The 56455-nt window shown below is 66.9% G+C and carries 52 protein-coding genes and 2 pseudogenes (2 of these 54 cut by a window edge); 20 read left to right on the top strand and 34 right to left on the bottom strand.

Features of this window, described 5'->3' with window-relative positions; all coding sequences use genetic code 11:
• On the bottom strand, nucleotides 1-292 hold the start of the coding sequence (locus tag D578_RS0100725; protein ID WP_018948106.1) for a glutamate-cysteine ligase family protein. 1148 nt of this gene lie to the left of the window's left edge; the window shows 292 of its 1440 coding nt (coding positions 1-292); its start codon is at nucleotides 290-292; the stop codon falls past the left edge of the window.
• 3 nt (nucleotides 293-295) lie between these two features.
• A complete protein-coding gene (locus D578_RS0100720; protein ID WP_018948105.1) occupies nucleotides 296-751 on the bottom strand; it encodes a hypothetical protein in 456 nt (151 codons plus the stop codon).
• Between the two features lie 141 nt (nucleotides 752-892).
• Between D578_RS0100720 and D578_RS0100715 the strand changes: the two genes are divergently transcribed.
• From D578_RS0100715 to D578_RS0100705, 3 genes are read left to right on the top strand one after another with little or no spacing between them, the layout of a single operon-like run.
• Nucleotides 893-1456, top strand: a complete 564-nt coding sequence (locus tag D578_RS0100715; protein WP_018948104.1) for an RNA polymerase sigma factor — start codon at nucleotides 893-895, stop codon at nucleotides 1454-1456.
• Complete coding sequence (locus D578_RS0100710) at nucleotides 1446-2273, top strand: hypothetical protein (protein WP_018948103.1); 828 nt, start codon at nucleotides 1446-1448, stop codon at nucleotides 2271-2273. The genes D578_RS0100715 and D578_RS0100710 overlap by 11 nt, the downstream gene beginning before the upstream one ends.
• Before the next feature lie 21 nt (nucleotides 2274-2294).
• Nucleotides 2295-2783, top strand: a complete 489-nt coding sequence (locus D578_RS0100705; protein WP_026289100.1) for a DsrE family protein — start codon at nucleotides 2295-2297, stop codon at nucleotides 2781-2783.
• Nucleotides 2784-2820: 37 nt separating this feature from the next.
• Here D578_RS0100705 and murU read toward each other — a convergent pair whose 3' ends face one another.
• Genes murU through D578_RS0100690 form a run of 3 tightly spaced genes read right to left on the bottom strand, consistent with a single transcriptional unit; the run spans nucleotide 2821 to nucleotide 5271 of the window.
• Nucleotides 2821-3495, bottom strand: coding sequence for an N-acetylmuramate alpha-1-phosphate uridylyltransferase MurU (murU, locus tag D578_RS0100700; protein ID WP_026289099.1), 675 nt, complete (start codon nucleotides 3493-3495; stop codon nucleotides 2821-2823).
• A gap of 4 nt (nucleotides 3496-3499) precedes the next feature.
• On the bottom strand, nucleotides 3500-4495 hold the full coding sequence (locus D578_RS0100695; RefSeq protein WP_018948100.1) for an aminoglycoside phosphotransferase family protein: 996 nt from the start codon (nucleotides 4493-4495) through the stop codon (nucleotides 3500-3502).
• Nucleotides 4492-5271: a metallophosphoesterase gene (locus tag D578_RS0100690; RefSeq protein WP_018948099.1), complete on the bottom strand. Its 780-nt coding sequence runs from the start codon at nucleotides 5269-5271 to the stop codon at nucleotides 4492-4494. Before D578_RS0100690 ends, D578_RS0100695 begins: the two co-directional genes overlap by 4 nt.
• A 163-nt stretch (nucleotides 5272-5434) precedes the next feature.
• Between D578_RS0100690 and dksA the strand changes: the two genes are divergently transcribed.
• Nucleotides 5435-5857: an RNA polymerase-binding protein DksA gene (gene dksA / locus D578_RS0100685; RefSeq protein WP_018948098.1), complete on the top strand. Its 423-nt coding sequence runs from the start codon at nucleotides 5435-5437 to the stop codon at nucleotides 5855-5857.
• Between the two features lie 19 nt (nucleotides 5858-5876).
• On the opposite strand, the gene argA is transcribed toward dksA, so the two are convergent.
• From argA to D578_RS0100670, 3 genes are all read right to left on the bottom strand, one after another.
• Nucleotides 5877-7244: an amino-acid N-acetyltransferase gene (gene argA, locus D578_RS0100680; RefSeq protein ID WP_018948097.1), complete on the bottom strand. Its 1368-nt coding sequence runs from the start codon at nucleotides 7242-7244 to the stop codon at nucleotides 5877-5879.
• A gap of 111 nt (nucleotides 7245-7355) precedes the next feature.
• Entirely contained in the window at nucleotides 7356-7829 is a 474-nt protein-coding gene (locus D578_RS0100675) for a DUF192 domain-containing protein (protein WP_018948096.1), read from the bottom strand.
• Nucleotides 7830-7832: 3 nt separating this feature from the next.
• Entirely contained in the window at nucleotides 7833-8105 is a 273-nt protein-coding gene (locus tag D578_RS0100670; RefSeq protein ID WP_018948095.1) for a heavy-metal-associated domain-containing protein, read from the bottom strand.
• Nucleotides 8106-8186: 81 nt separating this feature from the next.
• On the opposite strand from D578_RS0100670, the gene ilvD reads away from it, so the two are divergent.
• Nucleotides 8187-10040: a dihydroxy-acid dehydratase gene (gene ilvD / locus D578_RS0100665; RefSeq protein ID WP_018948094.1), complete on the top strand. Its 1854-nt coding sequence runs from the start codon at nucleotides 8187-8189 to the stop codon at nucleotides 10038-10040.
• Between the two features lie 303 nt (nucleotides 10041-10343).
• Nucleotides 10344-11015, top strand: a complete 672-nt coding sequence (gene radC, locus D578_RS0100660; protein ID WP_018948093.1) for a DNA repair protein RadC — start codon at nucleotides 10344-10346, stop codon at nucleotides 11013-11015.
• Nucleotides 11016-11200: 185 nt separating this feature from the next.
• On the opposite strand, the gene D578_RS16235 is transcribed toward radC, so the two are convergent.
• The 5 genes from D578_RS16235 to D578_RS0100635 are packed head-to-tail and all read right to left on the bottom strand — an operon-like array spanning nucleotide 11201 to nucleotide 14716.
• Nucleotides 11201-11326: a hypothetical protein gene (locus D578_RS16235; protein WP_018948092.1), complete on the bottom strand. Its 126-nt coding sequence runs from the start codon at nucleotides 11324-11326 to the stop codon at nucleotides 11201-11203.
• Between the two features lie 2 nt (nucleotides 11327-11328).
• The gene (gene bioF, locus D578_RS0100650; protein WP_018948091.1) at nucleotides 11329-12504 is read right to left on the bottom strand and encodes an 8-amino-7-oxononanoate synthase; all 1176 of its coding nucleotides are present in this window, start codon (nucleotides 12502-12504) and stop codon (nucleotides 11329-11331) included.
• A complete protein-coding gene (locus D578_RS0100645) occupies nucleotides 12501-13253 on the bottom strand; it encodes a class I SAM-dependent methyltransferase (protein ID WP_018948090.1) in 753 nt (250 codons plus the stop codon). Before D578_RS0100645 ends, bioF begins: the two co-directional genes overlap by 4 nt.
• A gap of 12 nt (nucleotides 13254-13265) precedes the next feature.
• Nucleotides 13266-14261, bottom strand: a complete 996-nt coding sequence (bioB, locus tag D578_RS0100640; RefSeq protein ID WP_018948089.1) for a biotin synthase BioB — start codon at nucleotides 14259-14261, stop codon at nucleotides 13266-13268.
• On the bottom strand, nucleotides 14258-14716 hold the full coding sequence (locus D578_RS0100635; RefSeq protein ID WP_018948088.1) for a hypothetical protein: 459 nt from the start codon (nucleotides 14714-14716) through the stop codon (nucleotides 14258-14260). The genes bioB and D578_RS0100635 overlap by 4 nt, the downstream gene beginning before the upstream one ends.
• A 240-nt stretch (nucleotides 14717-14956) precedes the next feature.
• Between D578_RS0100635 and D578_RS0100630 the strand changes: the two genes are divergently transcribed.
• Nucleotides 14957-15511, top strand: a complete 555-nt coding sequence (locus D578_RS0100630) for a ComF family protein (RefSeq protein ID WP_026289098.1) — start codon at nucleotides 14957-14959, stop codon at nucleotides 15509-15511.
• 17 nt (nucleotides 15512-15528) lie between these two features.
• Here D578_RS0100630 and ubiA read toward each other — a convergent pair whose 3' ends face one another.
• The 7 genes from ubiA to D578_RS0100595 all read right to left on the bottom strand — a co-directional run bounded on the left by ubiA (nucleotide 15529) and on the right by D578_RS0100595 (nucleotide 22485).
• Nucleotides 15529-16398 (bottom strand): 4-hydroxybenzoate octaprenyltransferase, encoded by an 870-nt coding sequence (gene ubiA / locus D578_RS0100625; RefSeq protein WP_018948086.1) that lies wholly within the window; start codon nucleotides 16396-16398, stop codon nucleotides 15529-15531.
• Between the two features lie 87 nt (nucleotides 16399-16485).
• Nucleotides 16486-17052, bottom strand: coding sequence for a TlpA disulfide reductase family protein (locus tag D578_RS0100620; RefSeq protein ID WP_042798303.1), 567 nt, complete (start codon nucleotides 17050-17052; stop codon nucleotides 16486-16488).
• Nucleotides 17049-19367, bottom strand: coding sequence for a protein-disulfide reductase DsbD (dsbD, locus tag D578_RS0100615; protein ID WP_018948084.1), 2319 nt, complete (start codon nucleotides 19365-19367; stop codon nucleotides 17049-17051). Before dsbD ends, D578_RS0100620 begins: the two co-directional genes overlap by 4 nt.
• The gene (cutA, locus tag D578_RS0100610) at nucleotides 19355-19696 is read right to left on the bottom strand and encodes a divalent-cation tolerance protein CutA (RefSeq protein WP_018948083.1); all 342 of its coding nucleotides are present in this window, start codon (nucleotides 19694-19696) and stop codon (nucleotides 19355-19357) included. The genes dsbD and cutA overlap by 13 nt, the downstream gene beginning before the upstream one ends.
• 3 nt (nucleotides 19697-19699) lie before the next feature.
• Nucleotides 19700-20497 (bottom strand): efflux RND transporter periplasmic adaptor subunit, encoded by a 798-nt coding sequence (locus tag D578_RS0100605; protein ID WP_018948082.1) that lies wholly within the window; start codon nucleotides 20495-20497, stop codon nucleotides 19700-19702.
• Nucleotides 20498-20535: 38 nt separating this feature from the next.
• Complete coding sequence (locus D578_RS0100600; protein ID WP_018948081.1) at nucleotides 20536-21912, bottom strand: TolC family protein; 1377 nt, start codon at nucleotides 21910-21912, stop codon at nucleotides 20536-20538.
• A 33-nt stretch (nucleotides 21913-21945) separates the two neighbouring features.
• Complete coding sequence (locus tag D578_RS0100595; RefSeq protein WP_018948080.1) at nucleotides 21946-22485, bottom strand: thioredoxin family protein; 540 nt, start codon at nucleotides 22483-22485, stop codon at nucleotides 21946-21948.
• A 207-nt stretch (nucleotides 22486-22692) separates the two neighbouring features.
• Between D578_RS0100595 and D578_RS0100590 the strand changes: the two genes are divergently transcribed.
• The 5 genes from D578_RS0100590 (at nucleotide 22693) to D578_RS0100570 (ending at nucleotide 27137) form a co-directional block, all read left to right on the top strand.
• Nucleotides 22693-23175, top strand: a complete 483-nt coding sequence (locus D578_RS0100590; RefSeq protein ID WP_018948079.1) for an FxsA family protein — start codon at nucleotides 22693-22695, stop codon at nucleotides 23173-23175.
• A 152-nt stretch (nucleotides 23176-23327) separates the two neighbouring features.
• Nucleotides 23328-23618, top strand: a complete 291-nt coding sequence (gene groES, locus D578_RS0100585) for a co-chaperone GroES (RefSeq protein ID WP_018948078.1) — start codon at nucleotides 23328-23330, stop codon at nucleotides 23616-23618.
• Nucleotides 23619-23669: 51 nt separating this feature from the next.
• Entirely contained in the window at nucleotides 23670-25334 is a 1665-nt protein-coding gene (groL, locus tag D578_RS0100580) for a chaperonin GroEL (RefSeq protein WP_018948077.1), read from the top strand.
• A 450-nt stretch (nucleotides 25335-25784) separates the two neighbouring features.
• On the top strand, nucleotides 25785-26426 hold the full coding sequence (locus tag D578_RS0100575) for an OmpA family protein (protein WP_018948076.1): 642 nt from the start codon (nucleotides 25785-25787) through the stop codon (nucleotides 26424-26426).
• Between the two features lie 201 nt (nucleotides 26427-26627).
• A complete protein-coding gene (locus D578_RS0100570; protein ID WP_026289096.1) occupies nucleotides 26628-27137 on the top strand; it encodes a thioredoxin fold domain-containing protein in 510 nt (169 codons plus the stop codon).
• 220 nt (nucleotides 27138-27357) lie between these two features.
• Here D578_RS0100570 and D578_RS0100565 read toward each other — a convergent pair whose 3' ends face one another.
• From D578_RS0100565 to D578_RS0100545, 5 genes are all read right to left on the bottom strand, one after another.
• Nucleotides 27358-31497 carry a translocation/assembly module TamB domain-containing protein gene (locus D578_RS0100565; protein WP_026289095.1) on the bottom strand — a complete coding sequence of 1380 codons (4140 nt, stop codon included), beginning with the start codon at nucleotides 31495-31497 and terminating at the stop codon, nucleotides 27358-27360.
• Between the two features lie 8 nt (nucleotides 31498-31505).
• A complete protein-coding gene (locus D578_RS0100560; protein ID WP_026289094.1) occupies nucleotides 31506-33329 on the bottom strand; it encodes an autotransporter assembly complex family protein in 1824 nt (607 codons plus the stop codon).
• 73 nt (nucleotides 33330-33402) lie between these two features.
• Nucleotides 33403-34512 (bottom strand): ABC transporter ATP-binding protein, encoded by a 1110-nt coding sequence (locus D578_RS0100555; protein ID WP_018948072.1) that lies wholly within the window; start codon nucleotides 34510-34512, stop codon nucleotides 33403-33405.
• Nucleotides 34509-36275 (bottom strand): iron ABC transporter permease, encoded by a 1767-nt coding sequence (locus D578_RS0100550; protein WP_018948071.1) that lies wholly within the window; start codon nucleotides 36273-36275, stop codon nucleotides 34509-34511. Before D578_RS0100550 ends, D578_RS0100555 begins: the two co-directional genes overlap by 4 nt.
• 374 nt (nucleotides 36276-36649) lie before the next feature.
• Nucleotides 36650-37687 (bottom strand): Fe(3+) ABC transporter substrate-binding protein, encoded by a 1038-nt coding sequence (locus D578_RS0100545; RefSeq protein WP_018948070.1) that lies wholly within the window; start codon nucleotides 37685-37687, stop codon nucleotides 36650-36652.
• Between the two features lie 148 nt (nucleotides 37688-37835).
• Between D578_RS0100545 and glnE the strand changes: the two genes are divergently transcribed.
• The 3 genes from glnE to D578_RS0100530 are packed head-to-tail and all read left to right on the top strand — an operon-like array spanning nucleotide 37836 to nucleotide 41963.
• A complete protein-coding gene (glnE, locus tag D578_RS0100540) occupies nucleotides 37836-40763 on the top strand; it encodes a bifunctional [glutamate--ammonia ligase]-adenylyl-L-tyrosine phosphorylase/[glutamate--ammonia-ligase] adenylyltransferase (protein ID WP_018948069.1) in 2928 nt (975 codons plus the stop codon).
• Between the two features lie 12 nt (nucleotides 40764-40775).
• Complete coding sequence (locus D578_RS0100535; RefSeq protein WP_018948068.1) at nucleotides 40776-41696, top strand: branched-chain amino acid transaminase; 921 nt, start codon at nucleotides 40776-40778, stop codon at nucleotides 41694-41696.
• 39 nt (nucleotides 41697-41735) lie between these two features.
• The gene (locus D578_RS0100530; RefSeq protein ID WP_018948067.1) at nucleotides 41736-41963 is read left to right on the top strand and encodes a zinc-finger domain-containing protein; all 228 of its coding nucleotides are present in this window, start codon (nucleotides 41736-41738) and stop codon (nucleotides 41961-41963) included.
• A gap of 85 nt (nucleotides 41964-42048) precedes the next feature.
• Here D578_RS0100530 and D578_RS0100525 read toward each other — a convergent pair whose 3' ends face one another.
• Genes D578_RS0100525 through D578_RS0100515 form a run of 3 tightly spaced genes read right to left on the bottom strand, consistent with a single transcriptional unit; the run spans nucleotide 42049 to nucleotide 45519 of the window.
• Nucleotides 42049-43158, bottom strand: a complete 1110-nt coding sequence (locus D578_RS0100525) for a hypothetical protein (protein WP_155996740.1) — start codon at nucleotides 43156-43158, stop codon at nucleotides 42049-42051.
• A gap of 10 nt (nucleotides 43159-43168) precedes the next feature.
• Nucleotides 43169-44284 carry a glycosyltransferase gene (locus tag D578_RS14715; RefSeq protein ID WP_018948065.1) on the bottom strand — a complete coding sequence of 372 codons (1116 nt, stop codon included), beginning with the start codon at nucleotides 44282-44284 and terminating at the stop codon, nucleotides 43169-43171.
• A complete protein-coding gene (locus D578_RS0100515) occupies nucleotides 44281-45519 on the bottom strand; it encodes an O-antigen ligase (RefSeq protein ID WP_196800648.1) in 1239 nt (412 codons plus the stop codon). Before D578_RS0100515 ends, D578_RS14715 begins: the two co-directional genes overlap by 4 nt.
• Nucleotides 45520-46166: 647 nt before the next feature.
• On the opposite strand from D578_RS0100515, the gene D578_RS0100510 reads away from it, so the two are divergent.
• Nucleotides 46167-46961, top strand: a complete 795-nt coding sequence (locus D578_RS0100510; protein ID WP_018948063.1) for a phosphotransferase — start codon at nucleotides 46167-46169, stop codon at nucleotides 46959-46961.
• A gap of 117 nt (nucleotides 46962-47078) precedes the next feature.
• Nucleotides 47079-47714 (top strand): lipopolysaccharide core heptose(II) kinase RfaY, encoded by a 636-nt coding sequence (locus tag D578_RS14710; RefSeq protein ID WP_196800646.1) that lies wholly within the window; start codon nucleotides 47079-47081, stop codon nucleotides 47712-47714.
• 4 nt (nucleotides 47715-47718) lie between these two features.
• On the opposite strand, the gene D578_RS14705 is transcribed toward D578_RS14710, so the two are convergent.
• Nucleotides 47719-48624 (bottom strand): glycosyltransferase family 2 protein, encoded by a 906-nt coding sequence (locus D578_RS14705; RefSeq protein ID WP_018948061.1) that lies wholly within the window; start codon nucleotides 48622-48624, stop codon nucleotides 47719-47721.
• Nucleotides 48625-48934: 310 nt separating this feature from the next.
• On the opposite strand from D578_RS14705, the gene D578_RS0100495 reads away from it, so the two are divergent.
• Nucleotides 48935-50020 carry a glycosyltransferase family 9 protein gene (locus D578_RS0100495; RefSeq protein WP_231364041.1) on the top strand — a complete coding sequence of 362 codons (1086 nt, stop codon included), beginning with the start codon at nucleotides 48935-48937 and terminating at the stop codon, nucleotides 50018-50020.
• Between the two features lie 123 nt (nucleotides 50021-50143).
• Here D578_RS0100495 and D578_RS0100490 read toward each other — a convergent pair whose 3' ends face one another.
• From D578_RS0100490 to msbA, 5 genes and pseudogenes are all read right to left on the bottom strand, one after another.
• Entirely contained in the window at nucleotides 50144-50560 is a 417-nt protein-coding gene (locus D578_RS0100490) for a DUF6165 family protein (protein ID WP_018948059.1), read from the bottom strand.
• Between the two features lie 53 nt (nucleotides 50561-50613).
• A complete protein-coding gene (locus D578_RS14700) occupies nucleotides 50614-51345 on the bottom strand; it encodes a 3-deoxy-D-manno-octulosonic acid kinase (protein WP_018948058.1) in 732 nt (243 codons plus the stop codon).
• A pseudogene (locus D578_RS0100480) lies at nucleotides 51335-51589 on the bottom strand (lysophospholipid acyltransferase family protein); the annotation flags it as partial. The pseudogene D578_RS0100480 and the gene D578_RS14700, both read right to left, overlap by 11 nt.
• A 94-nt stretch (nucleotides 51590-51683) precedes the next feature.
• Nucleotides 51684-52709, bottom strand: a complete 1026-nt coding sequence (locus D578_RS0100475) for a hypothetical protein (protein ID WP_018948056.1) — start codon at nucleotides 52707-52709, stop codon at nucleotides 51684-51686.
• 73 nt (nucleotides 52710-52782) lie between these two features.
• Complete coding sequence (gene msbA / locus D578_RS0100470) at nucleotides 52783-54603, bottom strand: lipid A export permease/ATP-binding protein MsbA (RefSeq protein ID WP_018948055.1); 1821 nt, start codon at nucleotides 54601-54603, stop codon at nucleotides 52783-52785.
• 526 nt (nucleotides 54604-55129) lie between these two features.
• Here msbA and D578_RS15160 point away from each other — a divergent pair.
• Together D578_RS15160 and D578_RS0100465 are read left to right on the top strand one after the other, a co-directional pair.
• Nucleotides 55130-55261, top strand: a pseudogene (locus D578_RS15160) (D,D-heptose 1,7-bisphosphate phosphatase); the annotation flags it as partial.
• Between the two features lie 46 nt (nucleotides 55262-55307).
• Nucleotides 55308-56455, top strand: the 5' portion of a protein-coding gene (locus D578_RS0100465) for a 3-deoxy-D-manno-octulosonic acid transferase (protein ID WP_018948054.1). Its footprint extends 121 nt past the window's final position; the window shows 1148 of its 1269 coding nt (coding positions 1-1148); it begins with the start codon at nucleotides 55308-55310; the stop codon falls past the right edge of the window.

Raw genomic sequence — 56455 nt, 5'->3', positions numbered from 1 at the left:
GACCGGCGCGGAAGACGCCGCTGTTCAGTTCGACATTGAACTGCGCCAGTTCAAGGGTGGCCAGCGGGCTGTCCATCGCCGCAAGGAAGGCATCATTGACCGGAAGCGGTCGCCCCTGGGTGTCGCACAGCCAGGCTTCGATCTCGAAGCCCAACCGCGGGGGTGGGGCGGGATCCTCGGGCGGTTGCGTGCGCAGCCAGTCCAGCAGCTGGGCGGTCTCGTCCGCGAGGGCCTGGTGGAAGCGGTCGAAGTCCGCCGCGCCGAAGTGCTCCTCACGGATCTCCCGGCCCAAGGCCTAGTCCTCGTCCCGGTCGTCGTCTGGTGCGTCGTCGTAGAGGCTCTCCAGAAGATCGCCCCAGATCTGTTCGTGTTGCTCGATGAAGGTCAGCAGGCTCTTGCGGAAGGCGAGATAGTCGGCCTCGAAGGCTTCGAAGTCGGCCCCGCCGTTGAGCAGCTTGGCGGCTCGGTCGGTCTGCTGCAGGCTGTCTCGCAGGTTGAGGCTGGCGGCCATCGCACCCTTGACGCGTTCGCGCTCGTGCGGGATCCAGGCGCGGTCCGACAGCATGGAGCGCAGGTTTTCGCCGAGTTCCAGCAGGCGCTTGCGCAGGCGTGGGACGGCGCCGATGGTGCCGGTCTTGAGCTCGCCCCAGACTGCATCTGTGATCAGGCGGGCCCAGCGCTCGCGTAGATCCCGCACGGTATCGGGGTCAAAGGCGAACGAGCGCTCCAGTTGTTGCGGATCGAATGGCATTGGGTATCCTGAGTGCCGGAGTCCGGAATGGGCGGCGCGAGCGGTGGAGAGGCCGGAATAGCCCCGCGCCTCGTAGCGTCCTACAGGGTACAAGAACAAGCAAGGCCGCACGTACGGCCTGCGGATGGAGGAATCGACAACATGGCGACCTGGTTCGCGCAGCGCAGGCTGCGTCAGAAGGTGTGCGACCTGCGGCCCCAGATGTACCGCATGGCATTCGCGTGGTGTCACGATGCCGCGCTGGCGGATGACCTGGTGCAGGAGGCAATGATGAAGGCCCTGACCCGGCTGAAGTCATTGCAGGACGAGAACGCCCTGAAGGCTTGGGTGTTCCGCATCATGACCAACTGCTACCGCGACTGGGGCCGGCGGCAGAAGGACACGGTGGATGTGGACAGCATGGAGCTGTCCGGCGATGAGTGCCCGGAGCAGCAGACCGAGCGCAATCGCATGATCGCGGATGTCCACCGGGCGATGGCCGAACTGAGTACCGATCACCGTCAGGTGGTCGCGCTGGTGGACCTGGAGGGCTTTGCCTACTCCGAGGTCTCGGAGGTGCTGGATGTACCGATCGGCACCGTGATGAGTCGCCTGAGCCGGGCTCGGGCGCAGTTGAAGAAGGTGCTGCTGGAGCAGCAGGCCGACACGGGGACAGCGGCCGATACACCCTATCTCAAGGTAGTGAGGAATCGGCATGTCGAATGAACGACTAAGTGCGAAGAATCGGCCCAGCGAGGAGATTCTCAACGCCTTCGTGGATGGTGAGTTTTCGCCGGAGGACCGCCTGAATACCTTGAAGACGATCGCCTCCAATGAGCACCTGAGCCGCGAAGTCTGCGATATGCACCAGCTCAAGGAGCTGGTGAACATGGCCTACGAGGACGTGCCGGCCGGGCGCGCAGCCGGCACCACTGGTGGCCGTTGCCGATTGTCGCGCGGTGGACGTTCGGCCTGGTTCCCGTCGGTGGCGGCCGGGGTGCTCGCGCTGGTCGTGGGTTCGCTGGGTGGATACGAGATCACTCGCGATTCCGGTTTCTTCGGGGGCGACCATTCGGCTGCGGCCGGACAGGCGTCCGGGGCCCTGGCGCAGGTGGCCGCCAGCGATGACGCGGCCGGCGGGGCCGCGGCCCCGCAGCAGGTGTTTTCGGCCAGCGAGACCGACCAGATTCTGCTGCACATTAACGAGGCGGACACCCGCGCGATGGGCGAGTTGCTGGACGATATCGAGAGCATGTACCGCGAGGCGGCCACGGTCGGGCGCGACCTGAACGTGCAGGTGGTAGTGCACAACAACGCGATGGGCATGCTGCGAACCGACAGCGCACCCTATCCGGAGCGCGTCGCGAGTATGGCGCAGGATTACCCCACGCTGCGCTTTACCGCCTGTGCCCAGACCCTCAACCGTCTGGCGCGCGAGGAAGGCCAGAAGGTGGATATCCTGCCACAGGCTGAACTGATCGATTCCGGCGTCGCCGAGGCGGCCCGCCGTCAGGCGGAAGGCTGGATCTACATCAAGGTCTGATCCGGTACAGCCGGAATCTCGATGCCACCCGATCCACGAATGCTGCGCCCCGGCTGGTTCCTGGCCGGGGCGCTCTTGTTGATGCTGGCGGCGGGCGGCGCGACCGCTGTATTGATTGGCACCGTCGCCAAGGCGCCGGCGGCCGAAGAGCCGCTGCGGGTGGTCTATCACATCAACACCGATGACCCGGAGCTCCACCTGAACGCCCTGCGCAACCTGCAGAATCACATCGATGGCAGCCCCGATGATGTCTCGCTCAAAATCAAGGTGTTGACTCATGGAAGCGGCATCAGTCTGCTACAGCACGCCCGTACCGATCCGGACCTGCGCAGTACCGTGAACACCCTGAAGCTGCAGGATGTCCGCTTCCTGGTGTGCGGCAACACGCTGGCGTCGCGCGGGCTCGAGCGCGGCGATTTGCACGAGGTCGCCGAGGAGGATGTGGTGCCGAGCGGCATCGTCGAGCTCACCCGCCTGCAACGCGTCGGTTATACCTACATCAAGCCCTGATCCGCGCCCGCCGGCCATGCGGGCATGCACAGGCGGGTCAGTGTTTCCCTAGCTCGGTGTCCAGTGCCGCGAGCCGTTCCGGCGTGCCGATGTCGCGCCAGTCGCCGGGATAGTGCTCACCGGTCACCCGACCGGCCTCGATGGCCTCGCGCAGCAGGGGGCCGAGGGCTTGGCGCCCCGGTGGCAGATCCCGGAACAGCGCCGGGTCGTACCAGCCGATGCCGGTGAAGGTCAGCAACTCGCTCCCCGCCAGTGCCACGCGCTCTCCGTCGAGGGCGAAGTCGCCCTGCGCGTGGTGCTCGGGGTTGGAGACCAGTACGAGGTGCGCGAGCGGTCGGTCGGTGGTCGCGTTCATCGTCGTTGGGGGTGTCAGCGGGTGGTTGCACCAGACATCGCCATTGACCACCAGAAACGGCTCCTCGCCCAGAAGGGGAAGGGCCTGACGGATCCCGCCGGCGGTCTCCAGGGCACCCTCGGGCTCCGGTGAGTAGCGAATGGCGAGGCCTGACTGGCGTTCACCCAGGGTGGCACGGATCTGTTCGCCCAGGTGCGCGAGGTTGATGACCACCTCGCGATACCCGGCGGCGGCCAGACGATCCAGGGTGTAGCCGATCAGCGGCCGGCCGCCGACCGGCAGCAGCGGCTTGGGGCAGTGGTCGGTCAGCGGGCGCATGCGTTCGCCGCGCCCGGCGGCCAGGATCATTGCGCGCACGGGCCTAGTCCTCCCGCATCCGTTCGGGCATGTGGGTGCGGAACCAGTCGGCGACCGGCGCCAGCGCCGGCTGTGACAGCCCCTGCGCCAGGAGTCGATGCAGGCGCGGCAGGTGTTCCAGGTAGCGCGGTTTGGCGTCCCGGCGTGCCAGGCGTACGAAGATCCCGAGGATCTTGGTGGTGCGCTGGGCGCCGAGGACGCGGTAGTGCTGCACGAAGGCCTCGCGGTCCCAGGCGGTTGCCGAGAGGTAACGCTCCAGTGCGCGTTCCACCGTGGCCGGTGACACCTCGCGCCGGGCGTCCTCCAGCAGCGAGACGACATCGTAGGCGGGGCTGCCGATCACGGCATCCTGGAAGTCGAGTACGGCACAGTCGCCGTCCTCGCCGGGCGGCAGCATCAGGTTGTCGACGTGGAAGTCGCGCAGCACCAGCGTCTCGGCCAGGGTGGGCAGGCCTTCCAGTGCCTCCCTCCAGGCCTGGAGGAAGTCCTCGCGCAGTGGCGTGGGCATCGGGGTGTCGTGTTGTTCCGGCCAGTACCAGTCGGCAAACAGGGCGGCCTCGTCCAGCAGGCGCTGGGAGTTGTAGGGGGGGAGGTCCGGGGCTTTCGCGGCGTGCGCCGGCCAGGCGCGATGCAGCCGGATCAGGGTGTCGATGGCGCGGTCGTACAGCGGGCCTTCCGCGGCTCCCTCGGCGAGGGCCCGGGTGAAGGTTCGGTCGCCGAGGTCCTCGAGCAGCACGAAGCCGGCGGCCGGATCGTGCTCAAGAATGCGCGGCGGGCGCAGCCCCAGCGACTCCAGCAGCCGCGCAATCTCCACGAACGGCTCGGTGGCCTCGCGCTCGGGCGGTGCATCCATCAGCACCACCGGTTCGCCGTCGCGGCGCAGGCGAAAATAGCGCCGAAAACTGGCATCTGCGCGCAGGAGTGCCAGGTCGGTGAACCTGCCCGGCTGGTCCTCCAGCCAGGCCTGGAGCTGCTCGCTGCGGGTATTGTCCGGGATCATGCGCGGGCCTCGGGAAGTTCGCCGGGTATGCGCTCGACTCGGGTGTCGATGCGGCCATCGGCATGCAGTGCCAGTACGCGGTATCCGCCGTGTTCGGTATCCAGCGCGAACTGCTCGGAGCCGGGGGCGAACTGGACGCAGGTGGAGGGGCAGCCCAGGAGTTCGACGCCCTGGCGCTCGGCGCGGAAATCCTGGTGGATGTGGCCGAACAGACAGGCGCGCACGCGCGGGTGGCGATCCAGGATCGCGAACAGGTCGTCGGGATTGGCCAGACCGATCCGGTCCATCCATGCGCTGCCGACGGGCACGACCGGGTGGTGAACTGCGACCATGCCCCAGTGATCGGGGTGTGCATTCAGTACCTGATTCAGCCGCGACAGCTCGGCCGGCTCGATGCGCCCGGACGCCTGCCCCTCGACCGCAGAATTGATCCCGACCAGCAGCCAGTCGCCGAGCAGCCGGTGGCCGTCCAGGGCATGTCCGGCGCCCGTAAAGGCACGGTGCAGCAGGGACCAGTCATCGTGGTTGCCGGCCAGGCCAGCGAGCGGCCAGCCCTTCACGTGTTCGTCGAGCATTCCGAGAAGTCGCGTGTAGGCCGCCGGCTCGGGGTCTTCGGCCAGGTCACCCGTGAGCCACAGCAGGTCCGGCCGGGCCTCGTTCCGGCGCAGGGCCTCGAGCACGCGAGCGAGCTGGCGGTCGCTGTCGGGATAACCCGGTCGAATCGGGCCCGGCTCCCGGCCGAGGTGGGTGTCGCTGATCTGGAGGATGTGCTGCATGCGGCCGGTATCGTTTTCCGTATGGTGCCGGTTGTGTGTGTTCGGGCGCGCTTTCGCGTTTGCCGTCTGGCGGGGTTATTGCCCTATACTCGATCGGGTGTACCGCGCAATGCGCCGGGGCCTTCCCGCATGGGGCGAGAGGGGGCCTGGCGAGGGGTCCAAAATGAGCCAAGAAGCCAAGACCCGCCCGGATTCCGGGTACCGTCCGTCCGAGGACGAACCCTACATGAATCCGCGTCAACTGGACTACTTTCGCGCCAAGCTCGAGGCCTGGCGTGCCGAGCTGATCGAAGAATCGGAACAGACCCTGGAGCACTTGCGCAGCGAGAGCTGGCAGGAGCCGGACCCGAATGACCGCGCCAGCCACGAGACCGATGCCGGTCTGGAACTGCGCACCCGGGATCGTTACCGCAAGCTCCTGAACAAGATCGACGCGGCGCTGGCGCGTATCGATCAGGGCGAATACGGCTATTGCGAGGAGACCGGCGAGCCGATCGGCATCGCCCGGCTGGAGGCGCGCCCGATTGCTACCCTGAGCGTGGTTGCCCAGGAGGCCCACGAGCGCGACGAGGCCCGCTACGAATAGTGTCTCCCTGGCCGCGGGTTTACTCGCCGGTCAGGGTGCGGGTGAATACCCGCGAGTTGCGTGCCTGGTTGTAACGGGTCTGGCGGCTGGCGGGCAGGTCGTCCACCTTGCCTGACGTGTAACCGCGTTCCTGGAACCACTGGGCGGTGCGCGTGGTGAGCACGAATACCCGCCGGATTCCCTTTTCCTGCGCCAGGTCTTCCATCGCCTGCAGCAGGCGGTCGCCGCGGCCGCTCCCGCGGTAGTCCGCGTGCAGGGCCAGACAGGCAATCTCCGCGGCGTCCGCCTCGAATGGGTAGAGCGCGGCGGTGCCGATGATCAGGCCGTCGGCCTCCAGCACCTGGAAGCGGTCGATCTCCAGCTCCAGGTGTTCCCTCGCGCGGTGTACCAGGATGCCCTCGGCCTCCAGCGGTTCCAGTAGCGCATGGATGCCGCCCACATCGTCGAGCGTAGCCGGGCGCAGCCGTTCCAGCGGCTCGCGCGAGACCAGCGTGCCAATCCCCAGACGGGTGAACAGCTCGGTCAGCAGTCCGCCGTCGTTGTGACGGTCCACCAGGTGCACCCGAATCTCGCGCTGACGGCAGGCGTCAATCGCGCTCTTCAGGTGGTTGGCCAGTTCCTGCGGCAGGTCGGCGGCGGTCTCGAGCAGCTCCTGCGCGGCCGGCACGGTGAGCTGGTCCAGCACGCCGTGTTCGGGGTCACGCAACACCCCGGCTTCGGTGAGAAAGATCAGCTTGTCGGCGTTCAGCGCGATCGCCACCTGGGTGGCGACGTCCTCGCCGGAGAGGTTGAACACCTCGCCGGTGGGCGAGTACCCGAGCGGGGAGACCAGGGCCACCTGCTCGCGGTCCAGCAAGGCCGCGAGCGCGGTGGTGTCCACCCCGCGCACCTCGCCGGTGTAATGGAAGTCCACGCCATCTCGTACACCCAGCGGGCGCGCGGTGACGAAGTTGCCGCTGGCCACCCGCAGGCGCGCATTGCCGGTGCCCGGTTGGCCGAGACTGCGCGAGAGCAGCCCCTCGATCTGCAGGCGCAGCCGACCGACCGCATCCAGCACCGCTTCCAGCGCCGCGGCATCGGTCACGCGCAACCCGTTGGCGTAGGCGGGGGTTAGCCCGCGCTCGCTCATCCGTGCCTCGATTTGCGGGCGCGCCCCGTAGACCAGTACCACCCGGATACCCAGGGCATTGAGCTTGGCGATATCGCGCATTAGCGCCGGAAACTCCGGCGCCTGGGCGGCCTCGCCCGCGAGCGCGATCACCATGGTGCGCCCGCGGTGGGCGGCGATGTACGGCACCGCATCACGGAACCACGCGAGCTCCCCGGGCTGCGGGGTCCGGCGCGAGGGCGCGTGATTGCGGGCGGCTGGGTTGGGTGTGGCGGTCACGGGCGTGTCCGTTTCCTGATGATGTCCTTGAGCAGACAGTCTAGGGAATCACGGATCAATGTACACGTGGGAACAGTCAGGCCTGTCGGCCCGGTCCTGCGGGAAGGGGTGTTAGTCGATCTCGCCCACGAGGCGCTCGAGGTCCGGGACGGTGTCGCCGGGGGCGATGCCGTGTTCCTCGAACCACCCGGCATTGACCTCCAGGGCGTAGAGCACCGGCCGCTTCGCGTCGTGAATGCGGGTGGAGTGGGGCGTCATGCTGGCGATGTTGGCGATCGTGAAGTCGGCATCGATGAAGGCCACGTCCAGCGGGATGCGGGTGTTCTGCATCCACATGCCGTATTGCGCCGGCCGCGGCCAGATGAACAGCATGCCGCGGTCCGGGGGCAGGTGGTCGCGGTGCATCAGCCCGATCCGGCGGCTACGGTCGGTCGCGGCGATCTCGATCGTCAGGGCTTGTTCGCCGAGTTGCAGCTCGGCGGTCGGCAGCCCGCTTTCGGCCTGCGCCAGCCCCGTGCCCAGGACGAACAGCAGCACCAGCCCGACAAGGCCGGGCTGCGAGCGCCCCCGCAGCAGGCTTATCACGGGTTATTCGCCGTTCATGCGCCCCACGGCGCAGCTGGCGAACGACTTGGCCTTGGCGCTGGCGGAACGCAGGCCGGAGACCGAGCCGACCTCGGGGTAGCCCATGTTGGCGAGCTTGGCGGCGACCGCTTCACGGGCGCTGTCCGGGGCCTCGACATCGACCGCACCGCCTTCCACGTCCACTTCGGCGCCGGTGACGCCCTCGACCTGCAGAAGGCCCTTGCGGATGGAGCTGGCGCAGCCGCCGCACTTGATGTTCTCGACTTCGATTTTCATGGTCGTTTCCTTGGGAAGCTGGGGTTCGTGGCACTCATTATGTACGATCTGCGTTCACCGTAATCGTTCACGAGAAAATCCATGCCCGCCTATCGTTCCCGCACTACCACCCACGGCCGCAACATGGCCGGCGCCCGCGCCCTGTGGCGCGCCACCGGCATGAAGGATGGCGACTTCGGCAAGCCAATTATCGCCATTGCCAATTCCTTCACCCAGTTCGTGCCCGGGCATGTGCACCTGAAGGACCTGGGTCAGCTGGTGGCCGGCGAGGTGGAAAAGGCCGGCGGCGTGGCCAAGGAGTTCAATACCATTGCGGTGGACGACGGGATCGCGATGGGCCACGGCGGCATGCTCTATTCGCTGCCCTCGCGCGAGATCATCGCCGACTCGGTGGAGTACATGGTCAACGCGCATTGTGCCGATGCCCTGGTCTGCATCTCGAACTGCGACAAGATTACCCCCGGCATGCTGATGGCCGCGATGCGTCTGAACATCCCGGTGGTGTTCGTCTCCGGCGGGCCGATGGAGGCCGGCAAGGTGAAGGTCCCGGGCAGCGACAAGGTCATCCACCTGGATCTGGTGGATGCGATGGTCAAGGCTGCCGACTCCAGCGCCAGTGACGAAGAGGTGGAGGCCATCGAGCGTTCCGCCTGCCCGACCTGCGGCTCCTGCTCCGGCATGTTTACCGCCAACTCGATGAACTGCCTGACCGAGGCGCTGGGCCTGTCGCTGCCGGGCAACGGCTCGCTGCTGGCCACCCACGCCGGGCGCAAGAGCCTGTTCGAGCAGGCCGGGCGGCGTGTGGTCGAGCTGGCCAAGCGTTACTACGAGCAGGACGACGAGTCCGCGCTGCCGCGTTCCATCGCCACCTTCGAGGCGTTCGAGAACGCGATGAGCCTGGATATCGCGATGGGCGGCTCCACCAACACCGTGCTGCACCTGCTGGCGGCCGCGCGCGAGGGCGAGGTCGACTTCACCATGGCCGACATCGATCGTCTGTCGCGCAAGGTGCCGAACCTGTGCAAGGTCGCCCCGGCCACCCAGCTCTACCACATGGAAGATGTCCACCGCGCCGGTGGCGTGGTCGGGATCCTCGCCGAGCTGGATCGCGGCGGGCTGCTCCATCGCGACATCCCCACCGTGCATGCCGAAACCATGGGTCAGGCGCTGGAGCAGTGGGACGTGATGCGCCACGCCGCTGAGGCGGAGACGCTGTATCAGGCGGCCCCGGGCGGCGTACCTACCCAGGTAGCGTTCAGCCAGGACAAGGTCTGGGACAGCCTGGACATCGACCGCGAGAACGGCTGCATCCGCGACATCGAGCACGCCTACTCGAAGGACGGTGGCCTGGCGGTGCTCTACGGCAACATGGCCCCGGACGGCTGCATCGTGAAGACCGCCGGGGTGGACGACAGCATCCTGAAATTCTCGGGTCCGGCTCGTGTGTTCGAGAGCCAGGATGCGACGGTGGAGGCCATCCTCGGCGACCAAATCCAGGCGGGCGACGTGGTGATCATCCGCTACGAGGGCCCGAAGGGCGGCCCGGGCATGCAGGAAATGCTTTATCCGACCTCGTATCTGAAGTCCAAGGGCCTGGGCAAGGAATGCGCGCTGATCACCGACGGGCGCTTCTCCGGTGGCACCTCCGGGCTGTCGATCGGCCACGTCTCGCCGGAGGCGGCGCAGGGCGGCGCGATCGGCCTGATCGAGGAGGGTGACACCATCGTGATCGATATCCCCGGCCGCGAGATCCGCATTGACGTCGACGACGCCACGCTGGCGGCCCGGCGCAAGGCCATGGAGGCCCGCGGCGCGAAGGCCTGGAAGCCCGAGTCGCGCGAGCGCCAGGTGTCCCAGGCCCTGCGCGCCTATGCCCTGATGACCACCTCCGCCGCCTACGGCGCCGTGCGCGATATCTCGCGCTTCGAGGATTAGCCCAGGGCCCGGGGGGCTGCATTTCATCCCGCTTCGGTGCGGCGTCTAATGCTGAAATGATGCGATTCGCTGCGCTCAACGCATCCTACGGTTGGGTGTAGTTCCGGGTTGTAGGATGCGGATGAGCGCCGCGAATCGCATCACGGAAGTGTGGGGCGCCCCCGGACGATGGGGGATGGTCCGAGCGTTTGAACGGTGCGTTTCGCGGGGCTCAACGCACCCTACCTTCATTGGGTGACGCATTCCGCGGAGGCGGACCCGGACCGAAAAAATCGAACGTAACGCAACCACAGGGAGGTGGTGATGGCGATTACCGACTGGCCCGCGGCCGAGCGCCCGCGGGAAAAGCTGATCGAGCGCGGCGCGGCTGCGCTGTCGGATGCGGAGCTGCTGGCAATCTTTCTGCGCACCGGCGTGGCCGGCAAGAGCGCGGTCGATCTCGCGCGGGATCTGCTCAGCCGCTTCGGTGGGCTGCGGCCGCTGTTACAGGCCGATCAGGCCGGGTTCTGCGCGGCGCCGGGACTGGGTGCGGCCAAGTACGCCCAGCTCCAGGCCGTGCTGGAGATGGGGCGGCGGCACCTGGCCGCGGACCTCGAGCGTGGCGATGCCCTGACCTCGCCCGCGACCACTCGCCAGTTTCTTGCGGCGCGCCTGCGCGACTATCCGTTCGAGGTCTTTGGCGTCCTGTTCCTGGACAACCGTCACCGGGTGATCGCGTTCGAGGAGCTCTTTCGCGGCACCATCGACGGCGCCTCGGTGCACCCGCGCGAGGTCGTGCGCCGCGCCCTGCACCACAACGCGGCCGCCGTCATCCTGGCCCATAACCACCCATCGGGCGTGGCCGAGCCGTCACGTTCGGACGTCGCCATCACCCGCCGCCTGGCCGAGGCCCTGGGGCTGGTCGACATCCGCGTCCTCGACCACGTAATCATCGCCGACGAGACCGTCTCCCTCGCCGAACGCGGCGAGCTTTAGGGCGACGTTGATTCATTCACACGTCCGCGCTGCAACGCGGTGAGACGACCAAGTCGTCATTGCGAAGTGCCGAAGGCGACGAAGCAATCTGCCGGGGTAGGCAATCTGCCAATAATCTGCCCGGGGGCATCCGGATGGCGATTGCTTCCTCGCAATGACGGTTGGTGGATCGTCCGCAACTGGGTCTATCCGCGGATCTCCCTGTGGCCGGGTTCGTCTGGGCACGCGGTGCCGGTGTGGCTCTGGCCGTCGATGGTCATCTCGAAGCCGCGGCTGCCGTTGTTGCGGTTGCGGCGTTTGCGCAGAGTCACGTCTAGGTCTGATCGAGGGCGCGTTCCAGCGCCTGCAGCAGTGCGTCGACCTGCATTTGGGTGTGGGCGGCGGACAGGGTGATGCGCAGGCGGGCCTCGCCTTCCGGGACGGTCGGGGGGCGGATCGCGGGGACCAGGAAGCCGGCCTCGAACAGGCGCTCGGCGACGGCGCTGGCGCGAGTGGCGGTGCCCAGGGTGACGGGCTGGATGGGTGTGACCGGTGGCGGGTGTGGCAAGCCGAGCCGATCCAGGCCGTCGCCGAGCATCTGCAACAGGCGTTGCAGATGCTCGCGGCGGTCCTGTGCGGTCGCGGCGATCCGCACCGAGGCCAGGGTGGCGGCGGCCAGGGCGGCTGGCATCGCGGTGGTGTAGATGTAGGGGCGGGCGGTCTGGATCAGGGTCTCGATCAGATGCTCGGAGCCCGCAACGAAGGCCCCGGCCGTGCCGAAGCCCTTGCCCAGCGTCCCCATCAGGATCGGGACGTTGTCCGCGCCGAGGCCGAAGTGCTGGCAACTGCCGCCGCCGGTCTCGCCCAGCACCGACAGGCCGTGGGCGTCGTCCACCATCAGCCAGGCATCGTACTCGCGCGCCAGGGCGGCGAGTTCCGGTAGCGGGGCGATGTCGCCATCCATGGAGAACACGCCGTCGGTGACGATCAGGCGCTGGCTGTTGGTTGGCGCCTTCTCCAGACGCGCGCGCAGGTGCTCGGGGTCGGCGTGGCGGTAGCGCTGGCTGCGCGCGCCCGACAGACGCACGGCATCGATCAGCGAGGCGTGGTTCAGGCGGTCCTCGAAGACGATGTCGTGGCGACCGACCAGGGTCTGGACCAGGGCGAGGTTGGCCATGTAGCCGGTGGAGAAGACGAGTGCCCGCTCGCGTCCGGTGAAGCGGGCCAGGGCCTGTTCCAGTTCGTCGTGGGCGCGGGTGTGGCCGTTGATCAGGTGGGCCGCACCAGCGCCGACACCGTACTGGTCGAGCGCCGCGTGAGCGGCCGCGGCGACCGCCGGGTCGCCGGCGAGGCCCAGGTAGTCGTTGGAGCAGAAGGCAATCACGCGGTGGCCGTCGATGACCTGTTCGGGGCGTTGCGGGCCATCGAGGATGCGGGTGTGGCGCCAGAGTCCGGCGTCGCGCACGGCGTTCAGGCGTTTCTCCAGGTAGTGATCCAGCGAGTCGCTCATGGGCGCAGGCCCGCGCGCAGAAAGATCGGCCAGTGCACCCGCGCCGGCATGCTCGGATTTGACCACAGTGCTTGCAGGGCCGGCGCCAGCGCAGCCAGTGGGTCCTGGCCGGCGGCGCGGGCGCGGCGGATCGCGGACCAGGTACCGAGATAGCCAAGCAGGGTGGTGCGATCCCATACGCGCTCGATGTGAAACTCGGGCGTTTCGAGCTCGGGCCAGGGGAACGGGAGGTCGCGGTAGTGGCGGCGGATGTGCTGGCGCTCTTCTGGCCACCAGGGGGCCAGGGTGGCATCGTGAAAGTCGATCAGCAGGTGGTCCAGCGCCGGGTCCTCGGCGCGCAGCACGCCGTAGCCCCAGATCGCCAGCAGCCCGCCCGGGCGCAGGACGCGGGCGACCTCGTCGTGGAACTCGGTGTGACGGAACCAGTGCGCAGCCTGGGCGACACAGGCCAGGTCGATAGAGTCATCGGCCAGTGCACAGGCCTCGGCGGCGCAGGCGACACGGTCGATCCCGGTATCGCCCGGCAGCGCGGCCAGTAGTGCCGGGGCGGCATCCGTGGCGATGACGTGCGAGAAGTGCGGTGCCAGACCCCGCGCGGCCTGACCGTTGCCGCTGGCACAGTCCCACGCGCGTGCGTGCCGCGGGGTACGCACCGCCAGCCAGTCAAACAGCTCGGCGGGGTAGTCCGGGCGATGGCGGGCGTAGTCGGTAGCCACCGCCGAGAAATGGTCGGGGAAGCCGCCGCTCACCGCCGGTCTGGCTCAGGCCGACGCGGAGGCGGGCTGGTCCGATTTCGCGGGGGCTTCCGGGCCGGTTTCCGGGCGCAGGCCCAGGCGCTCGAACAGTGCGAGGTCGTGGTTCTCGCCGGGGTTTGGCGTGGTCAGCAGGGTGTCGCCATAGAACAGCGAGTTGGCACCGGCGAGGAAGCACAGGGCCTGCATCTCGTCGGACATCTCGGTGCGCCCGGCGGACAGGCGCACGTAGGAGGCCGGCATCAGGATGCGGGTGGCCGCGATGGTACGCACGAACTCCAGCGGGTCCAGGTCCTCGATGCCGTGCAGCGGCGTGCCCTCGACCTGGATCAGCTGGTTGATCGGCACCGACTCCGGGTGTTTTGGCAGGTTCGCCATCTGTTGCAGGAGGCGCGCGCGATCGCGGCGCGACTCGCCCATGCCGAGGATGCCGCCGCAGCAGACGTTCATGCCCGCCTCGCGTACGTGCTCCAGGGTCTCGAGGCGGTCGTCGTAGGTGCGCGTCGAGATGATGTGACCGTAGAACTCCGGCGAGGTGTCGAGGTTGTGGTTGTAGTAGTCCAGTCCCGCCTCGGACAGGCGTTTGGCCTGCTCGGCCTTCAGCATGCCGAGGGTCATGCAGGTCTCGAGACCCTCGTCCTTCACCGCGCGGACCATCTCGATCACGCGCTCCAGGTTCTTGTCAGTGGGGTTGCGCCATGCCGCGCCCATGCAGAAGCGGGTCGCACCCTGGGCGCGGGCGTTGCGCGCCGCCTCCAGCACCTCGTCCAGCGGCAGCAGGCGTTCGCGCTCGATCTCGACCTCGTGGTGCGCGCTTTGCGGGCAGTAGGCGCAATCCTCGGGGCAGGCCCCGGTCTTGATCGACAGCAGTGTGCTGACCTGTACCGCGTTCGGATCGAAGTGTTCGCGGTGGACCGTCTGCGCGCGGAAGATCAGGTCGTTCAGGGGCAGGTCGAGCAGTGCTTCGACCTCGTTGGTGTTCCAGTCGTGGCGGGGCGTGCTCATAGGTGGTGCTCCTGGTCGGCCTCGGCCGGGATCTCGACATCCGCCCAGGGCTCGCGATAGATGGTGAACAGGGCGTAGATCGTCCACGGCAGCAGGATGGCCGCGGCCACCGCCCAGTAGGCGCGGTAGTAGGCCAGATCCGGAGGAAAGAAGGTGGCGACCCCGATCAGCAGGCCCATCAGGGCGTAGTAGCGATAGGCGGCCCATTGGGTGTGGTGGCCGACGCGCGGATCGGGGTGGTGCTTGTTCAGGGCATAGACCAGCATCGAGCCGCCAAACCAAAGCACTAGCGGGACGATGCCCATGATCGCGGCGATGATGAAGCCGACCCCGACGCCCTCGCTGCTCACCAGGAACAGCGGGATGCCGGCAATCGACACGCTGATCAGGTTGCCGATATCGAACATCGACGCGGCGCGCCGCGAGCTGCGCCCGGAGACGGTCCTGGTGGCCATGGTCTACCCTGCATGCAAAAACCAGAGCATACCATTATGGCCCCGGACCCTTCATCGCGCCCCGTTTCCAGGCGGTCTTCGGCCGCCCGCTTGCAGGCCCGGGCTGCGGCCTGCGTCGACTGGCTCGGAGAGGCCCTGTATCCCGGCCAGTGCGGACTGTGCCTGGCGCCCGGACCGGCGATCTGTGCGGGGTGCCGGGCGGATCTTCCGCGGCTCGAGCACCCCTGTCCCACCTGTGCGTTGCCCTTGCCGGTAGCCGGAGTATGCCCGGCCTGTATCCGTCGGGCGCCGGTCCTGGATGCGCTGCATGCCGGCTGGGCCTATGCCTGGCCGCTGGACCAGCTGATCCTCGCCTACAAGCACGGCGCCAATGCACGGGCCGAACGCATCCTCGCGGCCCTGGCGGAGCAGATGGCGGGCCGTCTGGTGGGCGAGAAAGGCGATTCGCCCGATCGGGTGCTCCCCGTGCCGCTGCATGGCAAGCGGCTGCGCGAGCGGGGCTTCAATCAGTCGGACTACCTGGCGCGGCGTGTGGCGGGGGTACTGGATGTCCCGCTGGACACCCGCGGACTGCGGCGCATCCGCGCGACCGATTCGCAGCAGGCACTGGGTCGCAAGGCGCGCCGGCGTAATGTCCGGGGCGCCTTCGCCTGGGACGGGCCGAGTCTGGCCGGCCGATACGTGCTGGTGGTGGATGACGTGGCGACCACGGGCGCGACGTTGGCCGCACTGGCCGAAGTGCTGCGCCGGGCGGGTGCCGCACGCGTGGAGGGGCTGGTCCTCGCGCGCGCCTGAGGGGCCGGGCTCGGCATTCAGGCCCCCAGGTGGTGGTCGGCAATCATCGCCAGCAGCACCACGGCACCCAGGTAGTGGTTGTTCTTGAACGCGCGCAGGCAGTCGGCGGGCTCGCGCTCGAAGATCAGGAACTGCTGGTAGAACATCAGCATCGCGACTATCACCAGCCCGGCGGTGTAATAGCCACCGAAATCGGCGTGCTGGCCGACGAGATAAAGCCCCAGCCACACGAGCACCTGCAGCCCGCCGGTGATCAGACGGTCGAGCTCGCCGAACGCGATGGCCGTGGATTTCACCCCGATCTTCAGGTCGTCTTCGCGATCCACCATGCCGTAGAAGGTGTCATACACCACCGTCCACGCCAGCACAGTCACGAACAACAGCCAGGCCACTTCGGGCGGGTGCTCGCCGGTGACCGCGGTGAAGGCCATCGGCACGGCCCAGGCAAAGGCGGCGCCCAGGTGGACCTGCGGGAAGTGGTGGAAGCGCTTGGAGAACGGGTAGGTGCCGGCCAGTGCCACGGCCACCAGGGAATACAGGATGGTCAGGACATTGGTGAACAGCACCAGTACGAAGGCGACCACGCTGAGCGCTACGAAGGTGCCCAAGGCCTCGCGCGGGGTGATGGTACCCAGCGTCAGCGGCCGGTCGCGGGTACGCGCCACATGGCCGTCGAAGTCGCGGTCGGCGTAGTCGTTGATCGCGCAACCGGCCGAGCGCATCAGGACCACGCCGGCGGCAAAGATGAAGATCAGATAGGCCGGCGGCCAGCCCTCGGCGGCCACCCACAGGGCCCAGAAGGTGGGCCACAGCAGCAGGTAGATGCCCACCGGGCGATCCAGCCGGATCAGGCGGGCGAGTTCCCACAGGCGTTCGCGCTCGGTCATGGCGGCCAAGCTTACCAGCCTTGTTGCGGAAGGGTCCCGCGGCCGTGCGAGTTGATCAGCGTCTCCCCTGGCGTCCTTGTGGGGGCGTTACAGGTGCGCCTCCAGCCAGCCATCCAGGTCAGCGGGCTCCACCTCGCCGCGGTGGGTGTCGAGGATGGTGCCGTCACGGGCGATCAGGACGGTGTAGGGCAGGGCGCCGATGCGGTTGCCGTATTTCCGGCCAATCGCGACCGCGTCGTCCTGGCCGATCAGCACCGGGAATCCGATGCCGAAATCGTCGACGAAATGCTGCGTGGCTGTCTGTTCGTCCACTGCGACCGCAACGATGGTAAAGCCGTCCTCGCGGTTGGCATCATAGGTGTCCTGGAACAGCGGCATCTCCTTCTTGCAGGGCGGGCACCAGGTGGCCCAGAAGTTCAGCACGATCAGGTCGCCGTCCCACTCGCTTAACTGGCGTTCTTCACCCGCGAGATCCGGCAAGGCGAAGTCGATGCGCTGAGCACCCGGGCTCTCCTGGTTGGCGACCTCGGTCGCTGCGTTGGCGGAGGCCCCGCCCGCGTCCATCTCGGGTTCCGGGTCGCCGCAGGCTGTCAGGATGAATGCACTGGCCGTGGCGACTGCCAGGCCTGCGAGTGCGTGTGTACGGTGGTTCATGGCGTCACCCCGATGGCGCTTTCCACGTGTGCCAGGAAGCGGTCGGCATTCAGGTAGCCGACATTGCGGTAGTTGGGCAGCTCGTTGCCGTCGCGGTCATAGAAGATCATCGCCGGCGGCCCGAACAGGTTGAAGTGACGCATCAGGTCGCGGTGCTCGGAGGTGTTGTCGGTCACGTCGGCCTTCAGCAGGTGCACGTCGCCCATCGCTCGGAGCACGCGCGGGTCTTGGAAGGTGGTGCGGTCCAGGCGCACGCAGTCCACGCACCAGTCGGCGTAGAAGTCGAGGAACACGGGCTGACCGTTTTCGCGGGCCCGGGCCACTTCGCGCTCCACGTCCTCCAGGCTGTCGACGTAGGTGAACGCCATCTCCGTCGGTCCGGACTGCTCGCCGGTGGCCGTCACCGCGGGCTGGTTGAGCGTGGCCAGCGGGCGGAAGATGTCCTTGCCGCCGGTGGCCGCGCCGAGCATCAGCAGCACGCCGTAGATCAGGAGCACTACGCCCAGGCCCTTCCACAGGCTGTACCAGCCGGAGGCATTGTCCGGCAGGGTCCGCAGCGCGCCCATGTAGACGGCGGTCACGATCAGCAGGATGGCCCACAGGAACATCGCGAGCTCGCCCGGGATCACCCGTTCGAGCAGCCAGATGCCGATGGCCAGCAGGCCGATCCCGAACACCGCCTTGATGGTGTCCATCCACGGCCCGGCCTTCGGCAGCAGGCGCCCGGCGGAGGTGCCGATGACCAGCAGCGGCGCCCCCATGCCCATGCTCAGCGCGAACAGCGCGATCCCGCCCAGGACCGCATCGCCAGTGTGGCTGATGTAGAGCAGAGCCCCGATCAGCGGCGCGGTCACGCAGGGACCGACGATCAGGGCGGAAAGGAAGCCCATGATGCCGGCGCCGAGGTAGGTGCCGCCTTCCTGCTTGTTGCTGATCTGCGACAGCTTGCTCTGCACGCCGGCCGGCATCTGCAGCTCGTAGAAGCCGAACATCGACATCGCCAGCGCGATGAAGATGGCCACGAAGGTCCCGATAATCCAGGGGTTCTGGAAAGCCGCCTGCAGGTTGGCACCCGCGAGGCCCGCGAATACCCCGGCAATGGTGTAGGTCAGCGCCATTGCCAGCACGAACACCAGCGAGATCAGGAATGCCTTGCGTGTGGTCAGGTTCTTCTGCCCGACGATGATGTTCGACAGGATCGGGATCATCGGGAACACGCAGGGGGTGAAGGTTAGCAGCAGCCCGAAGCCGAAGAAGGCCAGGGCCACCAGCCAGATCTGGCCGTCCGCCAGCTGGGCCGCGATGCGGTCCTGCTGGGTGACCGGTGCCGCGGCCTCGTCGTCTTCCGGGGCCGCCTCGCCGGTCTCCGGCAGGGCGTCGGTGTCGGCCTCGGCGGCCAGGTCGGCAGCAAAGGAGACCGAGGCCTCCTGGGTCAGTGGCGGGTAGCACACGCCGGCGTCGGCGCAGCCCTGATAGTCGATCGCCAGGGTGATCTCGGAGACGTCATCATCATCGCGCAGGATCGGAACAAGGATCTCCACCTGGCCACGGTAGACCTGGCTCTCGCCAAAGAACTCGTCTTCCTGCAGCTCGCCATCCGGTGGGTTGATCGGTCCAAGCTCGATGCCGTCGCCCTCGGCGATCCGCACACCCAGCTGCTCGCGGTAGAGATAGTATCCCTCGGCAATGTCGAAGCGCAGGATCGCCGCGTTCTGACTGATCGCCTCCAGCGAGGCGGCAAAGGCCTTCTCCGGTTCCAGCAGGTCATCGGCGGCGCCGAGGTCGCCGGACAGGCTGCCCAGGTCACCCAGCGCGCTGCGTTCTTGCTCGGCCTCTTCGTCCGCGCGGGTCTCGCCATTGCCGCTGGGCAGGCCAGGCAGCTCGATGGACACGGTCTGGAAATGCGGCGGGTAGCACACGCCCAGGTCGGCACAGCCTTGCGACCGCGCAGTCAGCTCGATGCGGGTGCTGTCGGCCGCCTTGATCGGCAGCTCCACCTGTACCTGTCCGCGATAGGTCTCGACGCGCCCGAAGAATTCGTCCTCGCTGACCTCGCCGTCCGGGATTTCGGCCTCGCCCAGTTCCAGCCCGTCGCTCTCCGGGGTGAAGTCGAACTGTTCGCGGTACATGTAGTACTCGTCCGCGATGTCCCAGGTCAGCCGTACGGTGTCGGCGTCGATCGCCTCGGCGCTCAGGGCGAAGGCGTCGTCCGGGTCCAGCAGGTCATCCTCGAAGATGGCGTGCGTCAGTCCGGGGGTCAGCAGGAATGCGACCAGCAGGGTTGCCAGCCAGGTGCGCGGATTCAGGAGGTGCATTGCGTTATCCAGTCCAGGTAATCGGGCAGCCCGCGTTCAATCGGCAGGGCGATGATCTCGGGTGTGTCGTAGGGGTGTTGGTCCGCGAGCTGCGCCTGGAGTTCGTTCAGGCGTGCGGGCGAGGTCTTGATCAGTAGAGTGACTTCGGAGTCGATCTCGATATTCCCTTTCCACATGTAGACCGAGCGTCCGGGCGGCAGGATATGCACGCACGCGGCCAGGCCCTGTTTCACCAGGGCGCCGGCCAGGGCGTCCGCCGTGTCCGGGTCGTCGAGCGTGGTAATGACCAGCCAGGCGCGGGCACTGGATGGCGACTGCTCGTTGCTCATAAATCAGGAGTCCCGTTCGATCCGTGCATGCTGACCCGGGCGCAGCGGTGTGTCGTCCGGCGGCGAGAATTCGACCTCGACGCGGTAGCCGCGATCGGGTTCCTCGCCGGTCGGCTCCCAGCCGATGGTCGCAATGGTGCCGGAAAGACGATGGTCGCCGACTACGACCGTGACGGTCTCCCCGGGTTCCAGGCTGGCGGCGGTGGCGGCCGGGACCGTGGCCACGGCGCGCATCGGGTCGATGGTACCGAGGATCGCCAGGACCGGCGGCAGCAGTGCCGGATTGACGTACTGCCCCGTGTTGGCGTCGATCCGCACCAGGCGCCCGCTGGTCGGGGCGCGGATGGTCGCGTCCTCGAGGTCGGCGCGGATACGGTCGCGCTGGGCGCGGGCCTCGGCTAGGCGCGCCGCGACGGTCGCGTAATCGATGCGCGCTAGCTCCAGTTCGCGGGCGGCGATCAGGGTCTGGTCGTAGAGATCCTCGGCCTTGTCACGCTCGCGTTCGGCCTCGTCCAGCTCCATCTGCAGGCGCTCCATGGTGGCGCGGGCAGCGCGCAGGTCGGCATCGCCGCGTCGGGTATCCAGCCGGAACAGTACGGCGTCGGCCTCGACCCGGTCGCCGGCGCGGGCCTCGATTGCCTCGATGCGGCCCGCGATCGGGGCGGTAATGCGGTGGCGCTCGCCCCAGTCGAGTTGGGCCGCGAAGCCTTCCTCGGCCAGCAGAGGCGTGGGCGCCAGGGCGAGCAGGGCCAGCAGGCCGCCGGTGGTCAGCAGGGATGGGGCATGGAATGCGCGGGGCATGTACAGGTCTCCCGTCTGGTCGCCGGCGGGCCGGTGGCTCAAGGGTTTTCGTCGGTGGCGCGGAACGGGCTCAGCTCGTCGCGGCCGCTCAGCAGGGCCAGGCGTTCGTAGGCCAGGGCCAGTTGGAATTCGGTGCCCGCATTGAAATGCGCCGCGGCACTTTGCTGGACCATCGAGTCGCCCAGGTCGGCCTGGTCCTCGATGTCGTACAGGTAACGCGCGCGGTCGATGTACAGCTCTCGGTAGTCCATGCGCCAGGCGGCTTCGTCGCGCTGAGTCTGCAGTGCGCGGATCTCGTCGTACAGCTCGCGCAGGCGGTTGCGCGCCTCGATGCGTGCCTCGCCCAGTTCGGCCTCGGCCCGATGGCGGGCGGCGACCGCCTGGCCGACCCGGCTGTCGTGGCGCCGGCCCTCGTATAGCGGGATCTCCAGGACCAGGCCGGCGGCGAACGGGTTGCGGTCGCCGCCACCCAGGTCGCGGTGCCACCAGCCGGATTCGGCCTCGGCGTACAGGCGCGGACGCCGCTGCGCGCGCGAGGCCGCCACCTCGCGGCTCGCGGCCTCGACGTGGCGGCGCTCGGCCATCAGGCGCGGGCTGGTGTTGTCGAGTTCGGCCAGCAGCGCATCCAGCTCGGGCAGCTCGGGCAGATCGAGTGGCAGCATGGGGGCGAGAACGGTGCGCACGCGCCGGTCCGGGCGGTTCAGGGCCTCGGCCAGCGCGGCCCGGGTCCGGGCCTGGTCCTGCAGGGCGCGGGTACGTTGCACCCGCAGGGTCTGGTATTCGGATTCCAGGCGGAAGACTTCGATGTCCGAGACCTGGCCGCGCTGGTTGCGCTCCTCGGCCCGTTCCTTGGATACGTAGGCGGCGGCCATGGCCTCGGTGTCGCGAGCGAAGGCGAGATCCGCCAGCAGCACGTCGAAGTAGCGCTCGAGGACGTGGATGCGGTGACGGGCATGGGTCAGCGCTTCCTGTTGGTGGGCGGCCTCCAGGCGCTGCTCGCTGGCGGATTCGCGCGCATGGGACTGGCCGAAGTCGCTCAGCAGCTTGCGCGCGACGATGGCGGCGCGGGAGTCGTTGCGGGTGCGGTCCTCGACCCGATCGTTGGGCTCGATCCAGCGGGCCTCGAGCCGCGCGTTCACGGTGACGTCGCGCTCGGCTCGAGTCGCCTCCAGGGCGGCGCGGGCCTGTTCACGGTCGGCGCGCGCCTGGCGCACCCGTGGGTGCAGGGCGTCGACCCGATCCAGGGCGTCGCCCACCCGCATCGGGTTGGGCAGAGGGCCGAGGTCGGCCGCGCCGCCGGCATCCTGTGCGGTCGCCGGTCCGGCCAGGGGCCACAGGAGCAGGCTGGCCAGCAGCAGGCAAGCCAGCGGCTGCCGGCGGCCGGTGCGGCGCGAGCGGGGGTGCATCGGCGGCATCAGGCGTCGATCCTCGGAGTAAACGAGTAAGGGTTAACGGCCGTCTTGCTCGCGCTTGAAGCGCGTGAAGTTCTGGTCCTTGTAGTGCCCCTCGGCGACGAATTCGCCCAGCTGCAGGAATTCGCGGGAGTCGCGGGTGGCGCCGATGAAGCGGGCGATGGGCTCGCCCTCCAGGTTGAAGAACTGGAACACCGGTGTGGCGCGCACCCGGTAGTCGCGGGTGGCCCAGTCCATCTGGGTCTTGGTCTCACCCTCGAAGGTGACGATCTCGATGGCGCCCTCGACATCTACGCTAAACACCCGGAAGTGCTCGCTGAAGTACTCCTGGACCTCGGGCTGGTTCAGTACCTGGTTCTTCATGCGGTGGCAGAACGGGCAGTCGGCCATCTCGAAAAAGATCAGGATGCCTTTCTTGCCGGCCGCGCGCGCTTCTTCCAGTTCTTCGGGGAATTCGCCGAAGGTCGGGTCGAAAAAGTGGTGTGTCGGATCGCGCGGGTCTTCCACGGCGGCGGTTGCCAGAGCCGGGACAAGGAAGGCCAGCAGGACCAGCATCAGGATGGGATTACGCAACATGAGCGGTCACTCTCCGAATATGTAGATAGCCGTATGCACCAATGACGTGCAGGAGACTGGCTTAATTCCCTTTGTCGTGCAAGGAAAAGGGGCCGGGCTCCCCGCGGGTGCCTGATTGTTGGAGTATCCGCGTATCAGCGGGGTTCCAATCGACACCACCCGGGGCGCATGTTCCAATAAACAGGCCTGATCTGCGGAACCCCTTCGATGCGCAACCCCCTCTTTCCCCTGTTTGTCTTTCTCGGTCTGGTGCTGCTCGAGATCTTCGGCTTCGCCTGGGTAGGTGATGCCGTAGGCGCCCTGATGACGGTGGTGCTGGTGATCGTCACGGCGGCGGCCGGGCTGATGTTGTTCCGATTGCAGGGCTTCTACCATTGGCGGCGGCTGCAACAAAGCCTGGCGCAGGGGAAGGTTCCGGCGCGCGGGCTGGTCGAGGGCTGGCTGCTGATGTCGGCCGCGGTGCTGCTGTTGCTGCCGGGGTTCTTTACCGATGCCGCCGGCTTCGTGCTGTTGATTCCGCCGCTGCGGCGCTGGGCGGCGGCCGGCATCCTGCGCCGCGGCATGGTCCGCACGCGTACCGGCGGCCCTGGCGGGCCGCAGGGCGGCGGTACCATCGAGGGCGAATTCCGCCAACACGACGACCGCACCGAGGCGCCCGACGACCGGCTGGACCACGACGACCGTCGCTGATTCACGTTTCTGGCCCCGCTTTCGTAACGCGCGCTCTTGACTCGCCCTCGTGTGCCCCTATTATTAGCACTCGTCAGGGGCGGGTGCTAACAGGGTGCCTGCCCGACAAACCAATTTTCCTGTTTGAGACATTTTATTAAGGAGTTCGCGCCATGAACCTGCGTCCTTTGCACGATCGAGTCATCGTGAAGCGTATGGAAGAAGAACGCACCACCCCCGGCGGCATCGTGATCCCGGATTCCGCGGCCGAGAAGCCGATCCGTGGCGAAGTGGTTGCAGTAGGCAACGGCAAGATCCTGGACAACGGCGAAGCCCGTCCCCTGGACGTGAAGGCCGGGGACACGGTCCTGTTCGGCAAGTACTCCGGCACCGAGGTCAAGGTCGAAGGCGACGAAGTCCTCGTGATGCGCGAAGACGACATCATGGCCGTCATCGAGGGTTGAACGCCCCGAACCGCGACCGTCTAACACGAATTTTCAGGAGTAGAACGAATCATGAGCTCTAAAGAAGTACGCTTTGGTACCGACGCCCGTACCCGCATGGCCAAGGGCGTGAACACCCTGGCTAACGCCGTGAAGGTCACCCTCGGTCCGAAGGGCCGTAACGTGGTCCTGGACAAGGCCTTTGGTGCCCCGACCGTGACCAAGGACGGCGTGTCCGTGGCCAAGGAAATCGAGCTGGAAGACAAGTTCGAGAACATGGGCGCCCAGCTGGTCAAGGAAGTCTCCTCGCAGACCTCCGACACCGCCGGCGACGGCACCACCACCGCGACCGTGCTGGCCCAGTCCATCGTTCGCGAAGGCATGAAGGCGGTCACCGCCGGCATGAACCCGATGGACCTCAAGCGCGGCATCGACAAGGCCGTGAAGGCGGCTACCGAAGAGCTGAAGAATCTCTCCAAGCCGTGCACCGAGCACAAGGCGATCGCCCAGGTGGGCTCGATCTCCGCGAACTCCGACATCGCAATCGGTGAGATCATCGCCGATGCGATGGATAAGGTCGGCAAGGAAGGCGTGATCACCGTCGAGGAAGGCTCCTCGCTGGATAACGAGCTGGATGTCGTGGAAGGCATGCAGTTCGATCGCGGCTACCTGTCGCCCTACTTCATCAACAACCAGCAGAACATGAGCGCCGAGCTGGAAGACGCCTTCATCCTGCTGTTCGACAAGAAGATCGCGAATATCCGTGATCTGCTGCCGATCCTGGAAGGCGTGGCCAAGGCCAACAAGCCGCTGCTGATCATCGCCGAGGACATCGAGGGCGAAGCCCTGGCGACCCTGGTGGTCAACTCCATGCGCGGCATCGTCAAGGTCGCCGCCGTGAAGGCCCCGGGCTTCGGTGATCGCCGCAAGGCCATGCTGCAGGATATCGCCGTGCTGACCGGCGGCCAGGTGATCTCGGAAGAGGTCGGCCTGTCGCTGGAGAAGACCACGGTGGAAGACCTGGGCCGCGCCAAGAAGGTGCAGGTGACCAAGGAAAACACCACGATCATCGACGGCATGGGTTCCAACGAGGACATCAAGGGCCGCGTCGACCAGATCCGTGCGCAGATCGAGGAAGCGAGCTCCGACTACGACAAGGAAAAGCTGCAGGAACGCGTGGCCAAGCTGGCCGGCGGTGTGGCCGTGATCAAGGTCGGTGCTACAACCGAGATCGAGATGAAGGAGAAGAAGGCCCGCGTCGAAGACGCCCTGCACGCTACGCGTGCGGCAGTGGAAGAAGGCGTGGTTCCCGGCGGTGGCGTGGCCCTGCTGCGTGCCTGCGCCGCGATCACCAAGCTCAAGGGTGACAACGACGAGCAGACCGCCGGCATCAACATCTGCCGTCGTGCGATGGAAGAGCCGCTGCGCCAGATCGTCTACAACTCCGGTGACGAGCCGTCCGTGGTCCTGAATCAGGTCCTGGAAGGCAAGGGCAACTACGGCTACAACGCAGCAAGCGGCGAGTTCGGCGACATGATCGACATGGGCATCCTGGACCCGACCAAGGTGACTCGTTCCGCGCTGCAGAACGCCGCGTCGGTCGCCTCCCTGCTGATCACCACCGAGGCCATGATTGCCGACATCCCGAAGAAGGATGACGGTGGCGGCGCCGGTGGCGACGACATGGGCGGTATGGGTGGCATGGGCGGCATGGGTGGCATGGGCGGCATGATGTAATTCGCCGCTTTACCCGTGCATCGTTGATGTACCTTGGGACCCCGCTTCGGCGGGGTCTTTTTGTCTGGCCCATGCCGCCATTTCGGGCCGCGACTCCGGTGCTGAATCTGGGGTGCTCGGAACCCATAGCGTTACTGTGTGTCTGTTGGAATACAGTTCGCTGGAAAATCCCTGTGGGATTCGGGTGCCGACTGTTGCAATGCCGAGACACCAGCGCCGAAAGTCACTGGATCTTCGGAAATTTACGGAATGTGACGACGTTGTGATGTCGACACATAATTTGCGTTCTGATGCGTGCAAAACCCGAACTTGTGTGCCACTATCAAGGGTACTGTAGAGGGCTTGACGCAAGCAGCTCGCTGCTTTGGATTGCGGTTGTGGCGCGTACCATGCTGGTCACGCGTCCTAAGCCGGGTCCGACGTCGATTGTTTTTTCAAGGAGGCTATGCAATGAATCATAAGCTTGTTAAGAATATTCTGGCCGCGTCCGTGGCCTCGCTGGTGCTGGGCGCCGCCGGGCAGGTTGTCGCGCAGGAACCGCCGGCCGCCAACGTGACCGATCGTAGCGGCAAGGTTGTCGTGGATCGTTCCGGCGAGTGCGTGCGTACGCGCTCCTGGACGGAAGAAAACGTGAAGTTCCCGCATTGCGCGGGTTACATCGAAGAAGTTGCCGAGGCCCCCGAGCCCGAGCCGGCGGCTGCCCCGGCGCCGGAGCCGGAGCCGGAATTCACCACCACCACGCTGAGCGCCCAGGCCCTGTTCGACTTCGACAGCGCTGATCTGCGTTCTGAAGGCCGTTCTGCCCTGCGTGATCTGGCCCGCAGCCTGACCTCCGACGATGCCGAGTACAGCTCGGTGCTGGTCGAAGGTCACACCTGCACCATCGGCCCGGCCGACTACAACCAGGGCCTGTCCGAGCGTCGCGCCCAGGCCGTCACCGAATTCCTGGCCAGCGAAGGCGTGCGTCAGGGCGACATCCGCACCGTCGGCTACGGTGAAGACCGTCCGACCGCCGACAACGCCACCCAGGAAGGCCGCGAAGCCAACCGCCGCGTGGAAGTGACCTCCGACGTGCGCAAGCGCGCCGACTAAGGTTGCCCGCAAGACCCTGACCGCCGGTTCGCCGGCGAGTTGGAACCAGGCCCCGCTCCGGCGGGGCCTTTTTTGTGGGCAACTCGTGGGCGCCATTCGGCGAATCTTCGGGGCGGCCGGAGGCGGGAGGGTGATTGATGGCTCTTCAGCTTGCGTTAATGTGGCGCCCCTAGACTGGTTCCAAACACCCGAGGATCCATGATGACCATGACCCCGAATACGAACCTTCCCCGCCCCCCGTTCGGCCCGATGCTTCTGCGCTCCGGCGCCTTGTTGGTCGGCATGCTGCTGGCTACTGCGGTCGCGGCGGGTGGCGTCGAACGTTCAACGGACCTCCAGGCGCTGAGCGCCCAGGGCGATGGCAAGGCGACTGTGATCATGTTCGCGTCGAATAGCTGTCCCTACTGTGATCGTGCCGAACAGCGTTATCTCGGCCCGATGACCGCGGACCCGGCCCTCGAGGGTGTGAATATCCGCAAGGTCATGCTGGATCGCGAAGAAGTGCGCGATTTCGACGGCACGACCAAGCTGGGCAGTGAGCTGGGCCGTGCCTACGGCGTGCGGGTGGTGCCGACGATCATGGCGTTCGATGCCGAGGGCCAGCCGGTCGGGCGTCCCCTGGTGGGCATCCCCAACGAACAGCTCTACCGCAGCCAGATCCGGGTACGCATCGACGCCGCGCGTAACGGCGCTCGCGATACCTCAAGCTAGGGAGGCGCTGATCGCCACGTCGCTTCGCTCCTCGCGATGACGGGCGACTCTTGGGAAGAGTTTTCAGGTGACGTACCGCGAGTGTCTATCGGCCACCGAGAGAACGCCCGGGGGTCTCCGTGAGGTTGGTGTCCTCTGGGGTGCAACCGCCCTGCTGTTTTCTTCGTGCCTTCGTGTGCTTCGTGGTGAATGAAGCCTTTGACCTTCAATCCGCAGCGCCCTAGCGCTCGAAGCGATAGATGAGGTCTACCGACTGTTCCGTTGTGCCGGAGGCGGTTTCCACGCTCAGGTTGCGGGTCAGTTCGTAGCGCAGCAGGACCTTCGAGGTATTGTCGAACAACCCGATGGAGTAGCGCAGCAGCAGGCGCGGCGAGAGGTAGAGCCCCAGCGTCAGCGCGCTCTCGTCCAGCCCGCCCTCGGTGTCCAGCTCCACTTCGTCGAGCCCCAGCTCCCGGCCGATGCGTTCGGTAATCAGCGCCCCCTGTTCCAGACCATAAGCGGCCGCCGCGGCCGCAATCATGTTGCCGTCGGATTGCGAGGCGCCGGATAGCGGGCGTCCGGTCAGCAGGTAGGACATCGCCTCGGTCTCGTCCATCGGCGGGTCCGAGATCACCCGCGAGCGCAGGTTGTCCGGCGTGCCGCGGATCTCCAGCCCGACCGTCACGTTGTATTCGCGCACGGTGCGTACCGCGCGCAGATCCAGTTCCGGTGTCTCCGCCGGCCCCTGGAACACCAGGCTGCCGCGTTCCACCCGCAGGTCCTGGCCGTAGTCGCTGTATTCGCCTTCGGGGATCGTGATCTCGCCGAATAGCTGGGTCGGTTGCCCGGTGACCTCTTCGACATCCACCTCCCCGGCGAAGCGCGCGGTCAGGCCGAAGCCGTCGAAGCGCACGTCATCCCCGAGGCGAATCCGGATGCGGATGTCGGTCTTGAGCCCCTGCGCCTCCGCGATGTCCTCGCCAAGGATGACCTCGTCGCCGGAGACGCGAATGGCGCTGGGTGGCAGGTCCGGCGGACGGATGCGCGCCCAGGGCAGGAAGACCTCGCCGCGCACGCGGATGCCGTCGTCGGGGGTAAAGACCAGTTGCAAGTCCGGCGTGATGCGTGCCTCGGCGTCGATCCGATTGACCACCAGGAAGTCCTCGCCGGTCAGGCTCAGCTCGGCACGGGGCCCGGCGTCGCCGAGGTCCACGCGACCGTCGAGGTCGATGCCGCCGTCCCCGGACTCCAGGCGGCCGGTCAGGGTCAGCTGTTCGGCCGAGACGACCCGGGCCGTGATCTCGGGAATGACGATGTCGATGCCGGCCTCGGGGATCAGGACCCCGCCATCGCGGAACGCCACCTCGCCCTCCACCAGCGGCGCATCCAGGCGGCCGCCGAAGTCCAGGCGGGCGTTGAGCGAGCCGCGCAGGCGCTGGATCTCGGGGCTCAGGGCACCCAGCCAGGTGAGGTCGTCGAGGCGGGCGACGAAGTCGCCGTCGATACGCAGGTCGTCGCCGTCCGGGCGCAGGCGGATGTCGCTGCGCGCCGTCCCGCCGTCCAGGAAATCGAGCCGTAGGGCGGCGTCCACGTCGCGATCCCGCACCCGGGCGGTCAGCCGCACATCCCGGTAGGGCACCTCCTCCAGGTCTCCGTCCTCGTCGCGCACGATCAGGTGGCCATCGGTGGGGGTCACGGTCAGGTCGGCCGTCACGGTGCCATCGGCATCCATGCGGCCGCTGGCATCGGCATTCAGCTGGCCCGCGATGGCGAGTTCCGGCGGAAGGAAGGGTTCCAGCCAGGCCAGGTCGACGGCCCGGGCATCGGCGGCGAACTCGGCCCCTGTCGCCGCATTCCAGCGCCCCTCGGCGCACAGCCGTCCGTCCTCGCGCGCCAGGCACAGGCGTTCCAGGTGTGCACGCTCCGGCCCGGCCTCCAGCGCGACCGGTTCGGTCAGTTGCCAGGGGCCGCCCGCGGGTTGATCCAGATCGAGCCGTGCGATCTGGCCGCGCCAATGCAGGGTGTCGGGGTTCAGTTCGCCTTGCAGGGCCAGGTCCAGCGAGCCCAGATCCCCGGCATCGGCCGCCAGTGTCACGCGATGCTCGTCGATGCGACCGGAGGCATCCAGGCGCAGGGTCTCCACGCGTGTGCCGTCGGCCAGCTCGAGGCCGGTCAGACGCAGGTCGATCTCGGCCGGGGCGGCGACCTCGAGGCCGGCGTCGGCCTCGAGGTCCAGTTGCTCGAGGGTGATATCCGCGAGACGCAGCCCCGTACCGGTGCCGCGCGCCGCCACGCGCGGCCGGTCGGGTTCACCGGTGATATGCGCATCGAGCTCCAGTCGTCCGGCGAGCTCGGGCCAGAGCCGGTCCAGTTCCGGGGCATCCAGGCGCAGCTCGAAGTCCAGGGTCTCGGCCCATTCGCCGTTGGCGGTCAGGGTGTTCCGGCCCAGCGCCAGGTCGAGCTGATCCACTCGCAGGTGCTCCCCCTCCAGCTGCAGTTGGCCCTGGCCGGAGACGGGCTGGTCGCGCAGTGTACCCTCGAGGCGCTGGAGCCGGGCCTGCAGGCGGGGGGTGCCGTCCGCGTCCAGGTGCCCCTCGCTGGTCAGGGCGAGGGCGATCTGGCCGGGCGCCTCGGCGACCACCAGCGATGGATCCAGCCCTTCGCCTTCCAGCGCGAGGTCCCAGTTCAGGCCCTGGGACCAGTCGAGGTTGCCGGCCAGGGCGAGCCGGGTACCCGTGTCGGTGGTGATCTGTAGCTGCTCGATCTGGCCACCGGTCTCGGTTAGCGCGATCTGCGCATCGCCGGTGATGTCGATGCCGCGCAGGCGGGCGCGCAACGGGTCCAGGCCGAGCTGCGCGTTCAGGGCGCCGCTGGCGGGGGCGTAGTTGCCGTCCAGCGCGAGGCGCAGTTGCTCGATCTGCCCATCCAGCTCCGAGTGCAGGCGCGCCAAATCCGGGGCCTCCAGATCCAGCCCGAGGTCGAAGACGATGCGGTGGTCGGGGTCGGTCAGGTCGCCCGCCAGGCCTGTGGCCGAACCGCTCAAGTCCAGCTGTGCGGTATCGCGGATCGTCAGGCGGGTGTCCTCGATCCGCGCCTGACCATCGACCAGCCAGGCGTTCAGGCTGCCGGTGAGGGGTTCACCCTCGTAGTGGCCGGTCAGCTCGTCAATGGTGACGCTCGCGTCCAGGGCCACCAGAGGCGGGGTGTCGGTCCCCAGTGGCAGGGCGCCCTGCAGCTGTCCCTTCAGGCGCTCGACCCCGGCATCGAACTCCACGCCCATTCCGGTGGTTGTCAGGTCCTCGGCCTCCAGGGTCAGGTCCCAGTCCAGGGCGTCGACGAAGCGGATCGGACCGGCGAGGGTGACCCGTCCGGCCTCGGAGTGGATCTCCAGGGTCTCGAGCAGCAGCGATTCGAGATCCCCGTGTGCCCGGGTGTTCAGCGCAAGGCGGGGCCAGGGCGCCAGGGTGGCCGCGGTCTCGAGGCCCAGTGCCCAATCCTCGGGTGTGCCCTGCAGGTCGAGGCGGCCGGCCTCCAGGGCGATGTCCTGTTCCGGATCGAGCTGGTAGGTGAAGGGCTGCCACTGCGCCACCAGTTCCAGCGCCGGGGTGCTGAACAGCTCGCGGGCGCTGGCCTGCAGGTTCAGCTCGATGCCGGCGCGCAGGTCATGTTCGAGCTGCACGCGTTCGCGCAAGGCCCCGGTGACCTCCAGCTTGCCGCGCGCCTCGTCCGTGCCCAGGCCTTCGGCCAGGGCCGTGGGCAGGGGTGCCTGCCACTGGCCACGCAGATGCACGGGGTAGTCGCCATCGGCCTCGATCTCGCCGGCCAGACGGGCCCGGATCTCCGGCATGTCCAGCTCCAGCTCGTGAAGTTCGATGCGCGAGCCGCTGGACCGGGCGCGGGCTGTCAGGCGGGTGATCGAGGCCAGGGGTTCGCCCGCCTGCAGGATCTCCATGTCCTCGACCCGTAGCTGGCCCAGGCGCACTGCCAGCGGCAGCCGGATGGAATCGGGCAGGGCGAAGGGTTCGTCCGCGGGTGGCTCATCCGGATCGGGCGGTGGCAGGTCCACGCGCAGCCCCGTGGCGGTCAGGATCCGGACGTTCAGCTCGCCACGGAGCAGGCTGCGGGCACTGACCCCGACGCGCCCGGCGGGCAGGTCGATCGTCGGGCCGTCGGGCAGTGCCAGGTGCAACCCGTGCAGGTGCAGCTCGGTGAACAGGGTCCCCTCGACCCGGTCGATGCGCAGTTCCACGGGGGCCAGGCGTTCACCCAGTTCGACCAGCCAGCGGGTCCCCGATTCCGTCGCGAGCAGGGCCCCGAGGGTGCCGAGCAGGATCAGGATCAGCGTGAGGACCGTGGAGAATCCCCACAGCGTGGCGCGCAGCAGTGGCCTCACAGATCCGGGCCCATGGAGAAGTGGATGCGGAAGTCATCCTTCGAGTCGGGCCCGTGGGCCAGGTCCACGCGGATCGGGCCGACCGGGGAGCGCCAGCGTACGCCGACCCCGGCGCCATAGACGGGGTCGAACTCGTCCCACTCGTTGACGACGTTGCCGGCGTCGACGAAGACCGCGGCACTCCAGTTGCCGACGACCGGGTAGTCATACTCGAGGCTGCCCACCACCTTGTGGCGACCCCCAATTACGTCGCCGTGGTCGTTGCGCGGCCCCACAGTCTGGTAGCCGTAGCCACGGATGCTGGCATCGCCCCCGGCATAGAAGCGCAGGGAGCTGGGGAGGTCACTGACCGAGTCCGCGTCGGTAAAGCCGGCATCCACGCGGGCTAGCACCCGGCCCGTGCCGATGCCGCGAACCACCTTGCCGCTGGCCAGGACCTGGGCGAACGAGGTGCTGGACAGGATCTCCTCGCGCGCGCCCTGCACGGTGGTCTCGAAGCGGTAGCCGCGACGCGGGGTCATCGGTTCGTCTGCTTCCATGCGGCTGATGCGGTAGGACGGGATCAGCAGGTTGCTGCGGCCGCTGTCGTCCTCGCCGGCTGTGTAGTCCTCGTACTCGTAGCGCAGCCCCTCGGTGGTCTGCCAGCCACTGCGGCGCTGCAGGATGCGATTGGCCCCGATCTGGAAGCGATCGGACTGCTGGGTGTCGGTGTCTTCCGTGCGGTAGGTGGTGAACAGGTTCAGGCGTTCGCGCAGCGGGTCGCGCAGCGGGATCTCGTAGTTGTAGCCGATCCCGGAACGCACCGGCGACGCCTCGATCTCGGCCTGGTAGCGATGGCCGCGTTGGTTGGCGTAGCGATGCTCGTAGCGCAGGCGAACGCGCGGGCCGATATCGGTGGAGTAGCCGATGCCGGCCTCGTAGCTGTGGCGCTTGCGCGGCTCCAGCTCGACCAGGATCGGGACCTGCAGCCCCTCTGCCGCGTCGCGTTGTGGACGCACACGTACGCCGCCAAAGTAGCCGCTGTCGTTCAGGTTGCGCTGCAGCGCGATGATCTGCGCCGAGCTGTACGGGTCGCCTGTCTCGAACGGCACCATGCGCTGGACGAAGTCCTCGGAGAGGATGTCCTGGTCGATGCGGACTCGTCCCACGCGGTAGCGATCGCCGGTATCCATGTGCAGGTGGATGGTGGCGGTGCGGGTGTCGCGATCCACTTCCAGGCGTCGGGTGTGGAGATCGGCGTCGAAATAGCCCCGATCCGACGCGATCCGCGTCATGCGGTTGCGCAGGGCCTCGTAGCGATCATGGCGCAGGGTGTCGCCTTCGCGGATCTCGGTCTGGCTGAGCACGGCCTCGAAGCCGAGATCACCGGCGCCCTCGCCGGTGATCTGCAGGTCCACCTGCTCCACCGTGGTCGGCGGACCGGGCTCCAGGGTGATGCGGATATCCCAGCAGGCCTCGTGGCGTTCGAAGTCGAGATCCAGTTCGGGGTCGTAGAAGCCGATGGCGCGCAGGGCATCGGTGGCACGCGCCTGGGTGTCGCGCAGCACGCGGCCTTCGCGAAACCCCGGCAAGTCGCAGGGGTAGCGGGACAGGTTGACGCTGTTGTGGATATTGCTGCGCTGGGCGTCGGTGCCGCCCTCGACCTGCAAGCCAGGGGTCGGGCCATCCTCTGCGACGGCCGCTCCCGGGGTGCTCGCCAGGGCGACAAGTAGCATCACAATCACGCCCAGCCCGGTGCGGGCCGGGCGGTGGGCAACAGGGGCGCGGGCGTGAGTCATGGAACGATGATAACGGTTGCGGAATGGGGTCCGTGTCGACAATGGAACGCGCGAACTCACGCGAGTTCCCGGTGGGCCCGCACTAGCGATCCTGGCGCCGTGGACCGTGCGCGAGTCAGGAGGCCGGGCAGTCGACCCCGCTGCCGCGCGAGAACACCACCAGGTGGGTAAAGTCGAGGCGCAGGCGCACATGCTCGCCGATCACGAAATTGTCGTGGCTGGGGGCCATGCACAGCACGCTGAGGCCGTCCGGCAGGCGCAGGGTGTAGAGGAAGTCCGCCCCGCGGAAGGCCTTGTCGAGGATCTCGGTGCGGATGGTGCCCACTTCGTTGTCGATGGCGATGTCGTCCGGGCGCACGAGGACGTCCACGGCGGTGCCGGGGGGCAGTTGTTCCGACAGGGTGCCCTCGATCTGGCCAAAGGCGGTGTCGACTACGTGCTCGGCACAGACCATGCCGGGGATCAGAGTCCCCTCGCCGACAAAGTCGGCGACGAAGCGATCGGCCGGGCGATGGTAGAGGTTGTAGGCGGTGTCCCACTGGGCCACGCGACCCTGGTGGATCACCGCGATGCGATCGGCGAAGGCAAAGGCCTCGTGCTGGTCGTGGGTGACCAGGATGGCGGTGGTGTTCTCCGCCCGCAGGATGCGCCGCACCTCGCGGGCAAGCTCGCTGCGCAGTTCCACGTCCATGCTGGAGAAGGGCTCGTCCAGCAGCAGCAGCTTGGGTCGCGGTGCCAGGGCCCGGGCCAGGGCGATGCGCTGCTGCTGGCCGCCGGACAGGGCATGCGGGTAGGACTCGCCATAGCCCGACAGCCCCACCAGTTTGAGTAGCGAGTGGATGCGCTCATGGCGCTCCTTGCGGCTCCAGTGGCGGATGCCGAAGCCAATGTTGTCGGCCACGCTCAGGTGCGGGAACAGGGCGAAATCCTGGAACACCATGCCGACCCCCCGTTTCTCCGGCGGGATCGTGCTGCGGGCATCGCTGACGCTGCGTCCATCCAGCTGGATGTTTCCTGCCATCAGGGGTTCGAAGCCGGCGATCGCCCGCAGCAATGTGGTCTTGCCGCAGCCGGAGGGGCCCAGCAGGCAGCCGATCTGGCCCTTGGGCAGGGCCAGCGATACCTGGTGGACCACGGCGGTACCGTCATAGCCGATGTCCACGCGGTCGAGGGCGATCAGCGGGGTGTGGGGCACCTGCAGTGTGGTTTCGATGGGCTGGGTCATGGCGTATTCGTCGTGCCTGCGGGCATCGCGAGGGGTTTTTGCGGCGCCTCTTCGTCCGCCGCGCGGGTCTGGCCCTGCTGGCCGGGGCGCGAGCGGCCGATGGTCACCGACAGCAGGATAACGGGAACGAGCCCGACCAGCACGATGGCCAGGGCGGCGCTGGAGGATTCGGCCAGGCGCTCGTCACTGGCCAGCTCGAAGGCGCGCACCGCGAGGGTGTTGAAGTCGAACGGGCGCAGGATCAGCGTCGCCGGGAGCTCCTTAAGGACATCGACGAACACCAGCAGCAATGCGGTCAGCAGGGTGCCGCGCATGATCGGCAGGTGCACCCGGGTCAGGGTCTGCAATGGGCGCATGCCGAGCGAGCGGGCGGCATCGTCCATGCTCGGCTGGATCTTGCCCAGCCCGGCCTCGACCGTCTGCAGCGAGACGGCGAGGAAGCGCACGGCATAGGCGAACAGCAGGGCGAACAGCGTGCCCGACAGCAACAGGCCGGTGGATACCCCGAAGGTGTCGCGCATGAAACCGTCCAGGGCGTTGTCGAAGGCCGCGAACGGGATCATCACGCCGATCGCGATCACGATGCCGGGCACCGCATAGCCCATCCCGGCGACGCGCACGGCAGCGGCCGTGAAGCGCCCGCCCTCCATGCGCCGGGCGTAGGCGAGGACCAGCGCCAGGACGACCGCGATCACGGCCGCGGCGATGGCCAGCCAGAAGCTGTTGAACACCAGCCGACCGAAGGCCGGGTTCATCCACTGGTCGGTCGTCTGCACGGTCCACAGCCCGAGCTGGAGGGCCGGCAGCAGGAAGCCCAGCAGGACCGGGAACAGGCAGCCGAGGAAGGCCGCTGCGGCCTTCCAGCCGCGCAACTGGTAGCGAGGGAGGGTGGAGTAGCGGCGGCTGGTGTGATGGAAGCGCGCCTTGGCCCGCGACCAGCGCTCCAGCACGATCAGCACGAACACGAAGGTCAGCAGCACGGCCGCGAGCTGGGCCGCCGCGGCCGGGTCGCCCAGGGCGTACCAGGTGCGGAAGATGCCGGTGGTGAAGGTGCTCACGCCGAAGTAGGCGACCGTGCCGTAGTCAGCCAGCACCTCCATCAGCGCGAGGGTCAACCCGGCGATGATGGCCGGGCGCGCGAGCGGCAGGGCGACCCGGCGAAAGCCACCGAACGGGCCGGCGCCCAGAGTGCGGGAGACCTCCAGCACGCAGACCGACTGCTCGAGGAAGGCGGCGCGGCTGAGCAGGTAGACATAGGGGTAGAGCACCAGCGTCAACATGGCCATGGCGCCGCCCAGCGAGCGGATCTCGGGGAAGTAGTACTCGCCGTACCCCAGGCCCGTGAGGTCGCGGATCAGGCTTTGTACCGGGCCGCTGAAATCCAGCATGCCGGTGTAGGTGTAGGCAATGATGTACGCCGGCATGGCCAGCGGCAGCATCAGCGCCCACTGGAAGATGCTGCGCCCGGGGAATTCGCACACGCTGACCAGCCAGGCGACCGGTACCCCGATCAGCAGCACCCCGATCCCGACGCCGATCAACAGGGCCAGGGAGTTCACGACATAGTCCGCGAGTACCGTCTCGCGCAGGTGGGTCCAGACCTCGCCGGCGGGGATAAAGACGTGCCCGAAGATCACCAGGATCGGCAGCGACAGGGTCAGTGCCACGACGATGGCGACCGCCGACCACGGGCTGAACGGCAGGCGCTGGCGAACCGCGGGGTTCGCGGTGGTCGCGGCCGGGTTGGTGGTCTGGGCGCTCATGGAGTGCGAATAGTAAAGGTTCTTGTTTCGAATACCACTATGGCCGCCTTGCGACTGGCGGATTGCCGGGGGGCGCGGTGACTGGGCTCATGCGGGGGTGCCGGTGGCCAGGCCGCTTGTGAGCACCACAGAGGGCAAGGAGGACGCAGAGAAAACCGCAAACTCAGGAACTACGTAGGATGTGTTGAGCGCAGCGAAACGCATCGGACCTAACCCGCCGGCGCGAGGATGTGGTTCGCTACGCTCAACACATCCCACATTCGTGCCTCCTGCTCGGCCCCGTGCCCTCCCTGGTTTTCTCCGTGCCCTCTGTGGTGCCAAACAGACGCCCCCGGAGGACCGTGGGCGAGTGAGTGAGGCGTCGTGGACGAGCATCAGCGCCAGCGGACGCGGTCCATGATGCGCACGGCCTCGGCGTTGTGGTTGCCCAGGCGGTAGAGCTCGATGTCGTCGGACCGGAATTCGCCGAAGCCCTGGAGAACGTCGCTGGCGGGCACGTCGTCGCGGATCGGGTATTCCTGGTTGACCTTGGCGTACCACTCCTGCGCCTCGGTGGAGGAGAGGAACTCCAGCAGGCGAATCGCGTTGTCCCGGTTCGGGGCATGCGCGGTTACGCCGGCGCCACTGATGTTCACGTGCGTGCCGCGGCCGTCCTGGTTGGGCCAGAACACACCGATCTGTTCGGCGACCTCGCGGTCACGGCCCTCGCCGTCCAGCATCAGGCCCAGGTAGTAGGTGTTGGCGATCGCGACGTCGCAGACCCCGTCGGCCACGGCGCGGATCTGGTCGCGGTCGCCGCCCTGCGGCTGGCGCGCCATGTTGGCCACGATCCCGGCGGCCCAGTCCTGGGCGGCTTCGGCACCCTCGGTGGCGATCATCGCGGCCACCAGCGACTGGTTGTACACGTTGCTGGAAGAGCGGATGCAGATACGTTCCTCCCATTGCGCGTCGGTCAGCGCCTCGTAGGTGGAGAGCGCTTCCGGATCCACGCGGTCCTTGTGGTAGAGGATGGGGCGCGCGCGCGAGGACAGGCCGAACCACTGTCCGTCCGGGTCGCGGTAGCGTTCCGGGATATTCTCGCGCAGCACGTCCGATTTGACCGCCTGCAGCACGCCGGCCTCGCTGGCCTGGTGCAGGCGCGCCGCGTCCACGGTGATGAAGAGATCGGCGGGGGAGTTGCGGCCCTCGAGGCGCAGGCGCTGCAGCAGGCTGTCCGCCCCGCCGGTTACCAGATTGACCGGGATGCCGGTCTGATCAGTGAAGTCGTCCAGCAGCGGCTTGATCAGGTTTTCCTGGCGCGCCGAGTAGAGGTTGACCTCGTCCTCGTCGGCGGGGCTGCAGCCGACCAGGGGCATGCTGACGGCGATGGCGGCGGCCGTGGCGATCAGCCAGGCAAACGGGCGAAAGTTCATGGCGAGGGATCCTCGTGTGGTTCCATTCGGCGGACGTTCGAGTAGACGAGAACGATTGTTATTTGTGTTTGCATCCAAGTCAATAGTCCGCGACCCGTGCGTGCCATGGGCTGACCTCCCTGGGTCGCAACGCTGATACGCTTGGCACATGGACAAGCCCCTGCCCGAATCCCCCGCCCGCCTGTCGCCGCCGCTGGAGCAGGAGGTCCGCGATCTGTTGGCCGAGCTGGACGAAAAGCTTGCCTGGCCGGACACCTTCCTGGCGTCGACGCCGGCCCCGTTTGCCTTCAGCCACTACTTGGTGCAGACGGTGCGTCAGCATCCGGAATACTTGCTCGAGGCGCTGGATCCACACGGCCAAATACCGGCTTGTGACGACGCGGCCTTTGAGCGCACGCTGCAGGCGCGCCTGCAGCCCGTGACTGACGACGCCGGGCTGCGTCACGCGCTGCGCGAGACGCGGCATCGCGAGATGATCCGCATCGCCTGGCGCGATTTGGCCGGGCACGCCGATCTCGACGAGGTAATGCACGACCTGAGCCGTCTGGCCCGCTCCCTCATCGAGGGTGGCCTGCAATGGCTGGACCGCCATTTGCAGGAGCGTTATGGCCAGCCGCGCAGCCCCGCGGGCGAGGCACAGTCCATGGTGGTCCTGGGGCTGGGCAAGCTGGGTGGCAATGAGCTCAATTTCTCCTCCGATATCGATCTGATCTTCGCCTTCGAGGAGGCGGGGGAGACCGATGGCAAGCGCGTGATCGAGAATCGGGAGTTCTTCCAACGTCTGGGGCGCCAGCTGATCGCGGCGCTGTCGGACGTGACTGCGGACGGCTTTTGCTATCGCGTGGACATGCGCCTGCGCCCGTTCGGGGATTCCGGGCCGCTGGTGATGCATTTCGACGCGATGGAGGACTACTACCAGGCCCACGGGCGCGAGTGGGAGCGTTACGCCCTGATCAAGGCAAGCCCACTGGCGGGCGACCCGGAGGCCGGGGCGCGCCTGATGCGCCGGCTGCGCCCGTTCATCTACCGCCGCTATCTGGACTACGGCACGCTCGCCAACCTGCGCGAGCTGAAGCAGATGATCAATGACGAGTCGGCGCGGCGCGGCCGCTTCGAGGACGTGAAGCACGGCGAGGGCGGGATCCGCGAGATCGAATTCATCGCGCAGTCGTTTCAGCTGATCCGTGGGGGGCGCGACCAGGGACTGCAGCGGCGCGACCTGCTGGGTGTGATGGCGGCATTGCAGGAGCGCGACCTGCTGCCCGGCTATGCGGTCGAACAGCTGGAGCGTTCCTATCGCTTCCTGCGCCGAGTGGAAAATCGTCTGCAGATGCTGAATGACCAGCAGACTCACCGCCTGCCATTCAATGGCCAGGACCGGCATCGGCTGGCGCTGTCGCTGGGCTTCGACGACGAGGCTGCCTTCGAGATGGCGCTGCTGCGCGAGCAGCGGCGGGTGCATGCCCAATTCGAGCAGGTGTTCAGTGCCCCGCAGCGCGCGGACGGGGAGGCCATGGAGGCCTCGCCCGAGACCGGGCGCGAGCAGCAGCTCAATCGTCTGTGGCAGGGCTCGCTGCCGGAGTCGGACGCCCGCACGATGCTGGAGGCGATGGATTTTCAGGATGCGGACGAGGCCCTGCGCGGGATCGCTGATCTGCGCGAAAGCCCGGGCGTGCGGGCGATGAGCGTGACCGGGCGCCAGCGCCTGGATCGCCTGATGCCGCTGCTGATCGGGGCGATCGCGGAGATGGACACGCCGGACGCGGTTTTGCCGCGGGCGTTGCAGATGGTGCGCACCATCGCCCGGCGCTCGGTGTACCTGTCGCTGCTGGTGGAGAACCCGCTGGCGCTGTCGCAGCTGGTCAAGCTGGTGGCCGCCAGCCCGTGGATCAACGAGCAGTTGACCCGCCACCCGGTATTGCTGGACGAGCTGCTCGACCCGCGCGCGCTGTATGCGCCGCCCGATCGTGACGGGCTGCGCGAGGAGCTGGAGGCCGAACTGGCGCAGTTCCCCGGGCAGGACCATGAGCAGATGCTGGACCGGCTGCGCCAGTTCAAGCAGGTGCAGACGCTGCGCGTGGCGGCCGCCGACATCATGGGTTTCCTGCCTTTGATGAAGGTCTCCGACCATCTGACCTGGCTGGCCGAGGTGTTGCTGGAGCGGGTGCTGCAACTGGCCTGGGAGAAGATGATGGAGCGCCACGGTGCGCCGCAGTGTGGGGCGGCGGATGACCGCCGCGTGGCGCGTTTCGCGGTGATCGGGTACGGCAAGCTGGGTGGCTTCGAGCTGGGCTATGGCTCGGATCTGGACGTGGTGTTCCTGCACGACAGCGAGGGCGACGAGGCGCAGACCGCGGGCCCCAAGGTGATCGACAACACGGAATTCTTCGCCCGCGTGGCCCAGCGCGTGGTGCACCTGCTGGGGGCCTTCACCTCGGCGGGTCGCCTGTACGAAGTGGATACCCGGTTGCGCCCCAGTGGGACTGCGGGCCTGCTGGTTAGCGGCTTGCGGGCGTTCCGGCGTTACCAGGACGAGTCCGCGTGGACCTGGGAGCACCAGGCGCTCGTGCGCGCGCGCTTCGTGACCGGGGAAGCCGAGCTGGGCGAGCAGTTCGATGCCCTGCGGCGCGAGGTGCTGACCCGCGAACGCGATGTCGATCGCCTGCGCGCCGAGGTTGTGGAAATGCGGGATCGCATGCTGGCCGAGCACGCCTCGAAGCGGGGCCACGGCTTCCATCTCAAGCGCGACCGCGGCGGTATCACTGATATCGAATTCATGGTTCAATACTGGGTTTTGGTATCTGCTCACGATCATCCCGCCGTGTGTGACTGGCCGGACAAGATCCGCACGCTGGATGCGCTGGGGCGCGAGGGCGTGATCGACGCGGCGTTGAGCGAGGCGCTGGCGGATGCCTACCGCGATCTGCGCAACCGTATCCACCGCCTGACGCTGGCGGGCCTGGACGCCCGGGTCGAGAAGCCCGACGACGAGCTCTGCGCCGTGCGCGATGGCGTGATCGAAGCCTGGAATGACCTGTTCGGCGAGCCGAAATCGGCCGCGAACGAGACCACATAGAGGAACTAGACGATGTCGATGGCCGACCGCGACGGGGTGATCTGGCTGGACGGGCAGATGGTGCCCTGGCGCGAGGCGAAGACCCACGTGCTCACCCACACGCTGCATTACGGCATGGGGGTGTTCGAGGGTGTGCGCGCGTACAAGACCGAGCGCGGCCCCGCGATCTTCCGCCTGCAGGACCATACCCGACGGCTGTTCAACTCGGCCAAGATCCTCGGCATGACCATCCCCTATACCGCCGAGGTGCTGAACGATGCCCAGATCGCGTCTGTACGCGACAACGGGCTGGAAAGCGCCTACTTGCGTCCGATGTGCTTCCTCGGTTCCGAAGGCATGGGCCTGCGCGCCGACAATCTCCTGGTGCATGCGATGGTTGCGGCCTGGCACTGGGGCAGCTATCTGGGCGACGAGGGCATCGAGAAGGGGATTCGCATTCGCACCTCCTCCTTCAGCCGGCACCACGTCAACGTGACCATGTGCAAGGCCAAGGCCAACGGCAACTACATGAACTCCATGATGGCCCTGCAGGAGGCCACCCGCTGCGGCTACGACGAGGCCATGCTGCTGGATACCGAGGGCTACGTGGCCGAGGGCAGCGGCGAGAACATCTTTATCGTGCGTGACGGCATGCTGTGCACGCCGGACCTGACCTCTGCGCTGGACGGTATCACCCGCCGCACGGTCATCGACCTGGCGCACGAGGAGGGGCTGGAGGTCATCGAGAAGCGCATCACGCGCGACGAGGTGTACATCGCCGACGAGGCCTTCTTCACCGGTACCGCCGCTGAGGTGACCCCGATCCGTGAGGTCGACGATCGCCCGATCGGCACCGGCACCCGCGGCCCCATCACCGAGCGCCTGCAGTCGCGCTACTTCGATGTGGTGCAGGGCCGGGACAGCCGCCACGAGGGCTGGCTGACCTTCGTCTGAGGCGCCCGAACTTTCCGTCAACCGGATGCGAGAAAAACCATGGTGAACCCCGATACCGCCCACCACCAGGATCAGTACCCGACCGCCAACGCGCAGACCGAAATCACGGTCACGCGCAAGGACCTGCCGCTGCACTGCCCCACGCCGAAGATGGCGCTGTGGTCCTCGCATCCGCGCGTCTTCCTGCCGATCGACGAGACCCCCGACGGCCGCTTCCTGTGCCCCTACTGCGGTACCCAGTTCATTCTCAAGGACGCTGAGGGCTGATTCCCCGATGTCTCAATATCCGCGTTCCGGTCGCCTGCCATAGGCGGGCTGGAGTATCCGGTTCCCCGCCGGGAGACTTCGCGCGTCACACTCTGCCGTAGTGCACGTCGCCGTCCGCAAGGAGTTGCCGGATCGCCGAAACCACTTCCGGCATGTCATTGCGAAAACCGTGTTCCCGGGCGTGGGTGATCAATCTGTTCCGAGCTTGCCGGTCCTGCAGTAGCGCTGCTGTCCGGTTCGCCATCGGTTTGGGGGCGGTCCCGCATGTTTCCAGTACGTTTTCCCGTGCAAGCCTTGCGAGCCGAGCCGGCTGGTCGCTGCCGCCGGCGGGCACCGCGAGCAGCGGGCGGCCCTGCGCCAGGGTCTGCTGCACCAGACTGCCCCCGCCGCTGACGACCAGGGTCGCCCGGTCGATCATTGTCACGAGATCGCCGGGTGGTACAGAGCGCACCTCGAGCCGCAGGTCGTCGGATTCCAGCGGGACCGAACTGAGTGGGCCGGCCACCAGCAGGGTGGGGTGGCCGGTGGCAGCGTGGAAGCGGCGCGCGGCCTGCTGGAACGTGCGGTCGATGGGCTCACCATTGACGGCGCCACCGCCACCGCCCGAGACAAACAGGACATAACCGTCATGCGGGAAGTCTGCCCGGTCCGCGATCGGCAGTTCCCGTTCGGGCGCACCGGGGTTCAGCAGGGTCGACAGGAACCGGATCTGGAGCCGCGGGTTGATCCGGGCGAGCAGCCGCTCCCGGCGTGTCAGTTGCTGCTCCCCGGGGGGCGCGATCATCCAGTGCTCGTCCAGGGCACGCAGTTTTCGCAGGCCGAAACCCCGGCGCCTGCTCGAAGGCCGTGAACTGATGTAGACCACCTTGTTGATGCCAAGTTGGCGGCAAAGCTTCAACTGGCGTTGGCGCAGCGTGCTGTCGAAGATCACTAGGTCCGGGCGGACCTCGCGCAGGATCCGTTCGATGCCGTCAGTGTCGCGTGTGGGGGAGCCCTGCAGGGTGTGGTAGCCGAGCCCCGCGGGTTTTTCGACGTCCGCATCGTGGCTGACGCAGACATGCAGATCCCAGTCCGGGTGACTCGCGCGGCATGCCTGGGCAATGGTGAGGGCGCGATAGTACTCGCCGGCCCCGTGAGGACCGCTGACCGGTATGTAAAGGATGACCGGCGGGGACCGGTCGGTGCCGAGTGCCATATCCATCACCCTAGACTTCCTCCCTATCCGCGGTCATCTGCGCTCGGCTCGGCAGCGCCAGGTACTGGTCCGCTACCCTCTCGATGGCGAAGGGGCGCACCACCGTATCGTCGATGGCGGGCGGGTTCGCCAGCGCGTCGCCCATTCGCTCGGCAAGTGCGGTGGGGTCGTCGAGTGGAGCCAGATAACGCGCCAGGGGGCCGGTCAGAATGTCGGATGGGCCGGATGGGCAGTCGGTACTGACGACCGGAGTGCCGGTGGCCAGCGCCTCGACAATGACGCGCCCGAATCCCTCGAAGTCGGAGGCCAGCACCAGCAGGTCCGCCCGGGCCATCCACGCGTAGACGTTTTCTTGAAACCCCGGAAACACCACCGAATCGGCAATGCCCAGGCGTTCTGCCTGTTCGCGCAGCTGCCGGGTCTTGCGCCGCGATCCGGTGCCGAGCAGCACGAGACGGTGTTCGACATCGAGCCGGGCCCAAGCCTCGAGCAGACGGTCGATCCGTTTCTGGCGTTTGAAATGCCCGACATGCAGAACGAATGGGCGCAGGCCATCCGCATCCGGTTGGGGCGCCAGCGCGAGCTTCCGGGACCCTTCGAGGTCGAATCCGTTGGAGATCGTCTTCATGGACGCCGGCCGCACCCCTATATCGAGTTCGAGGTTCTCGCCAACCCCCCTGGATACCGGTAGCAGGTGTTCTCCGTTGTAAAGCCTGCGGACATGCCGGCGCCACCATGGGAGCACGAGGACGTGACGGGTACGTTGGATCTGGTGACCCAGCGGGTTGTGTATGCAGTGGTATGAGCCCGGTATGCCGGCGCGTTTGACCACTTCGCTGCTATGGAGAAGGTTCGCGGCAACCAGGTCGAATGGGGCCTCCTGTTCCAGCTGCGCCATTCTCGCCCGCAGGCGCCGCGCCAAGGTCCGGTTGCCCGGCATCCGCTCTCCATTCCCAATCAATGGGAGGTGGCGGATCGCCGGGTCCAGGGTGTAGGCGGACTCGTCGCCGAGAGTGACGATGCAGGTCTCGAGTCCGCGCCGGGCCATCTCGGTGGCCAGGGTTACCACCGAGCGTTCCGCCCCGCCGCCCGTCAGCGAGTCGATGATGAAGGCGATCCTCTTCACCCGCCGGCCCCGGAACCCTCGCGCCGCGCCGCGGCCATTCCCGACCCGGTCGCGCTGCGCTTCAGCAGCAGCGCATGGGCGGGCCCGAGGAAGGCCGCGAGGTAGTACCAGCTGACCTGCGAGGTCAGGTAGGTCTGGGTGATGCTGGCGATGAACGCCATCGCCATTACGGTCAGGGCGGCCAGTGCCAAGCGCGCCTCGGGGCCGCCCCGCAGGAACAGCCGCCAGAGGCCGAGTGCAAGGCTGGCGAACAGCAGGGTTGCGATCACCAACCCGACGATCCCGGTCCACAAGAGCAGGTCAAGGGGTGCGCTGTGAAAGTGGATGCCGCCCGCTTGATACCGCTCCGGAAGCGCCGCGAGCTCCTGCAATTGCTCTCCGGCTCCCGGGCCCCAGCCGAACCAGGGCCGCTCCCGGAACAGTTCCATTCCATGCATCCATTGTCCCAGGCGGACCCCCATGCTGCTGCGCTGGATGTCGCCGGATTCGATGGTCTCGGCGATCACCGCAACGTCGTGACCGATGCGATCACTGTTCGCCTGCCAGCCCAGCCAGAGGATGAATGCCAGGAACGCGACAGCGATGGTCATCACAAGCCATTGACTTCGGCTCGAGTGGGATCGGGCGGCATCCACGCGCAGCTGGCGGTAACCTAGGGCAGCGCTGGCGAGGACCAGTCCGACCGCAAGCCCCAGAAGCCCGCCGCGGGACTGCGACACCAGCAGGCCGTTGGCCGCCACCAGTACAGTGGTCGCCCACATGGCGCCGCGGAACCAGAACCAGCGGTCGTGCCGCGGACCCCAGATGTCCCGGGTCAGGATCAGCGTGACGGCGAGTACCGAGGCGCTGAACAGGGTGTAGAACTGGCGCCCCTCCCACAGGTCCACCCGCGCTCCGGCAAGGCCCCAGGGCCAGCCCTGCGCGTGGTGAAACAGCAGCGCGCCGAGCACGAATCCGGCAAGCATCAGGAAGTACCCAGTGATCGCGTTCCGGAATGCCATCGCAACCCACCAGGCCACTAACCCGATCAGGAAGAACCGCGAGAGCTTCCAGGCATACTCGTAGTGTCGTTCGGCGATTTCCGGGTAGACCTGCGCCATTATGATGGCCAGGCCAATTACATAGAGGATCCAGACCGCGGTCCATCGAATCACCCAGTCAGCCTTCAGGCGCGGCCACCATTGATGTCGGTGAACCCAGGTCCCGGCCAGGAATGCGAGCAGCGTGAATGCCATGCCGGCATTTTGTGCCGCCTTGGAAAAGCCCGTGCCCAAGAGCAGCATGACCAGCCCGGTGACCCCGAGGGCGTGAACAATACGGGAAATCCAGAGGGGCGGGTGAGTATCGGGATTGGACATTGTGGCAGGCTCGGCGTGGTTCTGGATGATGATTGGAGGTTGCGGGCGGCCGTGGGCCCGGTGCCATTCCACCATGAAGGCCCGGTTGCCAAGCCCGTTCCTGTGGCTCGACGTGGCAGAGGCGCACAGCGCGCAGAGAGTCTGCCACGCAGGCCATTGCCTGGGAACGGCGCCGGGTACCGGGCGAGGGGAGTATGCCCCACACCAATGTGCCGCGGGCCGGCCGTTGCGTCGCGCGGACGAAAGCTCTACTTTGCAGCGCCGGACCGGTGTCGGCAGGAGGGCTCCATGCGATGGCGCGGTTCCTGCGCGTGGCATGCACCACACCCGGTTCGCACGGCCTTTCCCGTTGAGGTTGCCGGATACGGCCCCAGTCCACATGTCGCTATGATTGGATGGGGATCGGGGAACTCTCTCGTTGCGACACACGGTGCTTGCTATTGATCATGCGACTCTGGCCCGGAAAACCGAAGACTCCGCGTGAACTTCCCCCCGGTCAATGTTTCGAGGACGGGCGCGACGTGATGGGCGTCCTCGAGGCCGTGTTGGGCAGCCGGCCGGCGTCGGCCTTCATCCTCAACTATCACGGTCGGTTGTCCCTCCGTGCGGAGGCCAGTGGGCATGCATTCAAAATCGCCGAATGCGAGAGCGTAGAGGGCGCGCTGTTGGCGGAACAGGCTCTGGAGGCAGCTTACGCCCGGGGTGGCCCGGTGCCTCGGTTGATTGCCCGGACGGGGGGCGTGATCGTGTGTGAGTGGGTTGAGGGGCCGAGCTGCAAGTCGCTGCCGGCGGCGCAGCAGTCCGAGGTTGTGCTCGAATGCCAGGCCGCGCTGTGGAATATTGCCGCGCCGGACCTGCGGGCGCCGCCGAGATATGTGCACCTCGAAAGCCTGCTGGCCAGGCTCGAGCTGGTCGGTCCGCGGGTCCTGCCTGGGACGACTATCCAGGGGATTGTCGATCGCCTAAGAGCTTGTCTCCCGGAAGCAGTGGACGTTCATCTGATCCACCCGGACCTTACCCCGGCGAATATCGTGGTGACCGACGATGGGCCGGTGATCATCGACAACGAGGTGATTTCGGTTGGAGCCGGATGCGAGTTTGATGTCTGGAATTCCGGCGAGGCGCTGTTCGGCTTCCGTAATCCGTCTGCGATCAAGGAATATGTAGACGCCTTCCATCGGCGGTGCCCCATGCCTTCGCTTTATTCGCACCAGCCTGTCTGGGACGATTTCCGTGTGCTTAGGAAGGGGCTCAAATCCCTGACCAAGGGCCGCCGTCTGAAGGCCAGACGCCTTTTCCGGAAACTGGAGCCACATTAAGACCTCATGTCCGAAGATTGTGTTCATCGTGGCTACCGTGTGCACCGTCCCGGGGGGCGGCCGGATACGGAACGCCTGTTCCAGGCGGTGGTGGATGGGGCTATTGCCGAGAAGGTGGTGTTCAAGAATGACGGGCAGACCTACAGCGGGTTGGTCGAAATCGAGGGGCAGACCTACGTTCTGAAGGTTCCGCACGCCCGTAATAGCCGCCTTTCGCAACGACTGATGTCGTTTTTTCGGCCCAGTTCGGCCGTGCGCCAGATGGAGAGCATGGTGCAACTGCGGCAATTGGGCTTGAGGACGCCGGAGCCGGTGTGTGCCGGAGAGCGTCGTGCAATGGGCATGCTGACCGATTCGTTTCTCCTGTATGAATACGCCGAGGGACGGAAGGCGACTCGCGATGATGCGGCCCTGCTGACCCCCGAACTGCTGCGCTTGCACGAAATGGGCTATACGCGAAACGATCCGCATGCGAAGAACTACCTGATCGACGATGAAGGGGTGGTGTTCATCGACGCCACCCTCCGCCGCCCGCGGTTGTTCCGGACCATGCGCCTGCGACGGGAATTGATCCGTTTTACCAGCACGTCTCCGACGGCTCTGGCATACATTCCCGATCGGATAACGAGTTCCTGGGCCTACCAGCTCGCGCGCGGATTCACGGGTGTGACCCAATGGTGGAAGCACACGAGGCGGAGGCTGCTGGCGCGGTTGAAAGAGCGCGCCGGAGGGAGCTCCCGGCGGAAGCGCTGACGCTTCAGTCTTTCGTGGGTTGCGGTTTCCGCAGGACCTTGAGCCCATAGGGGACAAGGCGCGGGTTGAACCACCAGAGCCGGAGCGCCTGGAGGTATTTCTGTCTGGCGGCCTTTTGCTGGCCGCCCAGCGCCAGGACCTCGGCCTGCTTGAGCAGGTAGATCGCGTGGGTCTTTGGGCGGGTGCGGAGATCCGGCGCGATCTTCCGGTACAGCCCCTCGAACCCCTCGATGAAATTGTTGATGTTCCCCGTGATCCGCTGATCCGCGTCCGAGCGCTTGTTGGCAAGCGGTTCCATCACGGATTCGAAGCGGAAATGCCGGGCGATGCGGATGTAGAGGTCATAGTCCTGACGGGCAGGGAGGCTTGCGTCAAACGCACCGGCGGTGTCGAAGACTTCGCGGCGACAAAGCAGCGTTGAAAGCTTCGGCGCCCGGCCGCCGGTCTTGCGCAGCAGTCTTTCCAGGATCCATCCCTGCATCTTGGGGCGTACCGTCCGGATGCGGCCGTCCGCCTTGTGATCGAGGAATCCGGAATCGATCACGCCAACGTCAGACGGCGCCGAATCCAGCAGGGCGACCTGTTTCTTCAGTTTGTCCGGTTCCCAGTCCTCGTCGTCATCCAGGAATGCGATGTAACAGCCTGTGGCGTGGTGGATTCCGGTGTTCCGCGCCCCGGAGCCGCCCCCCTCGCCATCGTTGACGATGTACCGGATGCGCGGGTCGTCGAAGGCTTCCGCAAGAACCTTCCGGGTCCTCTTCTGTTCCGGGTGCCCTTCGCCGTTGTCATCGACGACAACCACCTCGAGGCTGGAAAACGTCTGCTCGAGTACGCTGCGGATGGAGCGCCGCAGCAGTTCAGGACGTCGGTAGGTTGGGATCACGACGCTTACGCGCGGGGTGCTGGTCATAGGGTTCTCGGGTCGGACCATCTCGTCAGGCGTTTTCCGAACGATGCCATGATATCGGCTGCCAGTCGCCGCAAGCGGACCAGCCCGGGGTCCGCTTGCGGCGAAGCTTCGCGTCGCGGAACGCCGGGGCGGTGGGGCAGTCTAGCGGCGCACGCAGCGGGAGAACAAGGCGCAGCTCTCGGCCTCGGTGAGCGATGTGCGCCATAGCCGATACTTCGGGGGCGGCCTATTCTGGCCGCGCGCATCAGATAGAATCGCGCGTTTGCCACGAGTCTGTGGTGATCGGGGCACGGTAATGCCGGAGCGTCTGGTGTTGCATCGAAACGAGCGGGGCGGGGCGATGAAGTCGGTGTGTATTCTGCGGTTGTCGGCGATCGGGGACGTGACGCATGTGGTGCCGGTGGTGCTGAGCCTGCAGCGTCAGCGGCCGGATGTCCGCATCACCTGGATCATCGGCAAGCTGGAGGCCAAGCTGGCCGGCGATCTGCCCGGCGTGGAGTTCATCGTCTTCGACAAGAAGGCGGGGCTTGCGGGGTATCGGGAGTTGCGGCGCCAGCTGCGCGGGCGGCGCTTCGATGCGCTGTTGCACATGCAGGTGGCGCTGCGGGCCAGTCTGGCCGCGGCGCTGGTGTCCGCGTCGGTCCGGGTGGGCTATGACCGGGCGCGCAGCAAGGATCTGCATGGTCTGGTGGTCAACCGGCGCATCAACGCGGTGCCGCGTCAGCACGTGCGCGACTGTCTGGCGAGTTTCCTCGAGCCGCTTGGGCTGGAGGCGGCGGAACCGCGCTGGGAGATGCCGCTGGGCGATGGCGACCGGGCGTTCGCGGAGCAACATCTGGAGCCTGGCCGGCTCAATATCGTTTTCAGCCCCTGTGCCAGTCATCCGCTGCGCAATTGGCTGCCGGAGCGGTATGCGGCATTGGCGGACCATGCGATCACGGCCCACGGGGCGCGGGTGATCCTGGTCGGCAGCCCGGCGGAGTCGGAAAAGGCGTTCGTGGCGGAGATCGAATCGCACATGCGCCAGCGGGCGGTGAACCTGGCGGGGCAGGACACCCTGAAGCAGCTGACCGCGCTGCTGGCCGGGGCCGACCTGCTGGTGGCGCCGGACACTGGTCCGGCGCATATGGCCAACGCAATGGGGACGGATGTGCTGGGCCTGTATGCCGCCAGCAACCCCGACCGTTCCGGGCCGTACAATTCGCGTCAGTGGTGCGTGAACCGCTATCCGGAGGCGCTGGGGAAGTTCACCGGCCGCAGCGTCGACGAGGCCCGGTGGGGCGCGAAGGCGGAGTTTCCCGGTGCGATGGAGTTGATCTCCGTAGAGGACGCCACCGCGATGCTGGACCGATGGGCGGCCGTGCGCGGGTGGGCCGGTGCGGCGGCCGCCGACTGAACCGCGGCCGGCCCCAAGGCACAAGGCCGTGCCGCCGGATCGATTGTCACGGCCGGTTGGTCGGTGACGCGGGCGACCAACGGCGATACAGACTGGAAGCCTGGTTGCCCGTTGCTCGGGCGGTCAGGCCTTCTCGCCGGAGCGCCGGGTGTAGTCGCGGTAGGATTTTTCCTCCACCAGCGACGAACCCAGCGTGAGGTTGACCTCCTTCTTCACCGCGGCGCGCTTGTCGTTGGTGATGTACACCGAGCGCGCCAGTTCGATGAAGCGCTCGCCGAAGTCGCCGGCGGCCTCCTGTTCGCGGATCGCGTCCTCGATCTCCCAGAGTTCCTCGTTGATCGCCTTCAGCGCCCGGCGCTGCTCGCTGACCCGACCGGGGTCGGACAGGGTGTTGTTCCACACGCGGTTGAGCTCGTCCAGCTCCCGACGGATGTTCTCCAGTTTGGCCGGGTCGTCGATGCGCTCGGACTTGATCTCCAGGATGGTGATCTTGTCCAGCACTTCGCCAAAGGAGACGGGAACGGTCATTACGTCGGTCATGGTGGTAGTCCAGAGGTCGTTCGTGGGTGATTCGCGGGCGCCGCCGCGGCGGTTCAGCCGCTGGCCGCCGCTGCATGGCCGGCGCGCAGCTCGGCCATGCAGCGGTCGTCATAGTGCAGCGCCGGCTCCTGCATGGCCAGTTTCGCGAGGGAACGCTGCAGGCGGTCGAGATTGGCCTGCATCCACTGCGCCCGCGGCGTCCGCAGGGCGCCCTTGTCCCAGTCGATGACGAAGATGCCGCCGTCGGTGTCCAGCAGGATGTTGCGGGCGTTCAGATCGGCGTGCCAGGCGCCGCGTTCGTGCAGCCGGCGGACGGTCGCGCCGATACGCCGCCACCGTTCCGGCGCCAGGGCCTCCTGCTGCAGGCAGTCGACCAGCGTGCGGGTCCCCGGCAGTTCCACCGTGACCAGGTCCGCGCGGTAGAGAAGGCCGCGCCGGATCACCCGCAGCGCGGCCGGCCGCGGCACCGGGAGGCCGTCCGCAGCCAGGGTGCGCAGCAGTTCCCATTCGCGCCAGGCCCGGGTGCGGTAGAGCCCGGTCCACAGGTAACTGTCCTGGATCAGCCTGGCTACGATGCCGCCGCGCCAGTAATGGCGCAGCACATAGCCGCGCTCGCCATGGCGGAACAGGTAGGCACTGTGGCGGCCGCTGGCGCGCCGGGTGATCAGGCCGCGGCTCTGTAGCTCGGCCGGTTTGAACACCCAGTCGGCCGCGGGCAGCAGCCCCGGTTCGAAATGCCGGTAATGGCGGCTGCCGCGTCCCGCTTGCGGGGCGTCAGCGTGCATTGCGGCCGCTTTTGTAGGGGGCGGACAGGCCCGCGCGTTTCTTGAACCGCTTGTGGCTCCAGAAGTACTGTGCCGGGGCGTCCATGACCGCCTGTTCGATGATGCGGTTGACGCGGGCGGTGTCCGCGACCGGGTCATCGGTGGGGAAGTCCTCCAGCGGCGGATGGATGGTCAACACGTAATGGCCGTCGTCGCGACGGCAGGCGAAGAACGGCAGCACCGGGGCCTTGCTGATGCGCGCGATCGGGACGACATGTGTGCAGTCGCCCAGGGCCGAAAGGCGTAGCAGGCACAGTTCGCGAGGTGGGCTCCCTGTCAGGGGGTGCTCCGCCGAGTATTCAGGAGGCATCGTCCGTGCCCTTTTCCCGGGTCGCCTTCTTGCGCTGTTTCTCGAGGGCCTTCTTTTTCTTCCGCCAGGGCATGCGCCCGATGTGTGTGTACCGTAGCCCCGGATAGGGATCGGGTGCACCTTCCGGCTGGGTCTTGAAGCGTCGGTGGACCCAGAAGTACTGCTGCGGCGCATGTTGCACGGCCTCTTCCAGCACCGTGTTCATGCGTGCTGCGTCGGCGGCGCGGTCGTCGCTCGGGTAGTCCTCGAGCGGCGGGCCGACTACGAACTCGTAGCCGTCGCCGGCTGCGTTCACGTAGTAGAACATCGGCAGTACCCGGGCCCGGCCCATGCGGGCCAGCCGCGACAGGCCGGTGGTGGTGGAGGCCTGCACGCCGAAGAATGGCGCAAAGACCTGTTCGGTGCGCCGTATGTTCTGGTCCCCGGCATACCAGATGGTCCCGCCCTTCTTAAGTTGGCGCAGGATGCCGCGGATGTCGTCCTTGGAGATCACCCGCTCCAGTTTCTTTTCGCGCCCGTATTTCAGCGCGCGCTCCAGCACCGGTTTCTTTTCCATGGGCTTGTAGATGGCGGCCATGTTTACCTGTTGGCCGAACAGGCGGCCGGCCATCTCGATGCAGGAGAAGTGTCCGGACAGCAGGATCACCGGGTCGCCGGCCTCTTTTGCCGCGTTCAGGTGCTCCAGTCCGTGGACGCGAAAGGGCACGCGATCCACGGCCGGCCCTCCGAACCAGCCCAGCGCCACTTCGGCGATGCCGCGCCCGGTATAGCCGAAGTTCGCGCGCACCCAGCGTTCGCGTTCTTCGGTGCTCAGGTCCGGAAAGCACAGTTCGAGGTTGCGCCGCACCACGTAACGCCGGTCCCGCGCCAGGTGGTAGAGCAGGTGCCCCAGTCCAGTCCCCAGTTTGGTGGCCCAGCGCCAGGGCAGGCGGGCGATCAGCCACAGCACCGCGATGGCGGTGGCCTGACCCCAATTGGTCGGGTGCAGAGCGTTGTCGCTACGCGAGCCTTTCATCGTGCGGGGGACGTCCTTTACGGGGAATGGAAGGATGCGCCGTATTGTACAACTCGCGCCCGGAACTTCGCCCTCATGGGGTGGGGTAGTGAGTATCTTCCGTCCCCGTCGTTGCCGGTTCTTCGTCGAATTGCACTTGTTGCAATGTGGCGTAGTGCCCGTTTTGCGCGAGGAGTTCGGCGTGCGAGCCCGCCTCGACGACCTGGCCACGGTCCAGCACCACGATGTGATCGGCACTCTCGATGGTCGAGAGCCGATGGGCGATGACGAGTGTGGTGCGGTTTTCCATCAGCCGCTCCAGCGCGTTCTGGATCTTTTGCTCGGACTCTGAATCCAGCGCCGAGGTGGCCTCGTCGAGGATCAGGATCGGGGCATCTTTCAGAAGTGCGCGGGCGATGGCGACCCGCTGGCGCTGACCACCGGAGAGCATGATGCCGTTCTCGCCGACCACGGTGTCGAAGCCGTCCGGGAGCTCTTCGATGAAATCCAGGGCATTGGCGGCGCGCGCGGCGTCGCGCAACTGCTCGAGCGAGGGCTCGTGCTCCAGCCCGTAGGCGATGTTGTGGCCCAGGGTGTCGTTGAAAAGCACCACATTCTGGCTCACCAGGGCCATCTGCGCGCGCAGGTCGCGCAGGCGGTACTCCTGGATCGGGTGGCCATCCAATTGGATTTCGCCTTCCTCGATCTCGTAGAAACGGGGCAGCAGCCGCGCGAGGCTGGTCTTGCCGCTGCCGGATCGGCCGACCAGGGCGACGGTCTGGCCGGGTTTCACGGTCAGATTGATCTCCTTGAGAACCCGTTCGTGGCTGGTGGGGTAGCGAAAGCCCACGTGGCGGAATTCGATGTGTCCTTTTGCGCGCTCCAGCGGACGCTGTCCATGGTCGGATTCCGGGGGCGTGTCGAGAACCTCGAACACGCTCTCGCCCGCGGCCAGCGCTTTCTGTATTTCCGCGTTCACGCCCACGATGCGTTTGATCGAGGGGAGCATCAGCACCATCGCTACAATAAACGAGACCATCCCGCCGGGAGTGATGGTCTCGAGAACCAGATCCATGGTTGCCAGATACACGATCACGGCCAGCGCGATGATGGCGCCCAGTTGGGAAAGGGGTTGGGCGGCGGCCTGGACCGCCTTGTGCCGCATGGCCTGCTGGTGGAATTTCTCGTTGGTCTGCTCGAAGCGTCGGGCCTCGTAGTCCGTGGCGCCGAAAATCTTGACCTCGGCCTGTCCGCGAATGCCGTCTTCCGCGATCTGGGCATAGTCTCCAGTGGATCGTTGCATGCGGCGGCTGATCTTGCGGAATTTTCGGTTGGCGCCAGTGATGACCAGCCCGACCATCGGAGCGACGGTAAATACGATTAGCACGAGCCAGCCGCTCAGGTAGGTCATGTACGCGAGCAGAAATAGCACGGTGAAGGAATCGCGGATCAATACGACGATGGCCTTGGAGGCGGCCGCACTGATCTGGGTGACGTTGTAGGTCAGTTTGGCGAGAAGCGTCCCGGGAGAGTTCTGGTCGAAAAAGGACGACGGCAGGCGCAGGTACTGTTCGAACACCGCTTGGCGGATGTCCTTGACCACCTTGCGCCCGATCCAGGCGACGCTGTAGTCCGAGGCAAAGGTGGTTAGCCCATGAAACAGGAAGATCCCGATCAGTGCTGCCGGCACCCAGAGGCGCGCACCGGGATCCTGTTCGATGAAGGTACCGTCAACCAGCGGCTGAATGACCCAGGCGAAAGCGGTCTGTCCCATTGCTGCCAGGATCATCGCGAGGATCGCCAGCACACCCAGCCGCCAGTAGGGTTTCACGAACGCAAAGATGCGTTTGTACAGGGTCCAGGATTCGCCGGCCGTAGGCTGAGTCGGTTGGGGATGTTTCGACTTGGCGCTCATCGGGGCTGGTCCTTCGAAGGGCTGGGGCGATCAGGGTGTTGATGTCTGACGAAAATCTGGGAATTCCGCCATGAGGAGGCGCCATGCTATCAGAGGCCATGCCGCATGGATGCCAAGTAAGTTCGCCTCGAGGTGGACGTTGATTAATATACATACCCGCGTTGGCCCCCCTGTTTTTCGAGATAATGCGCGGCTCGCAGTCGGTAATGGTGCTAATGGCAAGAGCCGCAATGCAGGATCGGGGAACAGGGGGCCCAACCCCACAAGCCATTGGGTGACCGTGCCCGAGCCGATTTTTCCCGCTGGCGGCGTTGTGGCTCGTTCATTTAGCCCGACTACACATGGCTCACCCGCCTTGTCAGCAAGAAAAATCAACTTGAGCGCGAGTGCGTACATTAATCAGGGTTGCCCTAGGCCCTGCCGCTGGGGCGGGGGTATTGCAGGGGTGTACTTTTGGATTTCAAATTTTGGGGAATGTCTTGCAGAACGGTCTGGCAGAGGAACTCTGCGGCGATCCTCCGTCGCTCTCGAGGCCGCGCGTCGGGCCGGGGTCGGGACTCAATTGTTGTTCGATCCGGATGGCTCGGAATCCCTGCCCGATGAGCCAGGCGTGGCACGTATCCGCACTCTGCCCGAGGCGATCGCGTGGCTCGACTGAGTGTGTACATGGATCTGTGTCTTCCTGAGCCCAAGAGAAATTCGTGATGCGCCACGCGCTGTACACCACCCTTTTGCGACTGGCCGTACCCGTGCTGTTGGCGCGGCTGGTCCGCCGGGCGCGGGCGAGCGGAGTGCCGTCGGTCCGGTGGCGCGAATGGCTGGGGTGGGGTGAGCCCCTGCCGCCCGGCGCGATCTGGCTGCATGCGGCCTCGGTGGGCGAGGTGGAGGCGGCCCTGCCCCTGGCACGAGTGCTGCAGGAGAAACATCCGGGGCGGCACCTGCTGGTCACGACCACCACGCCCGAGGGCGCGATGCGGGTGACTGCCGCTCTGGGGGATGCCGTGAGCCACCGCTTCCTGCCGCTGGATCTTCCGGGGGCGGTCCGGCGCTTTCTTCATCGCGCCCGCCCGGCCGTGGCGGTGATGCTCGAAACCGAGTTGTGGCCCAATCTATATCGTGGCTGCGAGCGCGCGGGTGTTCCGCTACTGCTGACAAGCGCGCGAATGTCGCCGCGGTCGTCCAGGCGCTATCGCCGGCTGCAGCCGCTGGTGGCCGAGACCCTGGCGCGGCTGGAGGTCCTGCTCGCCCAGGACGAGAGTGCCGCGCGTGCATTTCTTGATCTCGGGGCTCCGGCTGAGCGCGTCCGGGTCGGCGGTAATCTCAAGTTTGATCGTGAATTGCCACCGGGCCATGAACAGGGTGCGGCCTTTCGCCAAGGGTTCGCTGGGGTGGCGCCGGTCTGGGTCGCCATGAGCACCCGCGAGGGCGAAGACGCGGCGGTGCTGTCGATTCACCGGCTGTTGCGCGCCGAGTTTCCGGACGCGGTGCTGGTTTGGGTGCCCCGTCATCGAGAGCGGTTCGAGCCTGCGTTCGAGGCTGCGCGCGCCGCGGGCTTTCGAACCGGACGGCGGAGCGACGGGCCGACCGGGCCGGTGGATGTGCTGATCGGCGATTCCATCGGCGAGGTGGGTCTTTACCTTGGGGCCGGGGACGCCGCATTTGTGGGGGGCAGCCTGGTCCCGCTTGGTGGTCAGAACGTGCTGGAACCGGCGGCGTTGGGGCTCCCGGTAGTGACCGGCCCGAGTACCGAACACTTCGAATCCGTTGTGGCGCGGATGGAGGCGGTCGGGGCCTTGCACCGGGCGCAGGATGCCCAGGGGGTGGCCCATGAGTTGGCGCGGCTGCTGAAGTC

It is taken from the genome of Thioalkalivibrio sp. ALMg11 (assembly GCF_000377905.1).
Lineage (GTDB): Bacteria > Pseudomonadota > Gammaproteobacteria > Ectothiorhodospirales > Ectothiorhodospiraceae > Thioalkalivibrio.
Note: the sequence above shows the minus strand (reverse complement) of the source record. Positions and strands in the feature narration are given on the sequence as shown.

Coding starts and splice junctions, on each gene's coding strand:
- D578_RS0100570 (WP_026289096.1), top strand. CDS start 26,628: ATGACCATGACCCCGAATACGAACCTTCCCCGCCCCCCGTTCGGCCCG.
- bioB (WP_018948089.1), bottom strand. CDS start 14,261: ATGAGCACGCCCCGCCACGACTGGAACACCAACGAGGTCGAAGCACTG.
- D578_RS14705 (WP_018948061.1), bottom strand. CDS start 48,624: ATGACCAGCACCCCGCGCGTAAGCGTCGTGATCCCAACCTACCGACGT.
- radC (WP_018948093.1), top strand. CDS start 10,344: ATGGCGATTACCGACTGGCCCGCGGCCGAGCGCCCGCGGGAAAAGCTG.
- groES (WP_018948078.1), top strand. CDS start 23,328: ATGAACCTGCGTCCTTTGCACGATCGAGTCATCGTGAAGCGTATGGAA.
- D578_RS0100690 (WP_018948099.1), bottom strand. CDS start 5,271: ATGCAGCACATCCTCCAGATCAGCGACACCCACCTCGGCCGGGAGCCG.
- D578_RS0100670 (WP_018948095.1), bottom strand. CDS start 8,105: ATGAAAATCGAAGTCGAGAACATCAAGTGCGGCGGCTGCGCCAGCTCC.
- groL (WP_018948077.1), top strand. CDS start 23,670: ATGAGCTCTAAAGAAGTACGCTTTGGTACCGACGCCCGTACCCGCATG.
- D578_RS0100720 (WP_018948105.1), bottom strand. CDS start 751: ATGCCATTCGATCCGCAACAACTGGAGCGCTCGTTCGCCTTTGACCCC.
- D578_RS0100550 (WP_018948071.1), bottom strand. CDS start 36,275: ATGAGCGCCCAGACCACCAACCCGGCCGCGACCACCGCGAACCCCGCG.
- D578_RS0100705 (WP_026289100.1), top strand. CDS start 2,295: ATGCCACCCGATCCACGAATGCTGCGCCCCGGCTGGTTCCTGGCCGGG.
- D578_RS0100490 (WP_018948059.1), bottom strand. CDS start 50,560: ATGACCGACGTAATGACCGTTCCCGTCTCCTTTGGCGAAGTGCTGGAC.
- dsbD (WP_018948084.1), bottom strand. CDS start 19,367: ATGCACCTCCTGAATCCGCGCACCTGGCTGGCAACCCTGCTGGTCGCA.
- D578_RS0100635 (WP_018948088.1), bottom strand. CDS start 14,716: ATGGCCACCAGGACCGTCTCCGGGCGCAGCTCGCGGCGCGCCGCGTCG.
- cutA (WP_018948083.1), bottom strand. CDS start 19,696: ATGAGCAACGAGCAGTCGCCATCCAGTGCCCGCGCCTGGCTGGTCATT.
- dksA (WP_018948098.1), top strand. CDS start 5,435: ATGAGCCAAGAAGCCAAGACCCGCCCGGATTCCGGGTACCGTCCGTCC.
- D578_RS0100510 (WP_018948063.1), top strand. CDS start 46,167: ATGGGCGTCCTCGAGGCCGTGTTGGGCAGCCGGCCGGCGTCGGCCTTC.
- D578_RS0100715 (WP_018948104.1), top strand. CDS start 893: ATGGCGACCTGGTTCGCGCAGCGCAGGCTGCGTCAGAAGGTGTGCGAC.
- D578_RS0100695 (WP_018948100.1), bottom strand. CDS start 4,495: ATGATCCCGGACAATACCCGCAGCGAGCAGCTCCAGGCCTGGCTGGAG.
- D578_RS0100545 (WP_018948070.1), bottom strand. CDS start 37,687: ATGAACTTTCGCCCGTTTGCCTGGCTGATCGCCACGGCCGCCGCCATC.
- D578_RS0100590 (WP_018948079.1), top strand. CDS start 22,693: ATGCGCAACCCCCTCTTTCCCCTGTTTGTCTTTCTCGGTCTGGTGCTG.
- D578_RS0100475 (WP_018948056.1), bottom strand. CDS start 52,709: ATGAAAGGCTCGCGTAGCGACAACGCTCTGCACCCGACCAATTGGGGT.
- D578_RS14700 (WP_018948058.1), bottom strand. CDS start 51,345: ATGCACGCTGACGCCCCGCAAGCGGGACGCGGCAGCCGCCATTACCGG.
- D578_RS0100600 (WP_018948081.1), bottom strand. CDS start 21,912: ATGCCGCCGATGCACCCCCGCTCGCGCCGCACCGGCCGCCGGCAGCCG.
- D578_RS0100555 (WP_018948072.1), bottom strand. CDS start 34,512: ATGACCCAGCCCATCGAAACCACACTGCAGGTGCCCCACACCCCGCTG.
- D578_RS0100620 (WP_042798303.1), bottom strand. CDS start 17,052: ATGAACCACCGTACACACGCACTCGCAGGCCTGGCAGTCGCCACGGCC.
- D578_RS0100575 (WP_018948076.1), top strand. CDS start 25,785: ATGAATCATAAGCTTGTTAAGAATATTCTGGCCGCGTCCGTGGCCTCG.
- ubiA (WP_018948086.1), bottom strand. CDS start 16,398: ATGACCGAGCGCGAACGCCTGTGGGAACTCGCCCGCCTGATCCGGCTG.
- D578_RS0100605 (WP_018948082.1), bottom strand. CDS start 20,497: ATGCCCCGCGCATTCCATGCCCCATCCCTGCTGACCACCGGCGGCCTG.
- msbA (WP_018948055.1), bottom strand. CDS start 54,603: ATGAGCGCCAAGTCGAAACATCCCCAACCGACTCAGCCTACGGCCGGC.
- D578_RS0100535 (WP_018948068.1), top strand. CDS start 40,776: ATGTCGATGGCCGACCGCGACGGGGTGATCTGGCTGGACGGGCAGATG.
- ilvD (WP_018948094.1), top strand. CDS start 8,187: ATGCCCGCCTATCGTTCCCGCACTACCACCCACGGCCGCAACATGGCC.
- D578_RS0100530 (WP_018948067.1), top strand. CDS start 41,736: ATGGTGAACCCCGATACCGCCCACCACCAGGATCAGTACCCGACCGCC.
- D578_RS0100595 (WP_018948080.1), bottom strand. CDS start 22,485: ATGTTGCGTAATCCCATCCTGATGCTGGTCCTGCTGGCCTTCCTTGTC.
- D578_RS0100515 (WP_196800648.1), bottom strand. CDS start 45,519: ATGGCATTCACGCTGCTCGCATTCCTGGCCGGGACCTGGGTTCACCGA.
- bioF (WP_018948091.1), bottom strand. CDS start 12,504: ATGAGCGACTCGCTGGATCACTACCTGGAGAAACGCCTGAACGCCGTG.
- D578_RS0100710 (WP_018948103.1), top strand. CDS start 1,446: ATGTCGAATGAACGACTAAGTGCGAAGAATCGGCCCAGCGAGGAGATT.
- D578_RS0100525 (WP_155996740.1), bottom strand. CDS start 43,158: ATGGCACTCGGCACCGACCGGTCCCCGCCGGTCATCCTTTACATACCG.
- glnE (WP_018948069.1), top strand. CDS start 37,836: ATGGACAAGCCCCTGCCCGAATCCCCCGCCCGCCTGTCGCCGCCGCTG.